This window comes from Cellulomonas sp. SG140 (assembly GCF_025770785.1).
In the GTDB taxonomy this organism is placed as follows: Bacteria; Actinomycetota; Actinomycetes; order Actinomycetales; family Cellulomonadaceae; genus Cellulomonas.
The window spans coordinates 1-42059 of sequence record NZ_JANZLA010000014.1 but is presented as its reverse complement, the minus strand read 5'-3'; the positions used below and the strand labels follow the sequence as shown (position 1 = coordinate 42059).

Genomic DNA, 42059 nt, shown 5'->3' with positions numbered 1-42059 from the left:
GCCGGCTCGCCGACGAGCACCGGCGCAGCGCCGAGCACGCGGCGGCGCTCGCGGCGCTCGCGGCGGCGACCCGAGGGGCACAGTCCCGGACCGCGCCCGTGCTGGCGCAGGCCGAGGCGACCCTGCTGCGCTGCGCGCTGGAGCTGGCCGAGGCGGTGCTGGGCGTCGAGCTGTCCGATGGCCCCACCGGAGCCGTCGCCGCCCTCGCCCGGGTGGCGGCCGCCGACGTCGAGCCCGTGGTGGTGCGGCTGAACCCGGACGACGTGCGCGCCCTCGGCCCCGACCCCGAGCTGCCGGACGGCGCCCGGCTGGTGGCCGACCCCTCGCTGGCGCGTGGTGACGCGGTGGCCGACCTGCCGGACGGCTGGCTGGACGCCCGGATCGGCACGGCGCTGGACCGGGCGCGGGCGGCGCTGGAGTCCGGGGGTGCGGCATGAGCCTGCTGGACACCGTGCGGCCCGACGCCGCCGTCGTGCCCACCTGGGGGCGCGTGCTGACCGCCGCCCGGCCCGAGCGGGTGGGAACCGTGCGGTCCGTCGTCGGCCTGTCCGTCGAGGTGTCCGGGCTGGACGCGCCGGTGGGCGGGCTGCTGCGGATCGGGGACGGTGCCGAGGCGATCCCGGCCGAGGTGGTCGCCACGGCCGCCGGCGCCGTGCGGTGCCTGCCGCTGGGCCCGGCCGACGGGCTGCGTGCCGGGCTGCCGGCGCGGTCGACGGGCGGGACGCTGTGCGCGCCGGTGGGCCGCGGGCTGCTGGGTCGCGTGCTGGACGGGCTGGGCCGGCCGATCGACGGGCGCGGACCGCTGCGGGCCGACGGCTGGCTGCCGGTGGAGCACGCCGCACCGCACCCGCTGGAGCGCGCCCGCGTGGACACCCCGCTCGACCTGGGCGTCCGCGTGCTCGACACGCTGGTGAGCGTCGGCCGCGGGCAGCGGCTGGGCCTGTTCGCCGGGTCCGGCGTCGGCAAGTCGAGCCTGCTGTCGATGATCGCCCGGGGCACCGAGGCGGAGGTCTCGGTGATCGCCCTGGTGGGGGAGCGCGGCCGTGAGGTGCGCGAGTTCCTCGAGGACGACCTGGGCCCGGAGGGGCTGGCGCGGTCCGTGGTGGTGGTGGCGACGTCCGACGAGCCGCCGCTGGTGCGGCTGCGGTCGGCCTTCCTGGCGACCCGCATCGCCGAGCAGCTGCGCGACGAGGGCCGGCACGTGGTGCTGATGATGGACTCGCTCACCCGCGTCGCGATGGCCCAGCGCGAGGTGGGCCTGTCCGTCGGGGAGCCCCCGGCCACCCGCGGCTACCCGCCGAGCACGTTCGCCATGCTGGCGCGGCTGCTGGAGCGCGCCGGCACCGGCCCGCGGGGCTCGGTCACCGGCCTGTACACGGTGCTGGTGGACGGCGACGACCACAACGAGCCGGTGGCGGACGCCGCCCGGTCGATCCTCGACGGGCACGTGGTGCTGGAGCGCCGCCTGGCGGTGGCCGGTCACTTCCCGTCGGTCGATGCGCTCGCATCGATCAGCCGGGTGGCCAACCGCGTGACGTCCCGCGAGCAGCGGGCCGCGGCCCAGCGGCTGCGCAGCGTGCTGGCGGCTCGGTCCCAGGCGCAGGACCTGATCGACGTCGGTGCCTACGTGCCGGGGTCCAACCGGCAGGTGGACACCGCCCTGGCCCACGCCGACGCGATCGAGGCGTTCCTGTGCCAGGACATGGCGGAGCGTGCGCCGGCCGAGCAGTCGTGGCAGCGGCTGTCCGCCCTGGTCGCGGCGATGGAGGGAGGCGCGGCATGAGCGTGTTCGGGCTGGGCGGGCTGCTGCGCGTGCGCACGTTCCGCGAGGAGACGGCCGCCGCCGAGCTCGGCCAGGCGGAGCGGCGCCGGCGCGAGCGGCGGGCCGCGGCCGACGACACCCTGCAGCGGCTGGCCGCGACCGGCGAGCCGGTCGACCAGGTCCTGTTCCACGCCACCATCGCGTCCCGGCTGGCGCTGTCCAGCCTGCTCGCCGAGCGCTCGGCCGAGGCGGCGGAGGCGGACCGCGTCGCGGACGAGCGCCGGGACGCCTGGTCGGCCGCGCGGCGGGACCTGCGGGCCGTCGAGCGGCTGGCGGAGCACCACGAGGAGCGCGAGCGCCTGGCCGAGGGCCGGGCCGAGCAGCACGTCCTGGACGAGGCGGCGGCCCGCGGTCGCACGGACGGCGGCGTCCCCGGACGCGACGACGAGGGGACGCAGGCATGAGCACGACGACGGTCACGCCGGCCGCCCCGGCGGTGCGGCCCGCCCGGTACGCCGCTGCGCAGACCAGCGGCAGCGGGTTCGACGACCTGCTGGCCGCACACCTGGCGAGCACGGCACGCAGCGTGCCGGCGCCGGGCGCCGACCGGGCCGACCGGGCCGACCGTGCCGACCGCGGCAGCGACGCCCGCCCCGACGCCCGCCCCGAGCGGGTGGCGGACCGCGGTGCCGACCGGGCGGTGGACCGCCGGGACCGGCCCGCCGGCAGGGGCACGCGTGCGGAGTCGGGGAGCGACGCGGTGACGACGGGTGGACAGGCGGACGGCGCGGCGGCGGGCTCGTCGGCCGCGTCGTCGGCGACCGGGTCCGCCGGCACGGCGACCGCGACGGCCACGCAGGGTGCGGCGACGCAGAGCACCGCCGTCCAGGGCACCGCGGCGCAGAGCGGAACCGCGCAGACGGCCGCCCAGCTCGCCGCGGCCGGTGCCGCGGTGACGACGACCACGGCTGCGGTCACGGCCACGGCGGCGGGGCAGGCGACGACGGCGGCATCCCCCGCTGCCGCGGTGCCGTCCTCGCCCGCCGTCGCTGGCGCGACCGCGGTCGGAGCCGGTGCAGCCGGGACCGCGGGCGCACCGACGGCCGGCACGTCGGCCAGCACCACCCTCCCGACGGGAGCCGGCGAGCCCGCCTCGGGTCAGCCGGGCCGCGTCGGTGCGGACCGGCAGACCCTCGCCGCCGGTGCCACCGCCGCTGCGGTCACCGCGACGCCGAGCGCGGGGAACGCCGCCGCCGAGACCGGCACCAGCGGCGCCCGGACCGCCGCCGACCACCGCGCACCGGACGCCCCCGCTGCGACCGCCACCGCGCCGGTCGGCACCGCGAGCCAGCCGGCCTCTGCCGTCCCTGACGCGACCGCGACCGCGACCGTGCGGGTGGACGCGGCCGGCACCACCGCCGCGCAGGCCGCCTTGCCGGTCACCGCCGCCTCCGCGCCGACTGTATCTGCGTCCACCGGGGCCGCGACGGCCGCCGCCCAGGCGGCGCCCCAGGGCTCGACGCCGCTGCCCGTCGCGGACCAGCTCGGCGCCCGACTGCGCTCGCTGACCGGCCTGGCCGCCGGTCACCACGTGCTGTCGGTCCCGCTGGACCCGGAGAACCTCGGCACCGTCCGGGTGGTCGCCCACATCACCGCCCAGTCCGTCCGGGTGGAGCTCGCCGGGGCGACCGACGCGGCGAAGGACGCCCTCCGCGGCGCCCTGTCCGACCTGCGCAAGGACCTGTCCGCCGCCGGCATCACGGTCGACACCGGGAGCTCCGGCCCCGACAGCGGTCGTCCGGGGACGGGCGGCCCGGCGGCCGGCCAGTCCGGCAGCCAGCCCGACGGCCGCTCGGGCGACCGTCATGGCGCACCGGCCCGGCCGTCGGACGACCGCACCGGACCGTGGACCGGCGCACCGGCCACCCAGCGCGGACCGGCACCCGGCGCCGGCGGGGTCCGGCCCGGAGGTCTCGACCTCCTCGTCTGACCCCCACCGCCCCCGGCCCCGCCGACCCTCAGCCCACCAGGGAGACCCGCATGAGCATCGACGTCTCGTACCTCACGTCCGACCGGACGGCCGCCACGGCCCCGAAGGACAAGACCCAGCTGGACAGCAAGGCGTTCATGCAGCTGCTGATCGCCCAGCTGAAGAACCAGGACCCCAGCTCGCCGATGGACACCTCGGCGATGATGACGCAGACCACCCAGATGTCGACCATGCAGAGCCTGACCGAGCTGACCACCAACGCTCAGGACCAGTTCGCGCTGCAGATGCGGGTGGCCGCCGCCACGCTCGTCGGCCACGACGTGACCTGGAACGACGCGAACGGCACCACCCAGAAGGGCGTCGTGTCCGGCGTCTCCTACACCTCCACCGTGCCGACCCTCACGGTCGGCACCACCGACGTCAGCCTCGACGCCGTCCGCACCGTCACCCCGTCCAGCACGTCTGCCGGCACCTCCGCCAGCGCCTGACCCGCTCCACCCGAAGGGACACCACCATGCTTCGCTCGCTCTTCTCCGGCATCAGCGGTCTGCGCAGCCACCAGACGATGCTCGACGTCACCGGCAACAACATCGCCAACGTCAACACCACGGGCTTCAAGAGCTCGCAGATCCAGTTCCAGGACACCCTCAGCCAGCTCGTCTCCAACGCCGGCGGTGCGCAGCCGGGCGCCGGCGTCGGCGGCACCAACCCGGCGCAGGTGGGCCTGGGCGTGCGGGTGGCCGGCATCACGACGAGCTTCTCGCAGGGGGCCTCGCAGCTGACCGGCCGCAGCACCGACATGATGATCCAGGGCGACGGGTTCTTCGCCGTCCGCAAGGGCGGCCAGACGTACTACACGCGCGCCGGGTCGTTCGACTTCGACTCCACCGGCCAGATGGTGCTGCCGGGGGAGGGTGCCCTGGTGCAGGGCTGGGCCGCCACCAACGGCGTCATCGACACCAACGGCCCGCTGACGGACCTCAAGGTGCCGGCCGGCACTCTCATGGCGGCGGTCGCCAGCTCCCAGGCCACGTACACCGGCAACCTCGACTCGGCCGCGGCCACAGGCACGACCATCACACGCGCCATCGGCGTGTTCGACTCGACCGGTAACGAGCGGCAGCTCAACCTGACCTTCACCAAGGCGGCCGGCGGCTGGTCGATGTCCGCCACGGACGGCACCAGCACGAACGCCTACGGCCCGGTGACGTTCGACGCGAGCGGCGCCCTCACCTCGCCGGGCACCTTCGCGGTCGGCGGTGTGACGGTCGACATCTCCAAGCTGACCGGTTTCGCCGGCCTGGACACCGTGGCGGCCAGCACGCAGAACGGTCAGGCGGCCGGCACGCTCCAGTCCTTCTCCCTCGGCAGCGACGGCACCATCACCGGTGCGTTCAGCAACGGGCTCAAGCAGGTGATCGGCCGCATCGCGCTCGCGTCGTTCACCAACCCGGCGGGCCTGGAGAAGGCTGGTGGCTCGCTGTTCACCACCACGGTGAACTCCGGCAACCCGCAGCTCGGCGCGGCCGGCACCGGCGGCCGCGGCACGCTCGCCGGTGGCGCGCTGGAGATGTCCAACGTCGACCTGTCCAGCGAGTTCACCAACCTGATCGTCGCCCAGCGCGGGTTCCAGGCGAACTCCCGCGTGATCACCACGTCCGACGAGGTCCTGCAGGAGCTCGTCAACCTCAAGCGCTGAGCCGCCTGATGGACGGTCTCTCCCAGATCTCGCAGATCTCCGCCCGGGTGCTGCAGCTGCAGTCCCTGGTGTCCGGCCCACCCGTCGTGGCTGGCTCGAGCCCCTCGAGCACAGCCACGGCGGTGGCCGGCTCGACGAGCAGCACCGCGTTCTCGGACGTGCTCGCGCAGGAGCTGGCGAAGTCCTCGTCGTCGTCGGCCACGGGAACCCTGGGCGCCAACCGGGTGCCCACCGACCTGGCCGCCTACGGCAACGGCCACGTGCCCGACTCCGCGCTCGCCCCGGTGGGGGACACCGGCAAGAAGATGTGGGCCCCGGCCGCCGCCGCGATGACCAAGCTGATCGCCGCAGCGAAGGCCGACGGCGTCACCGTCGGCATCACCGAGACGTACCGGCCGTACGACGAGCAGGTGCAGCTGGCCGCCACCAAGGGCCTGTACTCGCAGGGCGGTCTCGCCGCGAAGCCCGGCACCAGCGAGCACGGCTGGGGCATCGCCGCCGACCTGCAGCTGAACGGCGCCGCGCAGGCGTGGATGCAGCGCAACGCGCCGTCGTACGGCTTCCAGGCCGACGTGCCCGGCGAGAGCTGGCACTGGGCCTACCACCCGGCGGGCTGAAGTCCTCAGCAGGCAGGGCGCACGGCCGATCGGGAAGGCAACGAGCCCACGGACGGGCTCAACGGCATCCAGCCGAGTGCAGGGACCAGGGACGGGACCACCGTGATCATCGTGACGCGCCTCAACGGCGGACTCTTCGGGGTGAACCCCGATCTGGTCCAGCGCGTCGAGAGCGCGCCGGACACGATCCTGACGCTCATCGACGGCAGCAAGTACATCGTCGAGGAGTCGATGGGCGAGGTGATCTCCCGCATCACCGAGCACCGGGCGCTGGTGCTGGCCCGGGCCCGCCAGATCGAGACCGAGCGGCAGTCGGTGCACCTGGCGCCCGTGCCGTCGGACGACGAGCCCGAAGGCGGTCCGGACGACGAGCCCGACCCCCGGGGTCCCCACGACGAGGGCCGTGCCCACCTCCGGACGGTGCGCTGATGGATCCCGCAGGTCTGATCGGTCTGGGCGTCGCCCTCGGCACCGTCTTCGTGGTGATGCTCATCGAGGGCACGCCTCCCATGGCCATCGTGCTGCCCGGCCCGCTGCTGCTGGTGTGGGTCACCACGCTGGCGGTCGGCCTGATGGGCCACACGCTGAAGGACGCGATGGGCTCCTTCGCGGCGGTGCCCACGGCGCTGCGCAGCAAGGCGCCGGACCCGTCGGGCACCATCGAGACCCTGGTCAGCCTGGCGGACAAGGCGCGGCGGGAGGGCCTGCTCGCGCTCGAGGACGCGGCCCGCACCATCACCGACCCGTTCCTGCGCTCGGGCCTGCAGTCGGCGATCGACGGCACGGACCCCGAGGACCTGCGGATGATGCTGGAGGACCGGATCGCGTCCAAGCGCCGGCTCGACCGCATGCACGCCAAGTACTTCCACGACATGGCGGGCTACGCGCCGACCATCGGCATCATCGGCACCGTCATCTCGCTGGTGCACGTGCTGCAGAACCTGTCCGACCCGAGCAAGCTCGGCGAGTCGATCGCCTCGGCGTTCGTCGCCACCCTGTGGGGCCTGCTGTCCGCCAACGTCGTCTGGATGCCGCTCGGCAGCCGCATCCGCCGCATGTCCGACCTCGAGTGCGCCCAGATGGAGCTCGCGCTCGAGGGGCTGCTGGCCGTGCAGGCCGGTGCCAACCCCCGGCTGGTCGGCGAGCGGCTGCGCAGCCTGCTGCCCGACGACGCACGTGGTGCCGCCGGCGAGAAGAAGGCGGCATGAGCACCCCGCCGCGCCGTCGGCGCAAGAAGGTCGACGACGAGGAGCACACCAACGCCGAGCGCTGGGCGGTCAGCTACTCGGACATGATGACCGTGCTGATGGGCCTGTTCATCGTGCTGTTCGCGATCAGCCAGGTGGACCAGCAGAAGTTCACGGCGCTGCGCGACTCGCTGGCGACCGGCTTCGGGCAGGGCACGGTGCACAGCTCGGTGCTCGAGTCGAACCCGGGCGTGCTCGACGGCGTCAGTGCCGCGACGAACGCCAACGAGGTGGGGACCGCCGGCCTGGTCACCGCCGACAAGGGCCTGGGCCAGCAGGCGAGCGCCCCGCAGGCGGCGGGGGCGCAGCCGGCCGCGAGCTCGCCGACGACGGACCCGAAGCTGCTGCTCGCGGCGCGGGCCGAGGCGGCGCACCTGGAGCAGATCCGCGACGCGATCAAGTCGGAGCTCGGCGCCGTCGGCCTCAGCGACGCGGTGGACTACAAGATCACCGAGCGCGGTCTGATCATCGGCCTGGTCGCCCAGGACGTGTTCTTCGGCCCCGAGTCGGCCCAGCTGACGCCCACGTCCCAGCGGGTGATCGACACCCTCTCGCCCACGCTGCGCGGCATCACCGAGCAGGTGTCCATCGAGGGGCACGCCAACACGCTGCCGGTGTCCGGCTCGGGCAAGTACGCCACCAACTGGGAGCTGTCCTCCGACCGGGCCACGCAGGTGCTGCGCCGGCTGGTCGAGTCCGACGGCATGCCGGCGGACCGGATCATGGCGGTCGGCTTCGGTGACGCCCGCCCGGAGGTGCCGGGTGCCGACGACCAGGCGCTCGCGGCCAACCGGCGGGTGGACCTGGTGGTGCTGTCCAGCGCACCCGACGCCGTCCGCAAGCTGCTGCCGATCGTCGCGGCCGGCGGCTGACCCACCGAGACTCTCGAACCAGCCACCCGAACCAGACACCCGAAGGAGGAGCCAGTGCCCACCGAGCAGCGGATCATCTCGCAGAAGATCGGCGCCCCGCGGCCGTCGTCGCCGTCCTCGACCATCGGCTCCCGCACGCCGGCCGAGCCGCCGGCGGACAAGAAGCCGAAGAAGTCCAAGAAGCTCCTGGTCGTCGTGCTGGTGGTCGTGCTGCTGCTCGGCGGCGGCGCGGGGTACTGGTTCTTCCTGCGACCCACCGGCGGCACGCCCAAGGCGCACGCCACCCCGACGCCGGTGGCCGGTGAGGTGCTCACGGTCGATGCGATCAGCATCAACCTGGCCGACGGGCACTACCTGCGCCTGGGCATGGGCCTGCAGCTGACCAAGGCCACCAAGGCGGCTCCCAACCCGTCGCGCGCCCTGGACCTGGCGATCGCGGAGTTCTCCGGCCACACGGTGGCCGAGGTCTCCGACCCCGCCACCCGGGACAAGATGAAGGCGGAGCTGCTGACCTCCCTGGAGAAGGCCTACAAGGGGGAGGTGATGGACCTCTACCTGACGAACTTCGTCACCCAGTGACGGCGAGCGGCGGCACCGACCGCCGCACCGTCCCGCCGGGCACCAGCCCGGCGCACCCGGGGCGCCATGGAGGGCGCCGCACCGCCCCGTAGACCTCGTTCGGGCACAGCACCACGAGGCGCCGGCCACGACGGCCGGTGGCGGGGAAGCACGACCAGACGCACGTGAGCGGCTCTCGCACACGTTTCGCTCAGGAAGCCGTGCTGCCCGCCGATGGGCTGCTCGTGACAGCCCCCCAGGCGCCGGAGGCGACCCTCGGCGTGCCCGCGCCCCGGTCCGCACCGGGAACCGCATCCCGGTCGGCGACGGGCCGTGCGCGCAACGCCGAGCCCGAGCTGTACGACTTCCGCCGCCCGATGACCCTCGCCCGCGACCACGGCCGCCGGCTGGAGATGGCGTTCGAGCGGTTCGCCCGCATGTGGGGCACCCAGCTGACCTCGCGCCTGCGCGCCCTGTGCTCCGCGACCTGCGACCGCGTCGAGCTGATGCCGTACGACGAGTACGTCGGCACCCTGCCCGCCCGCACGGCCCTCATGCTGTGCACCGTCGAGCAGACCCGCCAGACGGCGCTGCTGCAGACGCCGGTGGAGACCGTGATGGTCTGGGTGGACTACCTGTTCGGCGGCACGGGGATCGGTGACGACCGCGAGGGCCGCGAGCTGACCGACATCGAGCTGACGGTGGTCCGCGAGCTGCTGCAGCCGGCGCTTGACGACCTGCGCTACGCCTTCACGACGGTCGCGCCGCTCAGCCTGTCGATGCGCACCGTGCAGTACAGCCCCCAGTTCGTCCAGGCGGTGCCCGCCAGCGACGCCGTGCTGGTCGCCCGGTTCACGCTGCACACCGGCGAGCGGGTGGACACCACGACGCTGATGGTGCCGGCGGAGAACCTGCTGGCCGCGATGCGGCTGGCCGAGACGGACGAGACCCGGTCGGAGGACGACCGGCGCGAGGCGGCCAACGCACGCGCGCAGCTCGAGGTGGCCGTGACGGCCGTCCCCGTGGACCTGGTGGTGCGGTTCGCGCCCGTCACGGTCCGCCCCCCGGAGGTGGTGGGGCTCGCCGTCGGCGACGTCCTGCCGTTGCAGCATCCCGCCACCCGTCCGCTCGACGTGGTCGTCGACGGTGTGGTGCTCGCCCGGGCTGCCGTGGGCAGCCAGGGCTCCCGGCTCGCCTGCCGGGTGGTCGACGTCGAGGAGGAGAACGCATGAACGCCACCACTGTGAGCGACCTGGAGGTGCAGGCGGTCGCGGGTGCGGCGGCGACGATGGTCCCCTCCACGGTGCCGCTGGTCGCGGTGCCGGCCGCCCCCGGTGACCGGCCGGACCCGGACGCCGTCGCGGTGGTCGCCTCGTTCGTCGGCTCGCCCAGCGCCGAGCTCGTGGTGGTGGCGGAGGCCGTGGTCGCCGAGCTGACCGCGGCCGGTGTCAGCGAGGGCACCCCGGTGGCGCTGACCGATGCGCTGCGCCCGGCGCTGGAGGCCGCCGCCGCCCGGCTCGGCACCGGCGTGCTGGAGGCCGCCCGGACCGACTCCGCCGGCAGCGTGCTGACCGACGACTCCCAGCTGTTCGCCCTGCAGGCCGCGGGCACCACGCTCGGCTGGTTCGCCGTGCGGGTGCGCGGCGGGCGCGTGCCGGTGGCCGGCGGCGCCTCCGCCGTGCCGACGCCGCGGGCCAGCATGCGCGTGCTCTACGACGTCGACATGACCCTGACGGCCGAGCTGGGCCGGGCCCGCCTGCCGCTGCGGCAGGTGCTCGAGCTGGCCCCCGGCACGGTGCTCGAGCTGGACCGCGCGGCCGGTGCCCCGGCGGACGTGATGATCAACGGCCGCCTGATCGCCCGCGGCGAGGTGGTGGTGGTGGACGAGGAGTACGGCGTCCGCATCACCGAGATCGTGTCCGGCGTGGAGGCCGACCGCTGATGGGCGAGACCCTCCTGGTGCTGCTGCGGGTCGCCGTCTCCCTCGGCGTCGTGATCGCGCTCATCGTGTACGTCGGCCGGCGGATGTCCGCCGGCCGCGCCGCGGAGCGCACGCGCGAGGCGGACGTGCACGTGGTGGGCCGGCAGGGTCTGGGCCGGCACTCCGGCGTCGCGGTGATCGCCGCGGGCGACCGGCGGCTGCTGGTCGGCTTCAGCGACACCTCCGTGCAGCTGCTGACGGAGCTGGGCCCCGTGGCCAGCGCGCCGGTCGGTGTGCCGGGCGAGCGCACGGGCGCCAAGGCGGCCAAGCAGGCGGCGGTCCCGACGAGCACGCCTGCCGGCAACGGCGTCCCGGGGCCCGTCGTCGGCGGCACACCCGGCCTGACGGGTGCGGGGCCGGCACTCGGGGCCCTGCCGCACCCGCGTCCCGCGCTCGACGACGCGTCCCACCAGTCCGCGCTGGCCGGTGCGCTGGCCGGTTCCGTGCTGTCCCCGCAGACGTGGCGCGCGGCGGTCCGTGCGCTGCAGGACCGGACGGTCCGGCGGTGATGTTCGCTCCGCGCCGCGCGAGCGGCGTGCGCACCGTGGTCGAGCCGGAGCTGGCGCAGGTCGCCGCCCCGGCGCGCGTGGTGCGTGCCCTGCGGCTGCTGGCGGCGTTGTGCCTGGCCGGCGGGCTGGTGCTGCTGGCCTCGTCGGGCGCGGTCGCGAGCACCCCGGCCCGGTCGACGGCGGCGGCCGCACCCGCTCCTGCCGCCGTGGCCGCCGTCCCAGCGTCCTTCGTCGTCCCCGCCGGCGTGGTCCCGGCCGCCGGCCCCACGTCGCCCGCCGCGCCCACCCAGCCGACCCCCGCCGCCACCCCGGCCGCCCCCGGCTCGGTGCACGTCAGCGTGAACGGCGTCGACGGCACGCCCAGCAGCTCGATCACGGTGCTGCTCGGCATCACGGTGCTGTCGGTCGCACCGTCGCTGCTGATCATGACCACGAGCTTCACCAAGATCTTCGTGGTCCTGGCGATGACCCGGAACGCGCTCGGCCTGCAGGGCGTGCCGCCCAACCAGGCGATCGCCGGGCTGGCGCTGTTCCTGTCCCTGTTCGTGATGGCGCCGACCGTCAGCGACATCAACACGCAGGCGGTGCAGCCCTACCTGCACGGTCAGACGAGCTTCTCCCAGGCGATCGGTGCGGGGGAGAAGCCCCTGGCGACGTTCATGGTGGCGCACACCCGTGAGCAGGACCTGGCGCTGGTGACCCGCGCCGCCCAGCGCCCCAACCCGCAGTCCGCGGCGGACGTGCCGTTCACCACGCTGGCGCCGGCGTTCATGCTGTCGGAGCTGCGGGCCGCGTTCATCATGGGCTTCGTCATCTTCGTGCCGTTCCTGGTGATCGACCTGGTCGTCTCCAGCTCGTTGATGGCGATGGGCATGATGATGCTGCCGCCCGTCATGGTGTCCCTGCCGTTCAAGCTGCTGCTGTTCGTGCTGGTGGACGGCTGGGGCCTGGTGATCAAGGCCCTGCTCGGCTCGTACACGGGGGCCGGCGGATGACCACCGAGGCCGTTCTCGACATCGCGGTGCAGGCCCTGACCGTCGCCGCCAAGCTGTGCGCGCCCGTGCTGGTGACCGCCCTGGTCATCGGGCTGGTCGTGTCCCTGGTGCAGTCGATGACGCAGGTGCAGGAGGTGACGCTCAGCTTCGTCCCCAAGGCGCTGGGCGCCGCGATCGCCCTGGTGGTCACCGGCCACTGGATGATCTCGACGGTCGTCACGTTCACCACCGACCTGTACACGCGGATGCCCGCGCTCGTCGGGCACTGAGCCGGGCACGCAGATGGCGCTCTCCCCGGACCTGGCGGTGGACGTCCCGCTCGACGTCATCGAGACCACGGTGCTCGCGGCCGTGCGGATCACCGCGTTCCTGGTCGTCGCGCCGCCGTTCGCCAACAAGGGTGTGCCGGGTCCGGTGAAGGTGGCGCTCGGCCTGGGCCTGGCCCTGGTGGTGCAGGCCCGGCTGCCGCGGGTGGCGACGACGTCGGTCGCCCCGCTGATCGGCGACGTGGCGCTGCAGGCGCTGGTGGGGCTGGCCCTCGGCTTCCTCGTCTGGCTGGTGTTCGCGGCGGTACAGTCCGCCGGCGGGCTGATCGACCTGTTCGGCGGCTTCCAGCTGGCCACCGCCTTCGACCCGATGAACATGGTCAGCGGCGCGACGTTCGCCCGGCTGTACCAGATGCTCGTCGTGGCGCTGCTCGTCGCCTCGGACGCGCACCACGTGATGCTGCTCGGCCTGGTGCGCAGCTTCGACTCCCTGCCGATCGGCATGGGCCTGGCGCCCGCGGCGCTGGCCCAGGCGGCGATCAGCGGGCTGACCGGCATGACGGTGTCGGCGCTGCAGATCGCCGGGCCGCTGATCGTCGTGCTGTTCCTCGCCGACGTCGGCCTCGGGCTGCTCACCCGCGTGGCCCCGGCCCTGAACGCGTTCGCGATGGGCTTCCCGCTGAAGATCCTGCTGACCGTCAGCCTCGGCGGCTACGTGGTTCTGACCCTGCCGGGCGTCCTGGCCGGGCTGTCCGGGACGGCCACCCACCTGATGCAGGGGGTGCAGCCGTGAGCGACGGTCAGGAGCGCAACCAGAAGGCCACCGACCGGCACCTGAAGGAGGTGCGCCGCAAGGGCCGCCTCTCCCGGTCGCAGGACCTGTCGGCCTGGGTCGGGGTCGGTGCCGCCGTGGTGATGCTGCCGGGCGTGCTGACCCGCGGCCGGCAGGCCGGCATGGAGCAGCTCGGCTCGTTGCAGCGGCTCGCCGCGCACCCGGAGCCGGCGCTGGCGGTGACGGCGCTCGAGACGGGGCTGCGGTCCGCTGTCTCGACCCTGGCCCCGCTGCTCGTCGTCGTCGTCGCCGTCACGCTCGTCGTCGCCGCCGCGCAGGGCGGCATCCACGTCCGCTCCCCGAAGCCGCAGGTGGAGCAGTTCAACCCGGTCAACGGCGTGAAGCGGATGGTCGGTCCGCATGCCTGGGGCCAGCTGGCGATGACGCTCGGCAAGTCCGCGGCCGTCGGGCTGGCGCTGTGGGTGGCCATCAAGGGGCTGCTCCCGGTGCTGATCGCCTCCGGCCGGCTGCCGCTGTCCCAGCTGCTGCACGAGGCCGGCTCGGGCGTCTCCTCCCTGCTGCGCGCCGGCATCGCCGCCGGTCTGCTGCTGGGCCTGGTGGACGTCGTCGCGGTGATCCGCCGCAACCGCAAGCAGACGCGGATGACGATGCGCGAGCTCAAGGAGGAGAACAAGCGCAACGAGGGCGACCCGCAGGTCAAGGCCGCCATCCGCGCCCGTCAGCACCAGATGAGCCGTCAGCGCATGATGCAGGCCGTCCGCGAGGCCGACGTGGTGCTGGTCAACCCGACGCACGTCGCGGTCGCCCTGCGCTACGAGCCCGGCAAGGGTGCGCCGCGGGTGGTGGCGAAGGGGGCCGGTTCCGTCGCCGCGAAGATCCGCGAGAAGGCGACCGAGGAGCACGTGCCGCTGGTGGAGGACATCCCGCTGGCGCGCGCGCTGCACGCCGCGTGCGAGATCGGCGCGGAGATCCCGGAGCACCTGTTCACCGCCGTCGCCCGGGTGCTCGCCTTCGTCATGGCCCTGCGCCGGCGTGGGGCCTCCGCCGGCAAGCACCACGTGCCCGGCGGCTCGACGCTCTCGCCCGACGACCACACCGACCACCGCGCGGTCGCCCGTGCCGCCGCGCGTGCGGCGAGCCGGGCCCGTGCCGCGCGCCCCGCGCCCGCCGCGGATGCCCCCGCGACGCCGGCACCCACGAGCGACGGTGCCGCCGTCGCCACCTCGACCACCCGCTCGACCACCGCAGACTCACCCGCTCGACCGGAGGACGGCCGATGAAGAACAAGGACCTGTCCGCGATGGCCGTGCCGATCGGCGTGGTCGGCATCGTGCTGCTGCTGGTGGTGCCGCTGCCGGCGGCGCTGCTGGACGTGCTGATCGCGGCGAACATCACCGCGGCCCTGGTGATCCTGCTGACCAGCATGTACGTGCGCCGGCCGCTGGACTTCTCGGTGTTCCCGTCGCTCATCCTGGTGTTCACGCTGTTCCGGCTGGGGCTCAACGTGGCGAGCACCCGGCTGGTGCTCCGCGACGGGTACGCCGGTCACGTGATCGATGCGTTCGGGCACTTCGTGGTCGGCGGGTCGCTGGTGATCGGCCTGGTGATCTTCCTGATCCTCGTGGTGATCCAGTTCGTGGTGATCACCAACGGCGCCGGGCGCGTGGCCGAGGTGGGTGCCCGGTTCACGCTCGACGCGATGCCGGGCAAGCAGATGGCGATCGACGCCGACCTCAACTCGGGTCTGATCGACGAGGACACGGCCCGGCGCCGGCGTGCGGACGTCGCCGCCGAGGCCGACTTCTACGGCGCCATGGACGGTGGCTCCAAGTTCGTCAAGGGCGATGCAGTCGCAGGAATCATCATCACGGTGATCAACCTGGTCGGTGGGTTCGTCATCGGCATGGTCCAGATGAAGATGACCATGGGCGACGCGCTGAACCGCTACTCGCTGCTGACCATCGGCGACGGCCTGGTCACCCAGATCCCGGCGCTGCTGCTGTCGGTGTCCACCGGCATCGTGGTCACTCGGGCCAGCGCCGACGGCGACATGGGGTCCTCCGCCGCCAAGCAGCTGACCCAGTCCAAGACCGCCCTGATGATCGCCGGCGGCGGCGCGGTGGCCCTGGCCCTGCTGCCCGGCATGCCCAAGGTGCCGTTCCTGCTGGTGGGCGGCGTCCTGCTGCTCGTCTCGCAGCGGGCCCGCAGCACGGAGCGGCGCGAGGCGGCCGCGAAGGCCGTCGCCAAGCCGGCCGGGCCCGCACCGGAGGCCGCGGACACCCCGGAGCAGCTGATCGAGCAGATGCGGGTGCCGACGCTGGAGATCCTGCTGGCGCCGGACCTGGTGGACCTGGTGGGCAGCGGACCGGAGCGGGACCTGCTGGGCCGGGTGCGCTCGCTGCGGCGCAAGACGGCGATGGACCTCGGCGTCGTCGTCCCGCCGGTGCGCACCCGCGACAGCGTCGACCTGCCGCAGGCCACCTACGTCGTGCGGATCGCCGGCGTCGAGGTGGGCCGCGGGCAGGCTCCGGCCGGCCGGGTGCTGGCGCTCGGCGACGACCTCGCGGGGCTCCCGGGCTCCGCCGTCGCCGAGCCGGTGTTCGGCCTGCCGGGCAAGTGGGTGCCGGCCGAGCTGCGGCACGCCGCCGAGATGACCGGGGCGACCGTCGTCGACCGCGTGTCCGTCCTGGTGACGCACCTCGGCGAGCTGGTCACCCAGCACGCCGACCGGCTGCTGTCCCGCGAGGACGTGCGGGTGCTGACGGAGGGCGTCAAGCAGGTCAACCCGTCGGTGGTCGAGGAGCTGGTGCCGTCGCTGCTCTCGCTGGGCGAGGTCCAGCGGGTGCTGCAGGGCCTGCTCGCGGAGGGCGTGTCCATCCGGGACCTGTCGCGCATCTACGAGGCGCTCACGCTGCGCGCCCGCGTCTCCACCGAACCGGAGGGGCTGGTGGAGGCGGCGCGTGCGGCGCTGGGCCCGGCGCTGGTCGCACCGCACTCGCGCGACGGCGTGCTGCGGGTGATCACGCTCGAGCCCGTGCTGGAGCACCAGCTGGTGGAGTCGATCCGTCCGGGCGACCACGGCAGCCAGCTGGTGGTGGACCCCGAGATCCTCGACACGATGCTCGGCCGGCTGCGCGGAGCGCTGGCGGAGGCCGAGGCGGAGGGCACCACCGCGGTGCTGGTGTGCGCGCCGACCATCCGACCGGCGCTGCGCCGGCTGGTGTCCCTCGGCCTGCCCCGCCTCGCGGTGCTCAGCTACTCCGAGGTGACCGGTGCCGGCGTCAACGTCGAGACCGTGGGGATGGTGAGCCGTGGGCGAGCGCTTGCTGCTTGAGGGCGCCGACCTGGCCGGCCTGATCGTCCGGGTCCGCGAGGAGCTGGGCCCGGGTGCCCGCATCGTGCGCGCCGAGAAGGTGCGCAGCGGGGGGTTCGGCGGGTTCTTCGCGCGCGAGCGGTACGAGCTGACGATCGACGTGCCGGAGCCCCCGCGGGCGCCCCGACGCCGGTTCACGCGTCCGACGGCCGCCTCGCTCGACGACCTGCTCGAGGCGGCCGACCAGGCGGAGCGCACCGGCGCGCCGTTGAGCGCGGCGCCCGCGGGACTCGCTGGCACGGCTGGAACCGCAGTGGCGGGCCGTCCGGCGACTGAGGTGGCGGCACCCGCGGACGCGGCCCCGGTGTCCACGGCCAGCGCCCGCTTCGCGGCCGTGCTGGACCAGGTGCGCGCGCTCGCCGAGGTGCCGCCCCCCGCCGAGGTGGAGGTGCCCGCCCCGACCTCGGCGAGCGCCCCCGTCACGTCCGGCACGGCGCCGGCTGGGGTCGTCGCCGCGCCGTCCGACGACGCCCTGCGTGCCGCCCTGACCGCCGCCGGCGTCCCTGCTGCCCTGCTGACCCGCACGCCGCTGACCCTCGGCGGGGTGCTGGCCCAGCTCCCGCCGGCACCCGTCCCGCCGCGGCAGTCGGGTCAGGTGCTCGTCCTGGTCGGACCGCCGCTGGACGTCGAGGAGACCGCCGACCTGCTGGCGCACCGCTGGGGGCTGCCGCCCCAGGCCGTGGTGAGGTGCGGCCCGGGGGCCATGTCGAGCGCCACGGCCACCTCGCGCTGGCGGGCCACCGCACCGCGGGAGGACCACCCGTGGATCGTCACCGTCCCGGTGCGCGACGAGCGGCTCGACCGGGAGCAGGCCGCCGCCCTGGTCGCCGCCGCCCGGCCGGACCAGGTCTGGGCCGTCGTGGACGGCCGCACCAAGCCGGAGGACACCGGCCACTGGCTGGCGCAGGTCGGCCGCCAGCGCCCCGTCGACGCCCTCGCCGTCCGGGGACTGTTCGACACGCGCGCACCGGGGACGGTGCTGGGCCTCGACCTGCCCATCGCGCTGGCCGACGGTGTGCCGTCGTCGCCGGTGGTCTGGGCGGCCCTGCTGGGCCAGGACGTGGACGCCGCCCGGCCCTGAGTGGCGCTTTGGTCCACGCAACTCACCTGGTCGGCCATCCATCCGTCGCTAGGGTCCCGAGCATGGGGGCGTTGCGGTCGAGAGGGGGTCCGGCGGCGTTCGCTCTGCTCTGCGTCGGCGGGGGAGCGCTGGCTGGCTGTACGGCGGAGCCGGTCACGTCCGCCCGCAGACGTCCGCGACGCCGACTCCTGGCTCCGGGCGCATGAGCGATCGAAGGGCAGCGACCGATGGAAGCGGTCCCGGCGCTGGTCACCGGGCTGACGCCACGAGGGTCCGCATCGGCGCGGTGCGGAGCGCCGGCGCTGTGACGGTGATCCTCTGTTCGGCACTGGTCGTCGGGTGCACCGCAAGCAGCCGACCGCTCCGGCCCGGAGACGAACCTGCGGTGACGGCGGCGACGTCGGCACTGACACCCCCCGGGGGCTACGAGCACAGCACCTGTGCCGTCTCGACCTGGAGCTGCTGGACAAGTACTGGACTCCTCGGCGAGCCGTCGAGCGTGAACGCTCGCACGGTGCTGCGCAGCTTCGGCCTCGCCGTGGCAGACGAGCACGTCACCTGCTCGTCCACGACGTCCGGCGCCGGGTCGATGACTGAGTGCATGGCGGACGGTCGGATCGGACGCGTGGACTTCGCCGTCACTCTCGAGTCGATGTCGAGCCATGACCCCGCGATGCCGCAGGGTGTTCGGCTCACCTTCATGCCCAACCGGATCGAAGGATGAACGGAGCCGCCGTTGCACGGTGATGCGCCTGTCGCAGTCGTCGCTGCTGGATGGGTCTTCAGCGTGCTCACGGCCGGTGCCCTGACCGGAGGCTGGACCACGTCCGCGGCGCTGGCGCGCAGGACGGCGTGGACCTGGTGGTACCTGCCGCCTGCCGTGGTGGCCGCGTGGAGCGCCGCCTCCGTCGTGCTGCTGCCCGTGACGACCGCTCGGCTGCTCTGCCTGGGAGCCGCCGTGCTGGCCGGTGGCGTCTTCGTTCTCGCCCGACCGCGGTTCACCCGGTCCCCCGACCCCGGTCGGCACTCGAACCACCGCCGGGACGCGCATGAGCCCCTTCGCCTCGCGCTCCTCGCGGCTGCGGTACTGATGTATGGCGGTGCGGTTGCGGCGGCTATCGCCGTGACACAGGCGTAGCGGCGGACGCGAGTGCACCGTGATGGCGGCCCGGTGCAACACCGGCTCGGGCCGTCGTCGTCGGACCGACAAGGCGGTTGTTCCGTGAGGGCCGACACCGCCAGATCGAGCGCGTCGAGCGGCCCGCGCCGCTAGAACGCCAGCAGCGCCAGGGCGAGTGTCAGCGAGGCCGAGCTGACGGCCAGCGCGGTCAGCGAGTCGGCGCCGCGTCGCGAGCGGGATGCTGCGACGAAGACGATGCCCCACAGGCCGAACGCCATGCCGACGTACGTGCCCCAGAAGGGTGCCAGATGAACGCCTCCGGTGCCCTTCCTCCATGCCTCGGCCACCACGACCTGGAACGCCACGACGGCGAGCCCCACGATCCAGGTCGCACGGAAGGCGCCTCGTCGCTCAGCGCGTACCTCCATGACCACGTCCTCCCCGGACCCTCGGTCCGCCTCGCAGCCGCAACCGCGCGCGACCCGCGCGGTTCAGTCCTCTCGGTCGTGCGCGATCGCCCGCGGCGACCTCCGGGCCGGATCCCGGCGAGCCCGGTACGTCGCCTCGAGGCGGCGGCTCGCGTCGTAGACGATCCAGCCCTGTGTGAAGGCAGCGACCGCGAACCCCGACCAGCGCAGCCACCCGGTGTGCGCGTTGAGCGCGGTCGCCAAGAGGCTCAGGACCACCAGCTGCTGAGCGCAGATCCGCGGCCAGGTCATGATCGTCTCGCCGAACAGCACCGACCAGACGTTCCGAGGTGGCGACGCCACAGGTGAGGCCATGGGCGCAGACGCTCCTCTCGGGCCGATCACCGGCGGCCGTCGCCGTCGATCGGACGGTAGCGCCGGCGCCACGCCCGTTCGGGTGGAACGGCGTGCGGACTTGGCTCCGGATCCCGTCTTCCCACGGCTGCGACCGCCGCACGGCTACGGTCCGACCATGGCAGGCCCGCGTCGGCATCGGCACTCAGCAGCGTTCGCGGTGTCGGCCGCTCTTGGTGCGATGGTCGTGCCGGCTGCACGCAGCCGCCGCCACCGCCGTCGGAGGGCGCCCCCGTCACGTACCGGTACACGTGCTGCCAGAAGGCGGACGTCGACCAGGTGCTGCACCCCGGCGACGTGCTGGTGGTGCACTGGATCGTCGAGACCCTTCCACCCACCCAGGTGTACCCCGAGGCGCCCGTCACGCTGTCGGCGTCCTTGACCGGCTCGTACCCAGACGCCACGACGTTGAAGAGCTCCGCCGGCGCGGGTGCTCCGTCTCCGCGGCTGACCGCCGCACCCGTGCAGACGACCAACCGCGCGGGCGGTGCGCCGGTCAGCACCATCGCCATCCCGGTCGACGCCGCCCCCGGCCTCTACAACCTGAGCACGTCCGTCGAGTCGGGCGGCGGCAGGGCGTCCGGTGAGTCGGTCGTGCGGGTCGAGGCGAGGGCGGCCTAGCCACACGCGGCAATCACGGCATCTGTGTCGTCCCGGGCTTCGCGCTCCGGTGCCAGTACGACCACCCGGAAGGCGGCAAGGGCCAGTCAGCAGGTGGCCGCCATCGGCAGTTGGGCCGCCACCCGTCGGGAGGCTGTGGCCAGTTCGGAGGTGCCACGAATCGCCACGAGTCCTGCCAACGGCGCCACGACCGAGCCAGAAGAACTAGCGACGCCCCAGCCACCGCTGCCACACCCCACCCAACGAACCAGGACGGTGGCAGACCTGGGGAGCAGGGTTGCAGTGGGCTGCAGGGGTCAGAGGGCACCACAAGCGCCAACAGCGGGGCGGCACCCAGCACCAGGGCTACCGCGAGCGGCGCACCGACAAGCAGCAGGAGCGCGAACCGGCGCGCGAACCCCGGCGGCCGCACCGGGACCGGCGGTGGAAGCACGCTAACGGGCATGGGCACAGCGTGGCAGTGTGCACGAGCGCGCACAGCCTCCCTTGCACGTCCCGTCCCGACACCTCGGGGTGGCGCGGCAGAAGCTCGCTTCACGGTCCGAGCGGAACCTGTCCTAGAAACGAAGAGCGTGACCGGCGAGTCCGTTGCGCGGGCCGAGGCGAGAGTCGTACCACCGCGACGCTTCGCGGTGGACCGCGGTCGCGCCGCAGCCGGGGCCTCACCGCGCCGCAAGATAAGGTCACCGCATGCTGGTGCTGAGCCGTCGGGTGGGCGAGCGCCTCGTCATCGGCGGCGACATCGTCGTCACCGTGATCGAGGTGCGGTCCGACGGCGTGCGGCTCGGCATCGACGCCCCGCGCTCCGTGCGCGTGCACCGCGCCGAGGTGCTCGAGGCGATCCAGTCGGAGAACGAGCAGGCGGTCGCCGCGGACGACGGCACCGAGGCGGCGCTGCGCCGCATCATCGCTGCGCCGCCGTCGGCCGCCACCCCGGCCGCCTCGCCGTCGCCCGCCGCCCCGGCCGCCCCCGTGGACTCCTCAGGAGACGCCCCGCTCGACCGATGAGCCTCCTGTACGGCCGGCGATGGACGCCGGCCCTCCATGAGGAGGCAGGAGCGTGGAGGACGCCGACGACATCGTCCGCGAGTTCCTCGTGGAGAGCTACGAGAACCTGGATCAGCTGGACCAGGACCTGGTAGCCCTCGAGAAGGAGCCCGGTGCGCGGCCGCTGCTGAGCAGCGTGTTCCGCACCATCCACACCATCAAGGGCACCAGCGGCTTCCTGGCGTTCGGCAACCTCGAGCACGTCACGCACGCCGGCGAGAACCTGCTGGTGGAGCTCCGCGACGGCAAGCGGTCGATGGACCAGCCGACCACCGACGTGCTGCTCGCCGTGGTGGACCGCGTCCGCGAGATCCTGCGCACCATCGAGACCGGTGGTGACGAGGGTTCCGTGGCGATCGACGACGTCGTCGCCCGCGTCGAGGCGGTGCTGGCCACCGACCCGGCAGCGGCTGCTGCGACCCCCGAGCCCGTGGCGACGCCCGCAGCGGTGACGACGGCGGCCCCGGAGCCGGTCGCCGCGGCTGAGCCCGTCAACGAGGACGTCCCGGTCGTCGCGCCCGCCGTCATCGTGGAGCGCATCGCCGAGACGGTGCCTGCGGCTCCCGAACCCGTCGTGACCCCTGCCCCCGCCCCCGCGCCGGTCACGCCGGCGCCGGCGACGCCCGCAGCCGCAGCTCCGGCGCCCGCCCCCGCCGTCCCGACCCCCCGCATCCCGCCGTCGGCCGCGACCGCGGAGACGCCGGACGAGGGCGTCCGCACCATCTCCGACTCCTCGATCCGGGTCGACGTCGAGCTGCTCGACGGCCTGATGCGCGAGGTCGGCGAGCTGGTGCTGGCCCGCAACCAGATCACCCGCCTGGCCTCGGTCGGTGCCGACCTCGACCTGTCCCGCGCCGCCCAGCGCCTCGACGTGATCGCCGGTGAGCTGCAGGAGGGCGTCATGAAGACGCGCATGCAGCCCATCGAGCACATCTGGTCCAAGATGCCGCGCGTCGTCCGCGACCTTGCCGCGTCCTGCGGCCGGGAGGTCGGCCTGGAGATGTCCGGCGGCGACACGGAGCTGGACCGCGGTCTGCTGGAGGCGGTCAAGGACCCGCTGACGCACCTGGTGCGCAACGCGATCGACCACGGCATCGAGCCGGTCGCGGACCGGGTGGCGGCCGGCAAGCCGGCCCAGGGCCTGCTGACGCTGCGCGCCTACCACGCCGGTGGGCTGGTGGTCGTCGAGGTGTCCGACGACGGCCGCGGCATCGACGTGCAGAAGGTCGCCGCCAGCGCGCTCCGCAAGGGGCTGCGCACCGCCGAGCAGCTCGCCGCGGCGACGCCCGCGGACCTGATGCAGCTGCTGTTCCTGCCGGGCTTCTCCACCGCGGAGCAGGTGACCAACGTGTCCGGCCGCGGTGTCGGCATGGACGTGGTGCGCACCAAGATCGAGTCGGTGGGCGGGTCGGTGGATGTGGAGTCCAAGCCCGGCATCGGCACGACGTGGCGGCTGCGCATCCCGCTGACGCTGGCGATCATGCCGGCGCTGACCGTCGAGTGCGGCGAGGAGCGGTTCGCCGTCCCGCAGGTGAACCTGCTCGAGCTGGTCGCGGTCGACGACCGCAACGCCACCTCGATCGAGTACGTGCACTCCGCCCCGGTGTACCGGCTGCGTGGCGACCTGCTGCCGCTGGTGTCGCTGGCGCACGTGCTGGACGGCACGACGCAGGCCGACGGCTCCGCGCCGGTGCTCAGCGTGGCGCCGGGCAGCTCCGCGGTGATCGCCGTGGTCGCGTCCGACGACGTGCGGTTCGGCCTGGTGGTCGACCGCGTGCTGGACACCGAGGAGATCGTGGTCAAGGCCCTGTCGCCGCGGCTGAAGTCGATCGGCACCTACTCCGGCGCCACGGTGCTGGGTGACGGCCGCGTCGCGCTGATCCTCGACGTGCAGGGGCTGGCGCGCCGTGCGCTGGTGGGCGAGCCGGAGAGCGGCCTCGGCCGCACCCGGTCCACGGCCGCCACGGCCGGCGCCTCCACCGCCCGGCAGGTGCTGGTCGCCGGCATCGGCGGCGGACGACGCGTCGCGATGCCGCTGGCCTCGGTCACCCGGCTGGAGCAGATCCCGGCGTCGCTGGTCGAGCTGGTGGGCGGCCGCGAGGTGGTGCAGTACCGCGGCGCGATCCTGCCGCTGGTCCGCCTCGACCGGCTGCTCGGCGCGATGGGCGGCTTCGAGGAGGAGACGCTGCAGGTCGTGGTGCACAGCCAGGACGGCCGCGGGGTGGGCCTGGTGGTCGAGTCGATCGTCGACATCCTGGCCGACGACGACTCGCTGCACAGCGACCTGGACGACATGGGGCTGGTCGGCTCGGCGGTGCTCGGCGGCAAGGTGACCGAGCTGCTCGACGTCCGCTCGGCGATCCTCGCCGCCGACCCGGCCTTCTTCGACGCGACGACGTTCGACGACGCGCCGCACGACCGCGACCTGGTGGGGGTGGCCCGATGACCCAGCTGGTGACGTTCCGCCTGGGCGGCGCGCTGTACGGGGTGGACGTGACGCAGGTGCAGGAGGTGCTGCACCAGCAGCAGCGCACCCGCGTGCCGCTCGCGCCCCGCACGGTGGCCGGCCTGGTGAACCTGCGCGGTCAGGTGGTGCTCGCCGTCGACCTGCGGGCCCGGCTCGCGCTGCCCGACCGCGCCGAGGGCGACGACCCGATGATGGTCGTGGTCCGGGTGGGCGGCGAGACGGTGTCCCTGCTGGTGGACCACGTCGGCGAGGTGGTCACCGTCGGGTCGGAGACGTTCGAGGAGCCGCCGGACACGCTGCCCCGCGTCATGCGGTCGGTGGTGCTCGGCGCGCACAAGCTGGACCACGACCTGCTGCTGGTGCTCGACGTCGACGAGGCGGTCGCCGCCTGACGACACGTCCCGGCCCGACGGCAGGGACCACGGACCACGGCCGCTCCGAGCGCGTCGGAGCGGCCGTTCCGCTGCGCCGCCCCGGGCTGCGCCGGCCGTCGCAACGCCTCGCCACCACCTGGACGGCCGTCCGATCCATCCCCTCCGGAGCCTCACGAGCACCGTCCGGCGGCCGATGGGTGGGACGAGTGACACGGATGTCCACGTCTCCATGAAGGAGCACCTCGCATGAGCACCACCGCACGGGCGCCCCGCCGGTCCCTGACCAAGCGGCTGTTCTCCGACTCCTCGATCGCCGTGAAGATCGGGCTGTGCCTCGCGCTGCTGGTGCTCGTCGCGGCAGGGCTCACCGGCCTGTCGGTGCAGCGGATGGACGCCCTGAACGTCGGTTCCGAGCAGCTCTACGACCAGACGAGCCTGCCGATGCAGCAGATCATCATGATCGAGCGGGAGTTCGGCGGTGACCGCGGACGCGTGGGCCTGGTACCGGCGCTCGGCAGCGTGGACCTGACCAACCAGGTGACCGAGCTGGGGGGCCGGTTCCGGGACATGCAGTCGTACATCGACAAGTACGCGCCGATGGCGTCGAGCCAGGACAGCGTCCAGTCGATCCGCACCGAGATGACGACGTACGAGAACGACGCCCAGAAGATGTTCGACATGGTCGGCGCCGGTGACATCGCCGGTGCGGCCGTCTACACCCAGAACACCCTGACCAAGCAGGCGTCGACCACCAACGACGCGATCGCGGCCGAGGCGGACGCCCTGGCGAAGAAGGCCAAGGCGCTGCACGAGACGGGCGTGGCCCAGTCGTCGTCCTCCATCCGGATCATGTGGATCGTGCTCGGCGCGGCGTCGATCGCCTCGATCGCGCTCGGCTTCTCCGTGCTGCGTGGCGTGCTGGCGAAGGTGAATGCGGTGAAGGCGGGTCTGGAGGCGATGGCGGCCGGTGACCTGACCAAGGAGCTGCACCTGGACTCGCGGGACGAGGTGGGTCGGATGGCGGCGGCGTTGACCTCGGCGCAGGGGTCGTTGCGGGGGACGTTGAGCGTGGTGGCTGAGACGGCGGCTGCGGTGGCGGCGGCGGCGGCGGAGCTGTCGGCGGCGTCGGGTCAGGTGGCGTCGGGGTCGGAGGAGACGTCGGTGCAGGCGGGGGTGGTGGCCGCGGCGGCGGAGCAGGTGTCGCGCAACGTGCAGGCGGTGGCGGCCGGGGCGGAGCAGATGGGCGCCTCGATCCGGGAGATCGCGCAGTCGGCGACGGAGGCGGCGAAGGTCGCCTCGCAGGCGACGGGGGTGGCGGCGGCGGCGAACGAGTCGGTGGGCCGGCTGGGGGAGTCGTCGGCGGAGATCGGCAACGTGGTGAAGCTGATCACGTCCATCGCGGAGCAGACGAACTTGTTGGCGTTGAACGCGACGATCGAGGCGGCGCGGGCGGGGGAGGCGGGCAAGGGGTTCGCGGTGGTGGCCGGGGAGGTCAAGGACCTGGCGCGGGAGACGGCGAAGGCGACGGAGGACATCGCGCGTCGGGTGGAGACGATCCAGGCGGACACGGCGGGGGCGGTGTCCTCGATCGGGCAGATCGGGTCGATCGTGGCGGCGATCAACGATCACCAGATGACGATCGCCTCGGCGGTGGAGGAGCAGACCGCGACGACCAACGAGATGTCCCGGGGGGTGACGGAGGCCGCGACGGGGTCGGGGGAGATCGCCCAGAACATCACCTCGGTCGCTTCCGCGGCCTCCACCAGCTCCCAGGTGCTGGGGCAGATGGGCGACTCGGTCGCCGAGCTGGCCCGCCTCTCGGCCGACCTGCGCACCCGCGTCGCCGCCTTCACCGTCTGACCGAGATCCGTCCGACCCCGAACCGTCCGCACCGGCCTGCCGCCCCCACACCGGGCCGGTGCGGACCCGGCACCCTGTCCACCCGTCCGTCCCGACCCCCACAGCCCGGAGGCCTCGATGACCGCGATCCGCGTCCTCGTCGTCGACGACTCCGTCGTCGTGCGACGGCTCGTCACCGACGCCCTCGCCGCCGACCCCCGGGTCGAGGTGGTCGGCACGGCGTCGGACGGCCGCCGGGCCCTGGCCCGCGTCGAGCAGCTCAAGCCCGACGTGGTGACCATGGACGTCGAGATGCCGGACATGAACGGCATCGAGGCGGTCCGCGCGCTGCGCACGTCCGGCTCGCGCGTGCCGATCATCATGTTCTCCACGCTGACCGAGCGCGGGGCGGCGGCCACGCTGGACGCCCTCGTGGCCGGCGCCAGCGACTACGTGACCAAGCCGTCGAACATGGGCTCGGTCCAGGAGTCCATCGCCCGGGTCGCCGAGGAGCTGATCCCCAAGATCCTGGTGCTGGCCGGCGGTCCGGGAGCAGCCGGCCGCGGTCACCTCGGTGCCCGTCCGGCTGCTGCCGGGCCCGGTGGCCTCGGCCTGCGGACGCCCGGCGGGTACGCCCCGGTCGCGGCGCCCGGCGGCCAGGCCCTCGGTGGGTTCGCGTCCCGCGCCGCCGGCTTCGGGCTCGCGCGGACGGCGCCCGCGGGTGGGACGGTGCCGGCCCGCGCCGCAAGCCCGGCGCCGCCCGCCCCGCACCCGGTGCGGATGGTGGTGGTCGGCTCGTCGACCGGCGGTCCGCAGGCGCTGTCCACCCTGGTCACGGCGCTGACCACCCCGCCGCGGGTGCCCGTGGTGGTGGTCCAGCACATGCCGCCGGTGTTCACCCACCAGCTCGCGGCACGGCTCGACCGGCTCGGCCCCGCCCGCGTCAGCGAGGCGGTGGACGGCGAGGAGCTGCGGCCCGGCCACGTGTACATCGCGCCGGGTGGTGAGCACCTGCTGGTGCGCAATGTCCGCGGCACGCTGCGCGCGGTGCTCGACCAGGGGCCGCCGGTGAACTTCTGCAAGCCGTCGGTCGACGTGATGTTCGACTCCGCCGTCGAGGCCGTCGGCGGCGACCTGGTGTGCGCGGTGCTCACCGGCATGGGCTCCGACGGCCGCAACGGCGCCGGCAAGATCGTCGCCGCCGGCGGCACCGTGCTCGCCCAGGACGAGGCGACCAGCGTCGTCTGGGGCATGCCCGGAGCCGTCACCACGTCGGGCTTCGCCCACCGCGTCCTGCCGCTCGACGAGGTGCCCGGCGCGCTCGAGGCCGCCGTCGCCGCCGCCGTCGGCACCCCACAACCCGCCGCACACCTCACGGGAGGGGTCCGATGACGCTCGCCGCCGACACGTTCGCCTACGTCGCCGACCTGGTGCGGCAGCGCAGCGCCATCAGCCTCGAACCGGGCAAGGAGTACCTGGTCGAGAGCCGCCTGGCGCCCCTCGCCCGCGAGCGCGGGATGGACGTCGACGCCTACGTCCGCGCGCTGCGCGCCCAGCCCCGCGAGACCGAGCTGACGGGTGTGGTCGAGGCGCTGACCACCAACGAGACGTCGTGGTTCCGCGACCAGACGCCGTTCACGGCGCTGTCCCAGCACGTCGTCCCCGCGCTGCGCGCGCACCTGGGCCGGCTGGACAGCCTGCGGGTGTGGTCCGCCGCGTGCTCCACCGGGCAGGAGCCGTACTCCATCGCCATGGTGCTGGACGGCATCCTGGACGCGGGCACGGCGCTGTCGATCACCGCCACCGACCTGTCGGAGCAGGTGCTCGCGCGCGCCCGGGCCGGCACGTACACGCAGCTGGAGATCAACCGCGGCCTGCCGGCGCCCATGCTGGTGCGCCACTTCCAGCGGGCCGGTGCGCACTGGCAGGTGTCCGACCCGCTGCGCAAGGTGATCACGTTCCGCCGCCACAACCTGCTGGACCCGGCACCGGCGGGCGGCCCGTTCGACGTCGTCTTCCTGCGGAACGTCCTCATCTACTTCGACCTGGCCGTCAAGCGCGCCGTGCTCGACCGGGTGCTGCGCGCCATGCGGCCCGGCGGGTACCTGGTGCTCGGCGCCGCGGAGACCACCCTCGGCGTGCACGACGGGTTCGAGCGGGTGGAGGCCGGCCGTGCGTGCCTGCACCGCGCCATCGGCCGTCCGCTCACCGCCACCCTCCCCACCGAGACCGCCCGGCGGCTCGCCGGCACCATCCCGCACCCGCTCAGCGCGGCGGACCGCACTCGCGCCGCCGTCCCGACGTTCAGAGGAGTCGCACCGTGAGAGCCCTGGTCATCGACGACTCGCGCACCATGCGGCGCATCGTCCGAGCCACGCTGGCGGCGTTCGGGTATGAGGTGCACGAGGCCGAGCACGGCCAGGCCGCGCTCGACCTGCTCGAGGGTGGCCTCGAGGTGGACCTCGCCTGCGTCGACTGGAACATGCCCGTGCTGGACGGGCTGCAGTTCGTCACCCGCGTGCGGGCCAACCCGCTGTGGCGGGCCGTCACGCTGGTGATGGTCACTACCGAGTCGGAGCACTCGCAGATCGTCCGGGCGCTGGCCGCCGGCGCCCACGAGTACGTGATCAAGCCCTTCACCGCGGACGCCCTGCGGGAGAAGCTCGAGCTGCTCGGCCTGGTGCCGGAGCCCGTCGCCGCCGGAGGTCTGGCATGAGCCCGATCGCGCACGAGGAGGTCCAGGCGATCGCCCAGGAGGTGTTCGCCGCGATGATCGACGGCGAGCCGGAGTCCCTGGTGCCGTGGCCGGACGCCGGCACGGGGTCCGACGCGGTGGTCGCCTGGGTGGACGTGCACGGGCCCTGGCTCGGCCGCGCGTCGCTCGAGACGAGCACGCCGGCGGCCCACGAGCTGGCCCGCGCGCTGCTCTCGATGGAGGCGGACGAGACGGTTCCCCGCGAGGACGTGGTGGACGCGCTCGGCGAGCTCGCCAACGTCGTCGGCGGCAACGTCAAGGCCCTGCTGCCGGAGCACGGCACGTTGGGGCTGCCCAAGGTGGCGGACCGGTTGCCGGACGGGCAGCTGGCCGCCGCCGTCCAGCGGGTGCCGCTCGCGTGGCGCGGCCACCCGTTCGTGGTCACTGTGTGGGAGGTGGCCGAGCCCGTGTCGACGGCCAGCTCGGTGCGAGAGGGGGAGCGATGATCAGGGTGCTGGTGGCCGACGACAGCCGCGTGATGCGGCAGATCGTCATCCGCACGCTGCGCCAGGCCGGTTACGACTGGGAGGTCCGCGAGGCGGCGGACGGTGCGCAGGCGCTCGAGGAGATCCGTGCGGACGAGCCCGACGTGGTGCTGTCCGACTGGAACATGCCGGAGATGACGGGGATCGAGCTGCTCCGGCGGCTGCGGCAGGAGGGGTTCGGCACGCCGTTCGGGTTCGTCACGTCCGAGGGGTCGCCGGAGATGCGCGAGAAGGCGGAGGCGGCGGGCGCGCTGTTCCTCATCGCCAAGCCGTTCACCCCGGAGTCGTTCCGCGAGGTCATCGACCCGGTGCTGGCATGAGCGACACCCCGCTGCCGTCCGCGCAGGAGTTCCGCGAGCTGGTCGAGGGGCTGCTGGGCCGTGACGTCCAGGTGCTGACCGGCGGCCGGATCATCGACCCGGCCGAGCCGGGCGGTGCCATGGTCGGCGCCTACGTCGACCGGCTGCTGCGCCTGCGGGCCCTGGTGGTGCTCGACCTGGCGTTCGCCGCCCGGTGCGGTGCCGCGATCGGCCTGGTGCCCAATCGCATCTCGGAGGGCGACGTCGCCGCGCAGGAGCTGTCGGACACCCTGGCGGAGAACGCCGCCGAGGTGCTCAACGTGACCGCGTCGCTGTTCAACACCGCGGACGCGCCGCACCTGCGCCTGGACGGGGTCGTCGAGCCGGGTCAGCCGCTGCCGCACGACCTCGCGCGGTGGGTCAAGGCCTACGTGCCCCGCCTCGACCTGACGGTGGACATCGCCGGCTACGGCGAGGGCGCGGTCTCGATCCTGCTGATCCCCTGACGGGTCCGGGCGCGGCCGCCGTCCGGGCCCGGGACCCGCGGGTCAGACGGAGTGCAGGGCGTCGCGCAGCCGCACGCGCGCGCCCATCCGCACCACCGCGTTGGAGTAGATGCGCCCAGCGCCCCACACCAGCACGGGGATCAGGGCTGCCGAGATCGCCAGCGACACCAGCACCTCCCACGTCGGCGCGGTGCCCATGGCCACCCGGATCGGCATGACGATCGGTGAGGCGAACGGGATGAAGCTCAGCCAGACGATGACGGGGCTGGTCGGGTCCTGCACGCCGAGCGTGATGCCGAGCATGTAGGGCACCACCATCAGCATCACCACGGGTGCCGTCACCGAGCCGACGTCCTCCTGCCGGGACACCAGCGCGGCCAGCGCCGCGAGCACCACCGCGTACCCGGCGAACCCGACGACGAACCACACCAGCGCCCACGCGGCCGTCGCGCCGAGGCCGATCTTGCTGGGGTCCACCAGCCCGGTCGCGGTCGCCGTGCCGGCCGCGCCGGCGACCAGGACCACCACCTGGATCAGCCCGATCACGCCGATGCCCACCACCTTGCCGGCCATCAGCTGCCACGGCCGGATCGTGGCGAGCAGCAGCTCGACGACGCGGCTCGACTTCTCCTCCACCACGCCCTGCGCCACCAGCTGGGCACCCGTCTGCAGCGCGATGAACAGCAGGATCCCGGCGAGCGACCCGGCGATGATCTGCGCGGCGTCCCGCTCCGGTGTCGGCTGCAGGGCCTGCACGTCGAGCGTGGCTCCCGCCACCTGCTTCGCCACCGCGGCCGGGTCGCCGCCGAGCTGGGTGATCGCCGCGCTGAGCGCGGCCTGCCGGCGCACCTCCGTCAGCAGGGCGGTCAGGGACGGGTCCAGGCGCGACTTGACCACCACGGTGAACTGCGCGGGCGTCCCGGTCAGGGCGAGCGCCGCGGAGCCGTCCTGCACCTTCGCCCGTGCGGCCGCGTCGTCCGCCACGGGCACCGCGCTCAGGTGCTGCCCGCTGGCGGTGCCCGCCGCCTCGAGCACCGGACCGAGGGCCGCGGTCCCCGGCACCAGCGCCACCTGCTTGGTGGACGGGGACGCGGTCGCCAGGTGCAGGGCGACGCCGCCGCCGACGACGAGCAGCAGCAGCAGCCCGGTGATCAGGCGGAACGACTTGGACCGCAGCCGGGTGGTGATCTCCCGGCCCGCCACGAGGCGGATGGTCGCGCCGGCGCCGAGCCGGTCCGGGGTCGTCACGGTGCCGCTCATGCCGCCACCTCCGTCGGGACGCTCACCACGTCGCGGTACAGCTCCACCAGCGAGGGCCGCACGGGCCCGAACTCCCGGACGGCACCGGCGGCCAGCGCCGCCTGCAGCAGGGGTTGCTCCGCACCGACGGCGGTCGCGTCCAGCTCGACGACCGTTCGCGTCCCCTCGGCCTGGACCACGTGCACCCCGGGCACGCCGTCCACCCACGCGCCGCCACCGGGCGGCCCGTCCACCAGCCACCGCGGCCGTTCGTAGGCGCGCAGCTGCTCGATGCTGCCGACCGCCACCATCGCCCCGTCCTTGACGATCCCGACGCTGTCGCACAGCCGCTCCACCAGGTCCAGCTGGTGCGAGGAGAACAGCACCGGCACCCCCGCTCGGGAGCGCTCCCGCAGCACGGCGCTCATGACGTCCACCGCCACCGGGTCCAGGCCGGAGAACGGCTCGTCGAGCACCAGCACGTCGGGGGTGTGCAGCAGGGCCGCGGCCAGCTGCACGCGCTGCTGGTTGCCCAGCGACAGCTTCTGCACCTCGTCGTCCCGCCGCGCGCTGACGCCGAGGATCTCCATCCACTCGGTCGCCGCCGCCCGCGCCGCGGCCTGGTCCAGCCCGTGCAGGCGCGCCAGGTACTCCAGCTGCTCACCGACGCGCATCCGCGGGTACAGGCCGCGCTCCTCGGGCATGTAGCCGATCCGCCGGCGCGCGGCCAGGTCGAGCGGCCGCCCGTCCCAGCGCACCTGCCCGCCGTCCGCCGCGAGCACGCCCATCACGATCCGCATTGCGGTGGTCTTGCCGGCCCCGTTCGAGCCGACGAAGCCGAGGATCTCCCCGGCGTGCGCCGTCAGGCTCAGCTCGCGCAGCGCGCGCAGCTCCCCGTAGGACTTGTCGAGTCGGTCCAGCTCGAGATCGGGCATGCGCGTGCTCCCCTGACGGACGGCGGTACGCCACATCCGACCACGTGGAAGGCGCTGCGACCAGGCCTTTCAGCCCGCCAGGTGCGTGTCGTGGACGTCAGCCGGCGAGCGCGTCCGCGAAGCCGTCCAGCGCGGCGACCAGCTCCTCGGTGCCGGGCACCCGGTAGGCCGCCGACGTGTCGCCGTCACCGACCTTCACCGTGACGTCGTCGGGCCGCAGCGCGGCGAACGCCCGCTCGTCCGTCACGTCGTCACCGGCGTAGAGCACCAGCTCGGCGCCCAGCTCGTCGCGGAGGGCGGTCAGCGCCGCGCCCTTGTCGGCGTGCAGCACCGACAGCTCCACCACGTCCTTGCCCTGCATCACGTCCACACCGGTGTCGGCGCCGAGGGCCAGCGCCTCGTCGCACGCCACCGCCGCGACGTCCCGGGGAGCCAGCCGCGAGTGCACCACCACCGCGGTCGGCTTGCTCTCCACCCACACGCCGTCCCGACCGCGGGCGACGGTCGCGGCCCGGGCACCGAGCACCGCCAGCAGGTCGGCCTGCTCGTCGGTGAGCCGGACCACGTCCCGGTCCAGCCCGAACCGGGTGCGCCGTGCCCGCTCGGCGCCGTGGCTGCCGATCAGCACCGTGCCGGCCGGCACGGCGGCGAGCTTGTGCAGGTCGGCCATCGAGCGGCCGGAGACCAGGGCGAGCGTCACCTGGGGCAGCGCCGCGAGCCGCTCCAGCACCGTGACACCGTCGGCGGTGATCGCGGACCTCGACGGGTCGTCCTGGAGGGGGGCCAGGGTGCCGTCGAAGTCCAGCGCCACCAGCAGCGGCCGCCGCGCCTGGTCGTCCGCGACCGCCGCGAGGCGGTCCGTCAGCGCTGCCGTCCCGTCAGCCATCTGATCGCCCCCGCCGGTCGCCCGCCGTGGCATCACCGTCGAGCGGCGGCGCCGGCTGGCCCGCCTCGACCGCCGCCATGTCGTCCGACTCCACGCCCGCCGCCGCGTCCGAGCGGGCGCCTACACCGCCCTCGGACCGCGGGGACGGCAGGTGCTCGCTGCCGGTCCGGGGGTAGAGCGCCGACTGCAGGCTGCCGTCGCCCAGCACCGCCACCGGATCGGCCCGCAGCGCCGCGAGGAACTCCGCCGACCATGCGGACACGTCGTGCCCCAGCACCCGCCGGCGCAGCCGCCGCATCCGCTTGCGCGCCTCGCGCCCGTCGATCCGCGCGCCGTACGCGATGGCGTCCTTCAGCCCGTCGATGTCGTGCGGGTTGACCAGCAGGGCGCCGCGCAGCTCGTCCGCCGCGCCCGTGAACTCGGACAGCACCAGCGCCCCGCGCTCGTCGGACCGTGCGGCGACGTACTCCTTGGCCACCAGGTTCATGCCGTCCCGCAGGGCCGTCACCAGCATCACGTCGGCGGCCAGGTACAGCGCCGCCATCTCCTCCATGCCGTACGACTGGTGCAGGTACTGCACCGGGGCGTGGCCCACCTGGCCGAAGTCGCCGTTGATGCGGCCCACCAGCAGCTCCACCTCGTCGCGCAGCTGCATGTAGGCGCCGACGTTCTCCCGGCTGGGGCTCGCGACCTGCACCAGGGTCGTCTCGGCGGGGGACAGCCGACCCTCGGCCAGTAGCTCGCCGTACGCCTTGAGCCGGTGCCGGATGCCCTTGGTGTAGTCCAGCCGGTCGACGCCCAGCAGCACCACCTTGGGGTCACCGAGCTCGCTGCGGATCTCCCGTGCGCGCGCCGCGACGGCAGGCGTGCGGGCCAGCTCGTCGAAGGCGTGCGAGTCGATGGAGATGGGGAACGAGCCGGCCCGCACCTCGCGGTCGCCGACGGTGATCAGCAGACCGTGGGTCGGCAGGTCGGTCAGCCGTCGGACCGCCCGGACGAAGTTGCCCGCGTCACCGGGCCGCTGGAAGCCCAGCAGGTCCGCGCCGAGCAGGCCGTCCACCACCTGTCGTCGCCAGGGCAGCTGGGCGAACAGCTCCAGCGGCGGGAACGGGATGTGGCAGAAGAACCCGATCCGCACGTCCGGCCGCAGCTCCCGCAACCGGGCCGGCACCAGCTGCAGCTGGTAGTCGTGCACCCAGACGGTGCCGCCGTGCGCCACCTGCTCGGCGGCTGCCCGCGCGTACCGGTCGTTCACCCGCCGGTAGGCGTCCCACCACTGCCGGTGGTACGTCGGCGGCGTGATCACGTCGTGGTACAGCGGCCAGAGCGTGTCGTTGGCGAACCCCTCGTAGAACCCCTCGACGTCGCCGGCCGTCAGCGGCACCGGCACCAGGTGCAGGCCGTCCGCGTCGAACGCGTCCACCTCGAGGTCGGGGGACCCGCCCCAGCCCACCCAGGCGCCCCGCGACTTGCGCATCACCGGCGAGAGAGCCGTGACCAGGCCTCCCGGTGCCCGGGTCCAGCTCATCCTCCCCTCGTCGTCGAGGGAGATGTCGACGGGCAGGCGGTTCGCGACGACCACCAGCTCGTGGGCGCCGGCAGGCACGTGGGACAGCGCGATCAGCTCCTTCGGGCGGTGCCGTCCAAACTAGCGGCGTTCGGGTGCGGTCGCCCGGTGAAGATGCTGGTGAACCTGCTGGTGGGGGTCTGGTGACGACGCGGGCGGCGGGGCTGACGCCACCGGTTCGCGGCTCGGCTCGAGGCCCTGCGGCGCCGCGCGCTGGCGCCCGGACGGTGCGCGGATACCGTTCCGTCATGGAGCGGATCGGTCTGGCGCCGGGGTCGGAGATCGGTGGCTACACCGTCGTCTCCCCGCTCGGTGCGGGGGGCATGGGGACCGTCTACCGCGCGGTCGACGGCGGTGGCTCGCCGGTGGCGCTCAAGCTGCTGCACCCGCACGTCGGTGCCGACGCGGCCGCCCGCGCGCGGCTGATGCGCGAGGTCGCGGCGCTGCAACGGCTGCGGCACCCGGCCGTCGCCGCGGTGCTCGACGCCGAGGTCGACTCCACCGAGGCGTTCCTGGTCACCGAGCTGGTCGACGGGCAGGACCTCGCCGCCCGCGTGCACGCGCGCGGCCCGCTCGGCGCCGAGGAGCTCGCCGACCTCGCCGCCGGCCTGCGCGACGCGCTCGCGGCCGTGCACGCCGCCGGCGTGGTGCACCGCGACCTGAAGCCGTCCAACGTGCTGCTCACCGACCACGGCCCCGTGCTGATCGACTTCGGCATCGCGCAGGACGCGGGGGACGAGCACCTGACCTCCACCGGCCTGGTGATGGGCACGCCCGGCTACCTCGCACCCGAGCTGCTGTCGGGTGCCGAGCCGAGCCCGGGCAGCGACCTGTGGGGCTGGGCTGCGGTGCTCGCGTTCGCGGCGACCGGGCGGCCGCCCTTCGGCAGCGGGGCGGTGGACGTGGTCCTGGCGCGGGCGCGGACCGGCTCGGCGGACCTGGCGGACCTGGGCCCGGTGACGGCGGGGGCGCTGCGCCGGGCGCTGGACCCCGACCCGCAGCGGCGCCTCGCGGCGGACGACGTGGTCTCGGCCCTGCGGACGGCCGCGGTGGACGGTGATCCGGTGGACGGCGCGGCGACCCGCGTGCTGAGCGGAGCGGACGCGGCCGGCACGGTGGCCGTGCCGGCGCGGGTGGGTGCGGCGGGTGCGGGCGCCACCGTCGCGCTCGCCGGTCGGGGGGCGAACGACGGTCGCACGCGCGCCTTCGCGCCCGGTGACGCGGGAGACGGCGACGACATCCGGCTGGACGACGGTGCCGAGCCCGACGACGACGAGCCCGACGGCGAGCTCGACGAGCCGTACGACGACGGCACGGACCCGCGCCACCCGTGGCGGGTGCGTCCGGTGGACGTCGACGAGGCCGTCGAGTGGATCGAGGAGGACCTCGACGAGTCGACGGGGCCGGCCGAGGAAGGGTCCGGCTACGTGCGGCCGCACGCCCGCCGCCGGTGGGGGTCGGTGGCGGCCCTCGGCCTGCTGGTCGCCGCCGCGGGTGCCTCGTGGCCGGGGCGCACCCTGATCGTCGTCGGTGCGGTGGTGCTGCTGGTGCGGGCGTTCGGCTCCACCGTCGAGGCGATGCACGGCCGGCGGGAGAAGCACGGTGTCCGGGCCTCGGACCGCCTGGTCGCCACCGTCTCCAGCCCCTGGCACCTGCTGCGCGCGGTGCTCGGCCTGGTGCCGAGCGTGCTGGTCGCGGCGAGCGTGATGGTGATCGGTCTGGGCATCGGTTGGTGGCTGGTCGGCACGGGGCGCTGGACGGTCGGCACCAGTCACCAGGGCGGCCCGCTGCAGGGTCCGACGGCGTCGGTGCTGGTGGGCCTCGTCGTGCTCGCCGGCGTGGTGCTGCTGTGGTTCGGCCCGCTCTCCGCCATGACGCGGCTCGGTGCGCGGCGGGCGCTGTGGGTGGTCACCCCCAACTGGCTCGGTGCGCTGGTGCTGGTGCTGCTGGCCCTCGGCGTGACGGCGATGCTCCTGGTGCGGGTGCTGGACGGCGGCGCCATCGTCTGGTCCCCGCTGCCCACCCCGACGCTGCCGAGCGCCTGACCCGCGCGGCCCCGGCGCGCACGCACGACGACGCAGGCCGTGGACCCGTCCGGCGGATGCCGTCCCGACAGGTCGCTGCCCTACCCTGGCGCCATGCGCGCGAGCGGACGGCACGGTGCGGCGCTGGCCGCTGCCCTGCTGACCGCCGGTGCGGGCGTCGTGCTGACCCAGGGCCGCGTGCTGCTGCACGAGTGCGTGACCACCGGTTCCTGGGGACGGCTCGGCATCGACCTGCTGGTGCTGCGGGACCGGGCGGACTGCCCGGCCGGCACCCTCGGTCTCGGATCCGCGCCCAGCGGCGTCGTCGTCCTGCTGTCCGTCGCGCTCCCGGTGCTCGCGCTGCACCTCGCTCTCGTCGCGGGCGGGCTGGGGCTCGGCACGGTGCTGCTGCGGGCGGCTCGTGCCGCGGCGGCCCTGGTCCGCGCCGCCCTGACCCGTCCGGCGCCCGCCGACCGGCCGCTGCCGGTCGCGCGTCGCCCACGACCGCCGCTGCCCGCTCCGCGGGTGCGCCTGGACCGGTGGCTGGTGCACGTCCGGCCGCACCGGGGACCGCCGCTGCCTGCCTGAGCAGCCGTCCGTCCCCGCAGCAACCCGGAACCAGGAGTACAGCCATGCCCACCAACGAACCCCGCCCCAGCAAGGCGCAGCGCCGTGACGACGCTCGCGCCAAGGCGCTGCAGATGCGCCAGGAGCAGCAGCGCAAGGAGCGCCGCAACCGCATGCTCGCCATCGGCGGGCTGGTCCTCGCCGTCGTCGTGCTGATCGGCGTCGTCGCCACCGTGCTGATCAACAACAAGGCCGCCAAGGACGCCTACGGCAAGGTCGCCTACGGCGGTGGCGGCACCAACGTCACGGCGCCGAGCCTCGACTCCGTCACCAAGCCCAAGACGGCGGACAGCTCCGGCGGCATCCCCATCAGCTCGGGCGGTGTCGGCGTGGCCGGTGCCAACGACACCACGCTGACCATCTACTTCGACATGCAGTGCCCCATCTGCCAGCAGTTCGACAAGATCAACTCCGCCGACATCGACACCCTGATCAAGGAGGGCGGCGTCACCGTCGTCTTCCAGCCGCTCTCCTTCCTCGACCCGAGCTCGCTCGGCACCTTCTACTCCACCCGCGCCGGCAACGCGCTGATGGTGGTGGCCGACCAGGCGCCGGACAAGTTCACGGCGTTCATGACGGCCCTCTTCAACGGCCAGCCCGCGGAGAACACCCCCGGCCTGGCCGACGCCAAGATCGGTGACATCGCCAAGTCGGCAGGCGTTCCGGACAGCGTGATCGCGCACTTCACCGACACCGTCACGGGTACGTACAAGGCCGGGTCGGCCACCAAGACCGGCACGTGGCGCACCTACGCCCCGTTCCTCGCGGCGGCCACCCAGCACGCCAACGACACGCTCGGCGGCATCGCGACGCCGACGATCCTGATCGACGGCAAGCAGGTCGGCGGCCAGAACTCCTCGGACGCCGGCTTCTGGAGCACCCCCGGCGCGCTGCTGGCGAAGGTGAACACCGCCAAGGCGGCCAAGGGCTGATCCACCCCGGCCCACCCGTGGGTCCGGCGTGGCGACCGCCGTCGTGGCGGTCGTTACGCTGGACCCCCTCGCCTCCTTAGCTCAGCTGGCCAGAGCAGCCGCCTTGTAAGCGGCAGGTCGTCGGTTCGAATCCGACAGGGGGCTCTCCTGAGTGGTTGGTGAAAGTCGGCGCCTTGGGTTGGCAGAAGTCCGTCCATGCCTGATATGGGCATGACTTGGGCCTTCGGGACGCAGAGCAAGAGACCGTCCGAGTCCTTGAACGGTCCGGGCCTTGAGTTGGTGGGGACGAGTCCTCAGCGCCCCAGCGTTCGCGAGGGATGACGGCCGTCTGCGGCGAAGAGATCCGATAGGGACCTCGCTGCTCGAGACGCCCTGCCCCATCGGTAGCGCCGGCGTTGCTCCCCCCATCCAGCACGCAAGAACCGGCCCGTCCCACGTCTGTGGCGAACGGCACTAGTCCTCGACACAACCGCACGCCCCTCTGCTTGGACCGCCGAGCGGTCACCTCGGCCGTCGAACCGACGGGCAGTGAGCCACCGTCACCGACTCCGAGAGCGTTCCCTTGCTCCAATCGCGTCGTCGAAGTCGGCATGCTGTTCATGCACAAAGTCGGGATCGGTTTCGTCGAAGTCTCGGCGTCCAGCTGTGAGCCGAGTTCGGCGTGCGTGCCTCAACGAGTCATGAGTTAGTTCCCGCGGATCGACCGGAGTTAACCTTGGGTGGTGCACATCCAAGCACCTGAAGTCCCGACTCAGGCACTCCCATGGTGGCTAGATGGGGGTTGGTGGATAACTTCCTCTCTCGCCGCCATCGCAGCGCTGGCGGCGGTCTGGACCGTTTTGCAGGCGTACCGTGATCGGCCAAGGGTCGATTGGCGGGTCCGCGTCACAGGCTTTCACACCTGGAAAGACGTCCACCTCTGGAACATTGGTGACGCTTCGGCGATTAACGTTGAACCCCGGGTAACATTCGGGCATTTAGCAGACCACCAGCCACACGGGCCATTGTTCTACGCACTAATCAGCCCAGGTGCCGATTGTGCGTTCCGCATTTCGCACCAAGAGACAGACGAGCATCGTGTAGAGTTGGAGATTCATTACTTGACCGCGCCGGTACGCCACCGACGGAAAAGTGTTCTCAGGGTTGACCTAAGGACGGGAGAACAGTCTGTCTCGCGGCATGGCGGGTATCGCCTGAGAGCGAGATTGGGCAGGCTGCGCGGACTGATTGCGAGGCGCGGCAAGTCCGCCGGAGGGAGCGCCGCCGGAGGCGGCGCGCTTGCCTTGAAGTAGCAGCGTACCTTGGAGCCGGCACGGACCATGCTCTGAGGCATCGCTTCGGTTACCGGAGCGATGCCTCAGCCCGGACCGGCCGGGGGTCAACCGCGCCGATCCAGCGCCAGGGTGCGGAGCACCGTCCCAAGCCACGGGATCTTCCGCGCGAGCAGTTCGCGCCGTGGCAGACGGTCTGGAAGCGGCATCGCCGCTATGCCGCGGACGGAACCTGGGACCGGGTGCTGGCCCGGTTGCTGGCGGAGGCCGACGCGGCCGGTCAGATCGACTAGATCGTGTCGGTGGAGGCCACGATTGCGCGCGCTCACCAGCACGCAACGAACACGACACGCCCCGAGCAGGACACAGGGGGCCAGGTCGAATCACAGGAATCTGTCGCTCGAGGAATGTGAACCAGCAGGTCACGACGTCGGACGTTCGCGTGGCGGACTGACGACGAAGATCCACGCAGCGGTCGACGGACGTGGCCGCCGTTTGGCCGCGGTCGTGACTGGCGGGCACCGCAACGACGGTGCGCTGCTCGCGACGGTCCTGGCCGACATCCGCGTCCCACGCCTGGGCGCGGGCCGACTACGCACCCGACCCGACGCCGTCGTCGCCGACAAGGCGTACTCCGCGGGCGCCTACCGCGTGGCGTTGCGCGCCCGCGGCATCAAGGTCGTGATTCTCGAGAAGTCCGACACGATTGCGGCCCGGCGGCGACGCGGCGTCCGCGGCGGGCGACCTCCCGGGCTCGACGCCACCGCCTACTGCGGCCGCAACGTCGTCGAACGTCACTTCGCACTGACCAAGCTATGGCGCGGCTTGGCCACTCGATACGACAAGCTCGCCATCACCAACCGCGCCGCCGTCGTCCTCGCCGCCTGCATCACCTGGACCCGCGCGTAACAGGGTCAGGAACCAGCGCGGGCGCGGGACCAGACCTGCTCGCTCGTCGACCTTCCGCGCCTCCCAGCCATCGACGACCTGCGCCCACAGCACGACGGGATCTTCGCCAACGTCGTGCAGCCACCGCACACGCTGGAAGTAGCCGCTGGTCCCGGACCACTCTCCCCACCAGACCCGCAACTATGGGAGACACGCCCTGGCTTGTGCGTGTCCGCGGGGGCTCGCGAGTCCTCGATCGCCCGAGGTGCGATCAGTTCGTGCCCGTACCGTCGCCTCCATGTCCACGTTGCTCGACCGTCGAGCTACGGTCATGCGCGGTGGTGAGGCGGATCTGATCGTCCCAGTGATGCGCGTCCCTGAGCTGCTGGTGCCGACACCGCCCGATGGCGACGGCAACGACACGCTCGGCACGTTCCTTGAGGTCCCGTGTGAGTACGGGGTGATCGATGTCGTTCATGTCCATTTCGCGGGTCGCGAGCTGACCCGCCGCGCCGACGGGGCGCTGCTCGCAGTCCCAGAACGGCGGCTACTCATGACGCTGCGGATTCTGGAGCGTGAAGGCGGGGTCGCGGACGTGTCGAGGCTCGGCGTGCTGGGGAAGGTCTCAGCGCGCTGGTTGACCAAGGTGGTGGGCCCGCTTCTGGAAGCTCGTGGCTGGGTTCGCATCGCCGGCAGCACCTGGTACCTGCGCTCAGCTGTTGTCCCCGGTTGTGAGCGTCGTTGCCGTAGAGATCAAAGCAGCGCGATGCCGGAAGAGGGCTTGGCCAAGCGGGTCGGTACGCGGCGGCGGCTGAGTACGTTGCGCTCGCCCTCGGCCCGGAGGGACGGGCGGAACAGGCGGTGGAACGTGCGCGAGGCGGGCGTGCCGCTGATCTTGCCGAACTCGGGAGTGACGGGCTGGGTGATGATGGTCCTGGGAGCGCGCGGTTTGGGCACCGAAGTGAGTTGGGCGCAGCGTGCTTGGCTTGAGCCCGCTGGTGGACCGCTCGGCCAAGGAGGAGCGAGGGTCGCTGGGCGCATGACGCAGCGGCAGGAGATGCTTGAACTCCTCATTCGTGCGTGATGTCCGACGCAGGGTCAGGGCCAAGGCGGCGGCTCAGTTACGGCAGAGGGTCTTGCCTGATCCGGTGCCCACCACTTCGGTGCGTCGCCCAATCGGCACGTGATGGGTGCTTCCTGAGCCACTGACGCGGGTCTCGATGGCCTGCGGGCGGTGGTCAACAACGCCCGCGACCGACACCCATCGGCGGCCTTTCCTTCGCTGCTCAAGCGGACGCCCGCACGTGCCGATGGCACGGGCGTGCTGTCGGCGTCGGGCCTCGACCAATCAACGGCCAGTGGCGTCTCGTTGTGGATACCGGTCGTCGCCGCTCTTGGTGCCGCGCTGCTGACTTGGCTCGGCGCACTGGCTCTCGACCACGGTCGACGTGACGCGGAGGCCAAGGCAGCGGCTCGGGCGTCGCGTTGTCAACGACGGGTTGGAATTGACCCTGTGGCGACGGGGTGGGATTGACCCTCTGCTGGAAGCGCCTCGCGGCAGGTCAACGATGGTGGCTTTGGCCGCGGCCCGGAGGTCAGGCTCCGCACTCGAC

43 protein-coding genes, 1 tRNA gene and 1 pseudogene are annotated in these 42059 nt (G+C 73.5%); 39 read left to right on the top strand and 6 right to left on the bottom strand.

Annotated features, from left to right (window positions below; translation table 11 throughout):
• From N0B34_RS17845 to N0B34_RS17740, 22 genes are all read left to right on the top strand, one after another.
• Nucleotides 1–437, top strand: a 437-nt coding sequence (locus N0B34_RS17845; RefSeq protein WP_263732630.1) for a flagellar assembly protein FliH, incomplete at its 5' end; no start/stop codon positions are given.
• Nucleotides 434–1783, top strand: a complete 1350-nt coding sequence (locus tag N0B34_RS17840) for a FliI/YscN family ATPase (protein ID WP_263732629.1) — start codon at nt 434–436, stop codon at nt 1781–1783. The genes N0B34_RS17845 and N0B34_RS17840, both read left to right, overlap by 4 nt.
• Nucleotides 1780–2226, top strand: coding sequence for a flagellar export protein FliJ (locus N0B34_RS17835; protein WP_263732628.1), 447 nt, complete (start codon nt 1780–1782; stop codon nt 2224–2226). The genes N0B34_RS17840 and N0B34_RS17835 overlap by 4 nt, the downstream gene beginning before the upstream one ends.
• Nucleotides 2223–3752: a flagellar hook-length control protein FliK gene (locus N0B34_RS17830; protein WP_263732627.1), complete on the top strand. Its 1530-nt coding sequence runs from the start codon at nt 2223–2225 to the stop codon at nt 3750–3752. Before N0B34_RS17835 ends, N0B34_RS17830 begins: the two co-directional genes overlap by 4 nt.
• A gap of 50 nt (nt 3753–3802) precedes the next feature.
• Entirely contained in the window at nt 3803–4240 is a 438-nt protein-coding gene (locus N0B34_RS17825; RefSeq protein ID WP_263732626.1) for a flagellar hook assembly protein FlgD, read from the top strand.
• Between the two features lie 26 nt (nt 4241–4266).
• Nucleotides 4267–5451, top strand: coding sequence for a flagellar hook protein FlgE (locus N0B34_RS17820; RefSeq protein WP_263732625.1), 1185 nt, complete (start codon nt 4267–4269; stop codon nt 5449–5451).
• An 8-nt stretch (nt 5452–5459) separates the two neighbouring features.
• Entirely contained in the window at nt 5460–6068 is a 609-nt protein-coding gene (locus tag N0B34_RS17815; RefSeq protein ID WP_263732624.1) for a D-alanyl-D-alanine carboxypeptidase family protein, read from the top strand.
• Between the two features lie 102 nt (nt 6069–6170).
• The gene (locus N0B34_RS17810) at nt 6171–6497 is read left to right on the top strand and encodes a flagellar FlbD family protein (protein ID WP_263732623.1); all 327 of its coding nucleotides are present in this window, start codon (nt 6171–6173) and stop codon (nt 6495–6497) included.
• Nucleotides 6497–7276 (top strand): motility protein A, encoded by a 780-nt coding sequence (locus N0B34_RS17805; RefSeq protein ID WP_263732622.1) that lies wholly within the window; start codon nt 6497–6499, stop codon nt 7274–7276. The genes N0B34_RS17810 and N0B34_RS17805 overlap by 1 nt, the downstream gene beginning before the upstream one ends.
• The gene (locus N0B34_RS17800; protein WP_263732621.1) at nt 7273–8187 is read left to right on the top strand and encodes a flagellar motor protein MotB; all 915 of its coding nucleotides are present in this window, start codon (nt 7273–7275) and stop codon (nt 8185–8187) included. The genes N0B34_RS17805 and N0B34_RS17800 overlap by 4 nt, the downstream gene beginning before the upstream one ends.
• A gap of 54 nt (nt 8188–8241) precedes the next feature.
• Complete coding sequence (gene fliL, locus N0B34_RS17795) at nt 8242–8766, top strand: flagellar basal body-associated protein FliL (RefSeq protein WP_263732620.1); 525 nt, start codon at nt 8242–8244, stop codon at nt 8764–8766.
• A gap of 224 nt (nt 8767–8990) precedes the next feature.
• Nucleotides 8991–9977: a flagellar motor switch protein FliM gene (locus tag N0B34_RS17790; RefSeq protein ID WP_263732619.1), complete on the top strand. Its 987-nt coding sequence runs from the start codon at nt 8991–8993 to the stop codon at nt 9975–9977.
• Entirely contained in the window at nt 9974–10687 is a 714-nt protein-coding gene (gene fliN, locus N0B34_RS17785) for a flagellar motor switch protein FliN (RefSeq protein WP_263732618.1), read from the top strand. The genes N0B34_RS17790 and fliN overlap by 4 nt, the downstream gene beginning before the upstream one ends.
• Nucleotides 10687–11235, top strand: a complete 549-nt coding sequence (locus N0B34_RS17780) for a flagellar biosynthetic protein FliO (RefSeq protein ID WP_263732617.1) — start codon at nt 10687–10689, stop codon at nt 11233–11235. Before fliN ends, N0B34_RS17780 begins: the two co-directional genes overlap by 1 nt.
• A complete protein-coding gene (fliP, locus tag N0B34_RS17775) occupies nt 11235–12230 on the top strand; it encodes a flagellar type III secretion system pore protein FliP (protein ID WP_263732632.1) in 996 nt (331 codons plus the stop codon). Before N0B34_RS17780 ends, fliP begins: the two co-directional genes overlap by 1 nt.
• Entirely contained in the window at nt 12227–12499 is a 273-nt protein-coding gene (locus N0B34_RS17770; RefSeq protein ID WP_263732616.1) for a flagellar biosynthetic protein FliQ, read from the top strand. The genes fliP and N0B34_RS17770 overlap by 4 nt, the downstream gene beginning before the upstream one ends.
• Before the next feature lie 13 nt (nt 12500–12512).
• Entirely contained in the window at nt 12513–13289 is a 777-nt protein-coding gene (locus tag N0B34_RS17765) for a flagellar biosynthetic protein FliR (protein WP_263732615.1), read from the top strand.
• Entirely contained in the window at nt 13286–14569 is a 1284-nt protein-coding gene (locus tag N0B34_RS17760) for a flagellar biosynthesis protein FlhB (RefSeq protein ID WP_263732614.1), read from the top strand. The genes N0B34_RS17765 and N0B34_RS17760 overlap by 4 nt, the downstream gene beginning before the upstream one ends.
• Nucleotides 14566–16623: a flagellar biosynthesis protein FlhA gene (gene flhA / locus N0B34_RS17755; RefSeq protein WP_263732613.1), complete on the top strand. Its 2058-nt coding sequence runs from the start codon at nt 14566–14568 to the stop codon at nt 16621–16623. Before N0B34_RS17760 ends, flhA begins: the two co-directional genes overlap by 4 nt.
• A complete protein-coding gene (locus N0B34_RS17750) occupies nt 16601–17743 on the top strand; it encodes a hypothetical protein (RefSeq protein WP_263732612.1) in 1143 nt (380 codons plus the stop codon). Before flhA ends, N0B34_RS17750 begins: the two co-directional genes overlap by 23 nt.
• A gap of 499 nt (nt 17744–18242) precedes the next feature.
• Nucleotides 18243–18467: a hypothetical protein gene (locus N0B34_RS17745; protein WP_263732611.1), complete on the top strand. Its 225-nt coding sequence runs from the start codon at nt 18243–18245 to the stop codon at nt 18465–18467.
• 63 nt (nt 18468–18530) lie between these two features.
• Nucleotides 18531–18881 (top strand): hypothetical protein, encoded by a 351-nt coding sequence (locus tag N0B34_RS17740; RefSeq protein WP_263732610.1) that lies wholly within the window; start codon nt 18531–18533, stop codon nt 18879–18881.
• 131 nt (nt 18882–19012) lie between these two features.
• Here the strand turns inward: N0B34_RS17740 and N0B34_RS17735 are convergent, their stop codons facing one another.
• Together N0B34_RS17735 and N0B34_RS17730 are read right to left on the bottom strand one after the other, a co-directional pair.
• A complete protein-coding gene (locus N0B34_RS17735) occupies nt 19013–19291 on the bottom strand; it encodes a hypothetical protein (protein WP_263732609.1) in 279 nt (92 codons plus the stop codon).
• A 63-nt stretch (nt 19292–19354) separates the two neighbouring features.
• Entirely contained in the window at nt 19355–19645 is a 291-nt protein-coding gene (locus N0B34_RS17730; protein WP_263732608.1) for a hypothetical protein, read from the bottom strand.
• Nucleotides 19646–19963: 318 nt separating this feature from the next.
• Here N0B34_RS17730 and N0B34_RS17725 point away from each other — a divergent pair, with 318 nt between their 5' ends.
• The 11 genes from N0B34_RS17725 to N0B34_RS17675 all read left to right on the top strand — a co-directional run bounded on the left by N0B34_RS17725 (nt 19964) and on the right by N0B34_RS17675 (nt 30077).
• Nucleotides 19964–20305 (top strand): hypothetical protein, encoded by a 342-nt coding sequence (locus N0B34_RS17725; RefSeq protein WP_263732607.1) that lies wholly within the window; start codon nt 19964–19966, stop codon nt 20303–20305.
• A 690-nt stretch (nt 20306–20995) separates the two neighbouring features.
• Complete coding sequence (gene csrA, locus N0B34_RS17720; protein ID WP_263732606.1) at nt 20996–21313, top strand: carbon storage regulator CsrA; 318 nt, start codon at nt 20996–20998, stop codon at nt 21311–21313.
• A gap of 52 nt (nt 21314–21365) precedes the next feature.
• Nucleotides 21366–23798: a chemotaxis protein CheA gene (locus N0B34_RS17715; RefSeq protein ID WP_263732605.1), complete on the top strand. Its 2433-nt coding sequence runs from the start codon at nt 21366–21368 to the stop codon at nt 23796–23798.
• Entirely contained in the window at nt 23795–24211 is a 417-nt protein-coding gene (locus tag N0B34_RS17710; protein WP_263732604.1) for a chemotaxis protein CheW, read from the top strand. Before N0B34_RS17715 ends, N0B34_RS17710 begins: the two co-directional genes overlap by 4 nt.
• A gap of 228 nt (nt 24212–24439) precedes the next feature.
• A complete protein-coding gene (locus tag N0B34_RS17705) occupies nt 24440–26053 on the top strand; it encodes a methyl-accepting chemotaxis protein (protein ID WP_263732603.1) in 1614 nt (537 codons plus the stop codon).
• 117 nt (nt 26054–26170) lie between these two features.
• On the top strand, nt 26171–27424 hold the full coding sequence (gene cheB / locus N0B34_RS17700; protein ID WP_263732602.1) for a chemotaxis-specific protein-glutamate methyltransferase CheB: 1254 nt from the start codon (nt 26171–26173) through the stop codon (nt 27422–27424).
• Nucleotides 27421–28356 (top strand): CheR family methyltransferase, encoded by a 936-nt coding sequence (locus tag N0B34_RS17695; protein ID WP_263732601.1) that lies wholly within the window; start codon nt 27421–27423, stop codon nt 28354–28356. Before cheB ends, N0B34_RS17695 begins: the two co-directional genes overlap by 4 nt.
• Complete coding sequence (locus tag N0B34_RS17690; RefSeq protein WP_263732600.1) at nt 28353–28748, top strand: response regulator; 396 nt, start codon at nt 28353–28355, stop codon at nt 28746–28748. Before N0B34_RS17695 ends, N0B34_RS17690 begins: the two co-directional genes overlap by 4 nt.
• Entirely contained in the window at nt 28745–29233 is a 489-nt protein-coding gene (locus N0B34_RS17685; RefSeq protein WP_263732599.1) for a chemotaxis protein CheX, read from the top strand. Before N0B34_RS17690 ends, N0B34_RS17685 begins: the two co-directional genes overlap by 4 nt.
• Complete coding sequence (locus tag N0B34_RS17680; RefSeq protein WP_263732598.1) at nt 29230–29592, top strand: response regulator; 363 nt, start codon at nt 29230–29232, stop codon at nt 29590–29592. Before N0B34_RS17685 ends, N0B34_RS17680 begins: the two co-directional genes overlap by 4 nt.
• Nucleotides 29589–30077: a hypothetical protein gene (locus N0B34_RS17675; protein WP_263732597.1), complete on the top strand. Its 489-nt coding sequence runs from the start codon at nt 29589–29591 to the stop codon at nt 30075–30077. The genes N0B34_RS17680 and N0B34_RS17675 overlap by 4 nt, the downstream gene beginning before the upstream one ends.
• A gap of 42 nt (nt 30078–30119) precedes the next feature.
• Here the strand turns inward: N0B34_RS17675 and N0B34_RS17670 are convergent, their stop codons facing one another.
• The 4 genes from N0B34_RS17670 to N0B34_RS17655 form a co-directional block, all read right to left on the bottom strand.
• On the bottom strand, nt 30120–31337 hold the full coding sequence (locus tag N0B34_RS17670) for an ABC transporter permease (RefSeq protein WP_263732596.1): 1218 nt from the start codon (nt 31335–31337) through the stop codon (nt 30120–30122).
• Entirely contained in the window at nt 31334–32251 is a 918-nt protein-coding gene (locus N0B34_RS17665) for an ABC transporter ATP-binding protein (RefSeq protein WP_263732595.1), read from the bottom strand. Before N0B34_RS17665 ends, N0B34_RS17670 begins: the two co-directional genes overlap by 4 nt.
• A gap of 97 nt (nt 32252–32348) precedes the next feature.
• Nucleotides 32349–33137, bottom strand: coding sequence for a trehalose-phosphatase (gene otsB / locus N0B34_RS17660; RefSeq protein ID WP_263732594.1), 789 nt, complete (start codon nt 33135–33137; stop codon nt 32349–32351).
• Nucleotides 33130–34743 (bottom strand): trehalose-6-phosphate synthase, encoded by a 1614-nt coding sequence (locus tag N0B34_RS17655; protein WP_318530003.1) that lies wholly within the window; start codon nt 34741–34743, stop codon nt 33130–33132. Before N0B34_RS17655 ends, otsB begins: the two co-directional genes overlap by 8 nt.
• Before the next feature lie 209 nt (nt 34744–34952).
• On the opposite strand from N0B34_RS17655, the gene N0B34_RS17650 reads away from it, so the two are divergent.
• The 6 genes and pseudogenes from N0B34_RS17650 to N0B34_RS17625 all read left to right on the top strand — a co-directional run bounded on the left by N0B34_RS17650 (nt 34953) and on the right by N0B34_RS17625 (nt 41530).
• Nucleotides 34953–36749 (top strand): serine/threonine-protein kinase, encoded by a 1797-nt coding sequence (locus N0B34_RS17650; protein ID WP_263732593.1) that lies wholly within the window; start codon nt 34953–34955, stop codon nt 36747–36749.
• Between the two features lie 93 nt (nt 36750–36842).
• Nucleotides 36843–37316 carry a hypothetical protein gene (locus N0B34_RS17645; protein ID WP_263732592.1) on the top strand — a complete coding sequence of 158 codons (474 nt, stop codon included), beginning with the start codon at nt 36843–36845 and terminating at the stop codon, nt 37314–37316.
• A 44-nt stretch (nt 37317–37360) separates the two neighbouring features.
• Nucleotides 37361–38287, top strand: coding sequence for a DsbA family protein (locus N0B34_RS17640; protein WP_263732591.1), 927 nt, complete (start codon nt 37361–37363; stop codon nt 38285–38287).
• 70 nt (nt 38288–38357) lie between these two features.
• Nucleotides 38358–38431 (top strand) — tRNA-Thr (locus N0B34_RS17635).
• A 1282-nt stretch (nt 38432–39713) separates the two neighbouring features.
• Nucleotides 39714–40467 (top strand): annotated as a pseudogene (locus tag N0B34_RS17630) (IS5 family transposase); the annotation flags it as partial.
• Between the two features lie 277 nt (nt 40468–40744).
• Nucleotides 40745–41530, top strand: coding sequence for a hypothetical protein (locus tag N0B34_RS17625; RefSeq protein WP_263732590.1), 786 nt, complete (start codon nt 40745–40747; stop codon nt 41528–41530).
• Nucleotides 41531–42059 lie beyond the last annotated feature (529 nt).

Coding starts and splice junctions, on each gene's coding strand:
- N0B34_RS17840 (WP_263732629.1), top strand. CDS start 434: ATGAGCCTGCTGGACACCGTGCGGCCCGACGCCGCCGTCGTGCCCACC.
- N0B34_RS17835 (WP_263732628.1), top strand. CDS start 1,780: ATGAGCGTGTTCGGGCTGGGCGGGCTGCTGCGCGTGCGCACGTTCCGC.
- N0B34_RS17830 (WP_263732627.1), top strand. CDS start 2,223: ATGAGCACGACGACGGTCACGCCGGCCGCCCCGGCGGTGCGGCCCGCC.
- N0B34_RS17825 (WP_263732626.1), top strand. CDS start 3,803: ATGAGCATCGACGTCTCGTACCTCACGTCCGACCGGACGGCCGCCACG.
- N0B34_RS17820 (WP_263732625.1), top strand. CDS start 4,267: ATGCTTCGCTCGCTCTTCTCCGGCATCAGCGGTCTGCGCAGCCACCAG.
- N0B34_RS17815 (WP_263732624.1), top strand. CDS start 5,460: ATGGACGGTCTCTCCCAGATCTCGCAGATCTCCGCCCGGGTGCTGCAG.
- N0B34_RS17805 (WP_263732622.1), top strand. CDS start 6,497: ATGGATCCCGCAGGTCTGATCGGTCTGGGCGTCGCCCTCGGCACCGTC.
- N0B34_RS17800 (WP_263732621.1), top strand. CDS start 7,273: ATGAGCACCCCGCCGCGCCGTCGGCGCAAGAAGGTCGACGACGAGGAG.
- fliN (WP_263732618.1), top strand. CDS start 9,974: ATGAACGCCACCACTGTGAGCGACCTGGAGGTGCAGGCGGTCGCGGGT.
- N0B34_RS17780 (WP_263732617.1), top strand. CDS start 10,687: ATGGGCGAGACCCTCCTGGTGCTGCTGCGGGTCGCCGTCTCCCTCGGC.
- fliP (WP_263732632.1), top strand. CDS start 11,235: ATGTTCGCTCCGCGCCGCGCGAGCGGCGTGCGCACCGTGGTCGAGCCG.
- N0B34_RS17770 (WP_263732616.1), top strand. CDS start 12,227: ATGACCACCGAGGCCGTTCTCGACATCGCGGTGCAGGCCCTGACCGTC.
- N0B34_RS17765 (WP_263732615.1), top strand. CDS start 12,513: ATGGCGCTCTCCCCGGACCTGGCGGTGGACGTCCCGCTCGACGTCATC.
- flhA (WP_263732613.1), top strand. CDS start 14,566: ATGAAGAACAAGGACCTGTCCGCGATGGCCGTGCCGATCGGCGTGGTC.
- N0B34_RS17735 (WP_263732609.1), bottom strand. CDS start 19,291: ATGGAGGTACGCGCTGAGCGACGAGGCGCCTTCCGTGCGACCTGGATC.
- N0B34_RS17730 (WP_263732608.1), bottom strand. CDS start 19,645: ATGGCCTCACCTGTGGCGTCGCCACCTCGGAACGTCTGGTCGGTGCTG.
- csrA (WP_263732606.1), top strand. CDS start 20,996: ATGCTGGTGCTGAGCCGTCGGGTGGGCGAGCGCCTCGTCATCGGCGGC.
- N0B34_RS17710 (WP_263732604.1), top strand. CDS start 23,795: ATGACCCAGCTGGTGACGTTCCGCCTGGGCGGCGCGCTGTACGGGGTG.
- N0B34_RS17705 (WP_263732603.1), top strand. CDS start 24,440: ATGAGCACCACCGCACGGGCGCCCCGCCGGTCCCTGACCAAGCGGCTG.
- cheB (WP_263732602.1), top strand. CDS start 26,171: ATGACCGCGATCCGCGTCCTCGTCGTCGACGACTCCGTCGTCGTGCGA.
- N0B34_RS17695 (WP_263732601.1), top strand. CDS start 27,421: ATGACGCTCGCCGCCGACACGTTCGCCTACGTCGCCGACCTGGTGCGG.
- N0B34_RS17685 (WP_263732599.1), top strand. CDS start 28,745: ATGAGCCCGATCGCGCACGAGGAGGTCCAGGCGATCGCCCAGGAGGTG.
- N0B34_RS17680 (WP_263732598.1), top strand. CDS start 29,230: ATGATCAGGGTGCTGGTGGCCGACGACAGCCGCGTGATGCGGCAGATC.
- N0B34_RS17675 (WP_263732597.1), top strand. CDS start 29,589: ATGAGCGACACCCCGCTGCCGTCCGCGCAGGAGTTCCGCGAGCTGGTC.
- N0B34_RS17670 (WP_263732596.1), bottom strand. CDS start 31,337: ATGAGCGGCACCGTGACGACCCCGGACCGGCTCGGCGCCGGCGCGACC.
- N0B34_RS17665 (WP_263732595.1), bottom strand. CDS start 32,251: ATGCCCGATCTCGAGCTGGACCGACTCGACAAGTCCTACGGGGAGCTG.
- otsB (WP_263732594.1), bottom strand. CDS start 33,137: ATGGCTGACGGGACGGCAGCGCTGACGGACCGCCTCGCGGCGGTCGCG.
- N0B34_RS17650 (WP_263732593.1), top strand. CDS start 34,953: ATGGAGCGGATCGGTCTGGCGCCGGGGTCGGAGATCGGTGGCTACACC.
- N0B34_RS17645 (WP_263732592.1), top strand. CDS start 36,843: ATGCGCGCGAGCGGACGGCACGGTGCGGCGCTGGCCGCTGCCCTGCTG.
- N0B34_RS17640 (WP_263732591.1), top strand. CDS start 37,361: ATGCCCACCAACGAACCCCGCCCCAGCAAGGCGCAGCGCCGTGACGAC.
- N0B34_RS17625 (WP_263732590.1), top strand. CDS start 40,745: ATGTCCACGTTGCTCGACCGTCGAGCTACGGTCATGCGCGGTGGTGAG.